At 68.4% G+C, this 55,863-nt stretch carries 52 protein-coding genes, 2 tRNA genes and 1 pseudogene (2 of these 55 cut by a window edge); 18 read left to right on the top strand and 37 right to left on the bottom strand.

Features of this window, described 5'->3' with window-relative positions; translation table 11 throughout:
• Window positions 1-21, bottom strand: the start of a protein-coding gene (locus ACS5RC_RS02680) for a response regulator (protein WP_478342269.1). 699 nt of this gene lie to the left of the window's left edge; only the first 21 of its 720 coding nucleotides appear in the window; its start codon is at window positions 19-21; the stop codon falls past the left edge of the window.
• Window positions 22-206: 185 nt separating this feature from the next.
• On the opposite strand from ACS5RC_RS02680, the gene ACS5RC_RS02675 reads away from it, so the two are divergent.
• The 3 genes from ACS5RC_RS02675 (at window position 207) to ACS5RC_RS02665 (ending at window position 1,366) form a co-directional block, all read left to right on the top strand.
• Window positions 207-527, top strand: a complete 321-nt coding sequence (locus tag ACS5RC_RS02675) for a GCG_CRPN prefix-to-repeats domain-containing protein (RefSeq protein ID WP_478342268.1) — start codon at window positions 207-209, stop codon at window positions 525-527.
• A 79-nt stretch (window positions 528-606) separates the two neighbouring features.
• Entirely contained in the window at window positions 607-1,017 is a 411-nt protein-coding gene (locus ACS5RC_RS02670) for an EF-hand domain-containing protein (protein WP_478342267.1), read from the top strand.
• Between the two features lie 79 nt (window positions 1,018-1,096).
• Window positions 1,097-1,366: a GCG_CRPN prefix-to-repeats domain-containing protein gene (locus ACS5RC_RS02665; RefSeq protein ID WP_478342266.1), complete on the top strand. Its 270-nt coding sequence runs from the start codon at window positions 1,097-1,099 to the stop codon at window positions 1,364-1,366.
• A gap of 132 nt (window positions 1,367-1,498) precedes the next feature.
• Here ACS5RC_RS02665 and ACS5RC_RS02660 read toward each other — a convergent pair whose 3' ends face one another.
• Window positions 1,499-1,789: a hypothetical protein gene (locus ACS5RC_RS02660; RefSeq protein WP_478342649.1), complete on the bottom strand. Its 291-nt coding sequence runs from the start codon at window positions 1,787-1,789 to the stop codon at window positions 1,499-1,501.
• Between the two features lie 631 nt (window positions 1,790-2,420).
• Between ACS5RC_RS02660 and ACS5RC_RS02655 the strand changes: the two genes are divergently transcribed.
• The 4 genes from ACS5RC_RS02655 (at window position 2,421) to ACS5RC_RS02640 (ending at window position 7,659) form a co-directional block, all read left to right on the top strand.
• Window positions 2,421-3,404, top strand: a complete 984-nt coding sequence (locus ACS5RC_RS02655) for an exopolyphosphatase (protein ID WP_478342265.1) — start codon at window positions 2,421-2,423, stop codon at window positions 3,402-3,404.
• Window positions 3,405-3,918: 514 nt separating this feature from the next.
• On the top strand, window positions 3,919-4,875 hold the full coding sequence (locus ACS5RC_RS02650) for a GlxA family transcriptional regulator (RefSeq protein ID WP_478342264.1): 957 nt from the start codon (window positions 3,919-3,921) through the stop codon (window positions 4,873-4,875).
• Between the two features lie 104 nt (window positions 4,876-4,979).
• Entirely contained in the window at window positions 4,980-5,426 is a 447-nt protein-coding gene (locus tag ACS5RC_RS02645; protein WP_478342263.1) for a (2Fe-2S)-binding protein, read from the top strand.
• 10 nt (window positions 5,427-5,436) lie between these two features.
• Window positions 5,437-7,659: a xanthine dehydrogenase family protein molybdopterin-binding subunit gene (locus ACS5RC_RS02640; RefSeq protein ID WP_478342262.1), complete on the top strand. Its 2,223-nt coding sequence runs from the start codon at window positions 5,437-5,439 to the stop codon at window positions 7,657-7,659.
• 221 nt (window positions 7,660-7,880) lie between these two features.
• Here ACS5RC_RS02640 and ACS5RC_RS02635 read toward each other — a convergent pair whose 3' ends face one another.
• From ACS5RC_RS02635 to ACS5RC_RS02535, 21 genes are all read right to left on the bottom strand, one after another.
• A complete protein-coding gene (locus ACS5RC_RS02635; protein ID WP_478342261.1) occupies window positions 7,881-8,303 on the bottom strand; it encodes a hypothetical protein in 423 nt (140 codons plus the stop codon).
• Between the two features lie 259 nt (window positions 8,304-8,562).
• Window positions 8,563-9,984: an allophanate hydrolase gene (locus tag ACS5RC_RS02630; protein WP_478342260.1), complete on the bottom strand. Its 1,422-nt coding sequence runs from the start codon at window positions 9,982-9,984 to the stop codon at window positions 8,563-8,565.
• A 37-nt stretch (window positions 9,985-10,021) separates the two neighbouring features.
• Window positions 10,022-10,810 carry an ABC transporter permease gene (locus ACS5RC_RS02625; RefSeq protein WP_478342259.1) on the bottom strand — a complete coding sequence of 263 codons (789 nt, stop codon included), beginning with the start codon at window positions 10,808-10,810 and terminating at the stop codon, window positions 10,022-10,024.
• Window positions 10,811-10,830: 20 nt separating this feature from the next.
• Window positions 10,831-11,664 carry an ABC transporter ATP-binding protein gene (locus tag ACS5RC_RS02620; RefSeq protein ID WP_478342258.1) on the bottom strand — a complete coding sequence of 278 codons (834 nt, stop codon included), beginning with the start codon at window positions 11,662-11,664 and terminating at the stop codon, window positions 10,831-10,833.
• Complete coding sequence (locus ACS5RC_RS02615; RefSeq protein ID WP_478342257.1) at window positions 11,661-12,677, bottom strand: taurine ABC transporter substrate-binding protein; 1,017 nt, start codon at window positions 12,675-12,677, stop codon at window positions 11,661-11,663. Before ACS5RC_RS02615 ends, ACS5RC_RS02620 begins: the two co-directional genes overlap by 4 nt.
• A gap of 42 nt (window positions 12,678-12,719) precedes the next feature.
• The gene (locus ACS5RC_RS02610; protein ID WP_478342256.1) at window positions 12,720-14,033 is read right to left on the bottom strand and encodes a M20 family metallopeptidase; all 1,314 of its coding nucleotides are present in this window, start codon (window positions 14,031-14,033) and stop codon (window positions 12,720-12,722) included.
• A 215-nt stretch (window positions 14,034-14,248) separates the two neighbouring features.
• Complete coding sequence (locus ACS5RC_RS02605) at window positions 14,249-15,001, bottom strand: Crp/Fnr family transcriptional regulator (RefSeq protein ID WP_478342255.1); 753 nt, start codon at window positions 14,999-15,001, stop codon at window positions 14,249-14,251.
• Between the two features lie 7 nt (window positions 15,002-15,008).
• Window positions 15,009-15,782, bottom strand: a complete 774-nt coding sequence (locus tag ACS5RC_RS02600; protein WP_478342254.1) for a ferredoxin--NADP reductase — start codon at window positions 15,780-15,782, stop codon at window positions 15,009-15,011.
• A 29-nt stretch (window positions 15,783-15,811) separates the two neighbouring features.
• Window positions 15,812-16,150, bottom strand: a complete 339-nt coding sequence (gene fdxA / locus ACS5RC_RS02595; RefSeq protein ID WP_478342253.1) for a ferredoxin FdxA — start codon at window positions 16,148-16,150, stop codon at window positions 15,812-15,814.
• Between the two features lie 88 nt (window positions 16,151-16,238).
• Window positions 16,239-17,099 (bottom strand): ABC transporter ATP-binding protein, encoded by an 861-nt coding sequence (locus tag ACS5RC_RS02590; RefSeq protein WP_478342252.1) that lies wholly within the window; start codon window positions 17,097-17,099, stop codon window positions 16,239-16,241.
• A gap of 40 nt (window positions 17,100-17,139) precedes the next feature.
• Window positions 17,140-18,033 (bottom strand): ABC transporter permease, encoded by an 894-nt coding sequence (locus ACS5RC_RS02585; protein ID WP_478342251.1) that lies wholly within the window; start codon window positions 18,031-18,033, stop codon window positions 17,140-17,142.
• 4 nt (window positions 18,034-18,037) lie between these two features.
• On the bottom strand, window positions 18,038-19,456 hold the full coding sequence (locus ACS5RC_RS02580) for an ABC transporter substrate-binding protein (protein ID WP_478342250.1): 1,419 nt from the start codon (window positions 19,454-19,456) through the stop codon (window positions 18,038-18,040).
• Window positions 19,457-19,618: 162 nt separating this feature from the next.
• Window positions 19,619-20,395 carry a Crp/Fnr family transcriptional regulator gene (locus ACS5RC_RS02575; protein WP_478342249.1) on the bottom strand — a complete coding sequence of 259 codons (777 nt, stop codon included), beginning with the start codon at window positions 20,393-20,395 and terminating at the stop codon, window positions 19,619-19,621.
• 223 nt (window positions 20,396-20,618) lie between these two features.
• Window positions 20,619-21,578 (bottom strand): HEAT repeat domain-containing protein, encoded by a 960-nt coding sequence (locus ACS5RC_RS02570; RefSeq protein ID WP_478342248.1) that lies wholly within the window; start codon window positions 21,576-21,578, stop codon window positions 20,619-20,621.
• Window positions 21,579-21,583: 5 nt separating this feature from the next.
• Complete coding sequence (locus ACS5RC_RS02565) at window positions 21,584-21,817, bottom strand: 4Fe-4S dicluster domain-containing protein (protein WP_142582591.1); 234 nt, start codon at window positions 21,815-21,817, stop codon at window positions 21,584-21,586.
• A gap of 27 nt (window positions 21,818-21,844) precedes the next feature.
• Window positions 21,845-23,590 carry a fumarate reductase/succinate dehydrogenase flavoprotein subunit gene (locus ACS5RC_RS02560; RefSeq protein ID WP_478342247.1) on the bottom strand — a complete coding sequence of 582 codons (1,746 nt, stop codon included), beginning with the start codon at window positions 23,588-23,590 and terminating at the stop codon, window positions 21,845-21,847.
• Window positions 23,591-23,650: 60 nt separating this feature from the next.
• Entirely contained in the window at window positions 23,651-24,001 is a 351-nt protein-coding gene (locus ACS5RC_RS02555) for a DUF971 domain-containing protein (protein WP_478342246.1), read from the bottom strand.
• Between the two features lie 184 nt (window positions 24,002-24,185).
• Window positions 24,186-25,403 carry a serine hydrolase domain-containing protein gene (locus ACS5RC_RS02550; protein ID WP_478342245.1) on the bottom strand — a complete coding sequence of 406 codons (1,218 nt, stop codon included), beginning with the start codon at window positions 25,401-25,403 and terminating at the stop codon, window positions 24,186-24,188.
• A gap of 185 nt (window positions 25,404-25,588) precedes the next feature.
• On the bottom strand, window positions 25,589-26,977 hold the full coding sequence (locus ACS5RC_RS02545; protein WP_478342244.1) for an MFS transporter: 1,389 nt from the start codon (window positions 26,975-26,977) through the stop codon (window positions 25,589-25,591).
• A gap of 83 nt (window positions 26,978-27,060) precedes the next feature.
• On the bottom strand, window positions 27,061-28,581 hold the full coding sequence (locus ACS5RC_RS02540) for an aldehyde dehydrogenase (RefSeq protein ID WP_478342648.1): 1,521 nt from the start codon (window positions 28,579-28,581) through the stop codon (window positions 27,061-27,063).
• A 19-nt stretch (window positions 28,582-28,600) separates the two neighbouring features.
• On the bottom strand, window positions 28,601-29,233 hold the full coding sequence (locus tag ACS5RC_RS02535) for a GntR family transcriptional regulator (protein WP_478342243.1): 633 nt from the start codon (window positions 29,231-29,233) through the stop codon (window positions 28,601-28,603).
• Between the two features lie 117 nt (window positions 29,234-29,350).
• On the opposite strand from ACS5RC_RS02535, the gene ACS5RC_RS02530 reads away from it, so the two are divergent.
• Window positions 29,351-30,157: an alpha/beta fold hydrolase gene (locus tag ACS5RC_RS02530; RefSeq protein ID WP_478342242.1), complete on the top strand. Its 807-nt coding sequence runs from the start codon at window positions 29,351-29,353 to the stop codon at window positions 30,155-30,157.
• Between the two features lie 519 nt (window positions 30,158-30,676).
• Here ACS5RC_RS02530 and ACS5RC_RS02525 read toward each other — a convergent pair.
• The gene (locus tag ACS5RC_RS02525) at window positions 30,677-31,027 is read right to left on the bottom strand and encodes a hypothetical protein (protein WP_478342241.1); all 351 of its coding nucleotides are present in this window, start codon (window positions 31,025-31,027) and stop codon (window positions 30,677-30,679) included.
• Between the two features lie 26 nt (window positions 31,028-31,053).
• Window positions 31,054-31,584: a T6SS effector amidase Tae4 family protein gene (locus ACS5RC_RS02520; RefSeq protein ID WP_478342240.1), complete on the bottom strand. Its 531-nt coding sequence runs from the start codon at window positions 31,582-31,584 to the stop codon at window positions 31,054-31,056.
• A gap of 334 nt (window positions 31,585-31,918) precedes the next feature.
• On the opposite strand from ACS5RC_RS02520, the gene ACS5RC_RS02515 reads away from it, so the two are divergent.
• Together ACS5RC_RS02515 and ACS5RC_RS02510 are read left to right on the top strand one after the other, a co-directional pair.
• Window positions 31,919-32,443 (top strand): hypothetical protein, encoded by a 525-nt coding sequence (locus tag ACS5RC_RS02515; protein ID WP_478342239.1) that lies wholly within the window; start codon window positions 31,919-31,921, stop codon window positions 32,441-32,443.
• Between the two features lie 266 nt (window positions 32,444-32,709).
• Window positions 32,710-32,979 (top strand): hypothetical protein, encoded by a 270-nt coding sequence (locus tag ACS5RC_RS02510; RefSeq protein ID WP_478342238.1) that lies wholly within the window; start codon window positions 32,710-32,712, stop codon window positions 32,977-32,979.
• 161 nt (window positions 32,980-33,140) lie between these two features.
• On the opposite strand, the gene ACS5RC_RS02505 is transcribed toward ACS5RC_RS02510, so the two are convergent.
• Window positions 33,141-33,347 (bottom strand): hypothetical protein, encoded by a 207-nt coding sequence (locus ACS5RC_RS02505; protein WP_478342237.1) that lies wholly within the window; start codon window positions 33,345-33,347, stop codon window positions 33,141-33,143.
• Window positions 33,348-33,615: 268 nt separating this feature from the next.
• Here ACS5RC_RS02505 and ACS5RC_RS02500 point away from each other — a divergent pair, with 268 nt between their 5' ends.
• Window positions 33,616-34,071 carry a CBS domain-containing protein gene (locus ACS5RC_RS02500; RefSeq protein WP_478342236.1) on the top strand — a complete coding sequence of 152 codons (456 nt, stop codon included), beginning with the start codon at window positions 33,616-33,618 and terminating at the stop codon, window positions 34,069-34,071.
• Here the strand turns inward: ACS5RC_RS02500 and ACS5RC_RS02495 are convergent, their stop codons facing one another.
• The gene (locus ACS5RC_RS02495) at window positions 34,072-34,665 is read right to left on the bottom strand and encodes a hypothetical protein (RefSeq protein ID WP_478342235.1); all 594 of its coding nucleotides are present in this window, start codon (window positions 34,663-34,665) and stop codon (window positions 34,072-34,074) included.
• Between ACS5RC_RS02495 and ACS5RC_RS02490 the strand changes: the two genes are divergently transcribed.
• Window positions 34,651-36,414 carry an SLC13 family permease gene (locus ACS5RC_RS02490; protein ID WP_478342234.1) on the top strand — a complete coding sequence of 588 codons (1,764 nt, stop codon included), beginning with the start codon at window positions 34,651-34,653 and terminating at the stop codon, window positions 36,412-36,414. The genes ACS5RC_RS02495 and ACS5RC_RS02490 overlap by 15 nt on opposite strands.
• Before the next feature lie 189 nt (window positions 36,415-36,603).
• On the opposite strand, the gene ACS5RC_RS02485 is transcribed toward ACS5RC_RS02490, so the two are convergent.
• The gene (locus ACS5RC_RS02485) at window positions 36,604-37,029 is read right to left on the bottom strand and encodes an RNA polymerase sigma factor region1.1 domain-containing protein (protein ID WP_478342233.1); all 426 of its coding nucleotides are present in this window, start codon (window positions 37,027-37,029) and stop codon (window positions 36,604-36,606) included.
• A gap of 392 nt (window positions 37,030-37,421) precedes the next feature.
• Between ACS5RC_RS02485 and ACS5RC_RS02480 the strand changes: the two genes are divergently transcribed.
• Together ACS5RC_RS02480 and ACS5RC_RS02475 are read left to right on the top strand one after the other, a co-directional pair.
• Window positions 37,422-37,498 (top strand) — tRNA-Arg (locus ACS5RC_RS02480).
• A gap of 1,627 nt (window positions 37,499-39,125) precedes the next feature.
• Window positions 39,126-39,347 (top strand): annotated as a pseudogene (locus tag ACS5RC_RS02475) (IS701 family transposase); the annotation flags it as partial.
• 407 nt (window positions 39,348-39,754) lie between these two features.
• On the opposite strand, the gene ACS5RC_RS02470 reads toward ACS5RC_RS02475, so the two are convergent.
• The 5 genes from ACS5RC_RS02470 to ACS5RC_RS02450 form a co-directional block, all read right to left on the bottom strand.
• Entirely contained in the window at window positions 39,755-40,576 is an 822-nt protein-coding gene (locus ACS5RC_RS02470; protein WP_478342232.1) for a WcbI family polysaccharide biosynthesis putative acetyltransferase, read from the bottom strand.
• 11 nt (window positions 40,577-40,587) lie between these two features.
• Window positions 40,588-40,839, bottom strand: coding sequence for an acyl carrier protein (locus tag ACS5RC_RS02465; protein ID WP_478342231.1), 252 nt, complete (start codon window positions 40,837-40,839; stop codon window positions 40,588-40,590).
• Window positions 40,839-42,437: an AMP-binding protein gene (locus ACS5RC_RS02460; RefSeq protein ID WP_478342230.1), complete on the bottom strand. Its 1,599-nt coding sequence runs from the start codon at window positions 42,435-42,437 to the stop codon at window positions 40,839-40,841. The genes ACS5RC_RS02465 and ACS5RC_RS02460 overlap by 1 nt, the downstream gene beginning before the upstream one ends.
• A gap of 133 nt (window positions 42,438-42,570) precedes the next feature.
• Window positions 42,571-42,801: a hypothetical protein gene (locus ACS5RC_RS02455; protein ID WP_478342229.1), complete on the bottom strand. Its 231-nt coding sequence runs from the start codon at window positions 42,799-42,801 to the stop codon at window positions 42,571-42,573.
• Between the two features lie 199 nt (window positions 42,802-43,000).
• Window positions 43,001-43,076, bottom strand: a tRNA-Glu gene (locus ACS5RC_RS02450).
• Window positions 43,077-43,152: 76 nt separating this feature from the next.
• Between ACS5RC_RS02450 and ACS5RC_RS02445 the strand changes: the two genes are divergently transcribed.
• Window positions 43,153-44,172, top strand: coding sequence for an RluA family pseudouridine synthase (locus ACS5RC_RS02445; protein WP_478342228.1), 1,020 nt, complete (start codon window positions 43,153-43,155; stop codon window positions 44,170-44,172).
• 255 nt (window positions 44,173-44,427) lie between these two features.
• Entirely contained in the window at window positions 44,428-45,330 is a 903-nt protein-coding gene (gene rpoH / locus ACS5RC_RS02440; RefSeq protein ID WP_478342227.1) for an RNA polymerase sigma factor RpoH, read from the top strand.
• 115 nt (window positions 45,331-45,445) lie between these two features.
• Here rpoH and ACS5RC_RS02435 read toward each other — a convergent pair whose 3' ends face one another.
• Window positions 45,446-46,921, bottom strand: a complete 1,476-nt coding sequence (locus ACS5RC_RS02435) for a histidine kinase (RefSeq protein ID WP_478342226.1) — start codon at window positions 46,919-46,921, stop codon at window positions 45,446-45,448.
• A 73-nt stretch (window positions 46,922-46,994) separates the two neighbouring features.
• Complete coding sequence (locus ACS5RC_RS02430) at window positions 46,995-48,287, bottom strand: adenylosuccinate synthase (RefSeq protein ID WP_478342225.1); 1,293 nt, start codon at window positions 48,285-48,287, stop codon at window positions 46,995-46,997.
• Window positions 48,288-48,568: 281 nt separating this feature from the next.
• On the opposite strand from ACS5RC_RS02430, the gene pepN reads away from it, so the two are divergent.
• Window positions 48,569-51,178 carry an aminopeptidase N gene (gene pepN, locus ACS5RC_RS02425; RefSeq protein ID WP_478342224.1) on the top strand — a complete coding sequence of 870 codons (2,610 nt, stop codon included), beginning with the start codon at window positions 48,569-48,571 and terminating at the stop codon, window positions 51,176-51,178.
• A 169-nt stretch (window positions 51,179-51,347) separates the two neighbouring features.
• Window positions 51,348-53,696 carry a PAS domain-containing sensor histidine kinase gene (locus tag ACS5RC_RS02420; RefSeq protein ID WP_478342223.1) on the top strand — a complete coding sequence of 783 codons (2,349 nt, stop codon included), beginning with the start codon at window positions 51,348-51,350 and terminating at the stop codon, window positions 53,694-53,696.
• A gap of 59 nt (window positions 53,697-53,755) precedes the next feature.
• On the opposite strand, the gene ACS5RC_RS02415 is transcribed toward ACS5RC_RS02420, so the two are convergent.
• Together ACS5RC_RS02415 and cydB are read right to left on the bottom strand one after the other, a co-directional pair.
• Window positions 53,756-54,925 carry a hypothetical protein gene (locus ACS5RC_RS02415; protein WP_478342222.1) on the bottom strand — a complete coding sequence of 390 codons (1,170 nt, stop codon included), beginning with the start codon at window positions 54,923-54,925 and terminating at the stop codon, window positions 53,756-53,758.
• Window positions 54,926-55,074: 149 nt separating this feature from the next.
• Window positions 55,075-55,863, bottom strand: partial view of a cytochrome d ubiquinol oxidase subunit II gene (gene cydB, locus ACS5RC_RS02410; protein WP_478342221.1) — the 3' portion only. It continues 258 nt past the right edge of the window; the window shows 789 of its 1,047 coding nt (coding positions 259-1,047); the start codon falls outside the window, past its right edge; its stop codon occupies window positions 55,075-55,077.

The following is a 55,863-nucleotide window of genomic DNA, read 5'->3' as shown; positions in this document are numbered from 1 at the left end:
CAGAACGTGGGCGTGGTCCATGGCTGCGTGTCCCATGTGCCGGTTCTAACGCGGTGCGCGATCCGGCTCTCGACGAAGTTGTCGCAAGGTGTGTCAGGCTCCCCGGTCCCGCGACCGTCCGCGACACAATCGGGGTTTCCCGGCAAACCCCTGCGACAGCACCCGGGCAATCTTCCCCCATCGCAATCAACAAGGGAGAACCTGCCATGACGGGTCTGACGAACATCGCCGCCTCCGGAGTGAAGCGCCTGCTTCCGGCTGCGCTCCTCGCCGCGGGTCTCGCGGCACCGCTGGCCACGGCCGGCACGGCCGAGGCCCGTGACGGCTGCGGCCTGGGCTTCCATCGCGGGCTCTACGGCTTCTGCCGTCCGAACCTCGGGCCGCGCGTCTACGTGGTCCGGCCGGCCTTCTACGGTCCCCGCGTCTACGGCCCCCGGTTCTACGGGCCCCGTCGCATCGGCTGGGGCGGCCCGCGCTGGCACCGCTGGGGCGGCTACCGCCACGGCGGCTGGCATCACCGCTGGTAACGGGTCCGCTCCGGCCCCCGACCACGGGATCGCACGGAAGGGTGCGATCCCGCCCTGCCCATCCAGCAAGGATCCAGACATGGCCTGCAGACCCCTGTGCCTGACCCTCGCGGCGTTGTTGTCGGCCTCAGCCGCCATCGCCCAGGCCCCACCGCCGGAGGCACCCTCGCCGGCTACGCCCGCTGCCGAGCAGAAGCCCGAGGGCGTCGACTTGGCGACTTTCCAGGCCCGCCACCGGACCCGCCTGATGCGGGCGGACAGCGACCACGACAACCGCATCAGCGAGGCGGAATGGACGTCCTGGTGGGCCGCCCATCCCGGCAAGGGCCCGGCCGATCCGGCCAAACGCTTCCGGCGCCTGGACGCGAACGGGGACGGCTTCGTCACCGCCGAGGAGATCGACGCGGTCACAGCCAAGCGGTTCGCGCATCTCGACGCCAACCATGACGGTCGCGTCACCCGCGCGGAGCGACCCGGCCGGACCAAGTGATCCGGTGAAACGCGACCTCCCGCCGCTCTGTCCAGGACGGCCTCCTTGGGTCCGGCCATCACGTCACGCAGGAATCGCCATGAAACTCGTCATCGCCGCCGCGGCATCCGTGGCACTGTTCGCCATCGGCCAAGCTCAAGCATTGCCGCTCGCACCGAACCCGGCCGGCCTCGACGCGCCCATCGTGCTCGCCCGCGGCGGCTGCGGCTTCGGCGCCCATCGAGGCCCGTACGGCGGATGTCGCCTGAACCAGGGCCCGCGTGGCGCGATCCGGCGCGCCATGACGGGCGCACCCCGTGGGTGTCCGCCCGGTCTCTATCGCGGGCCTGCCGGACGCTGCCATCGCTGACCGCCGGCTCGGCAGGGCAGACCCGGACGGCGGCCGAGACGGCCGTCGCACCCCATCCGCGGATTTCGCCGGCAGCCCCGTGACCCGCGCTCACCGGACGGCGCCGCGCAAGGGCACGGCGCCGTCTCCGCGTCAGTAACCGACGTAGCCGCCGGCGCCCTGGCTGGGGCGGGCGGCGGCCCCGGTCCTCACCGGCGGAGCTGCCCGCTGGGCCGAGGGAGCGACCTGCTGACGCTCAGCCTGACGTTTGGCCAGGGCTCGACCGGCCGCGCAGCCGCCGACGGCGCCCAGGACGCCATGCCCGGCGTAGTGTCCGGCGATGCCACCGACGATGGCGCCCTTGATGCAGCCCTTCGCCTCGGCGGCTTGGCCGGCGGCCAGAAGGGCACTCGCCGCCACGGCGGCCACAGCGACACGCTTCATCATGGTATTCTGTCCTCGGCGGCCTGAACGCCGCAACGGCGATGTAAGTGCTCGCTGGCCTTACGGTAGGGATAGCCGCGCAAATTTTAGTGAGCGAATACGCAGGGTCCCCGCATTCCATTGGCGTCCTGGGGCCGGCTCGCCATCGATCCAAAGACCAGGCCCAGATGAATGCTGCTTGAACGGCGTCTTAATGGGGGCGTCACACTACGCATCAGCCTGGACATCCGCGTCGCGTGATCACCGAGCCGGGCCCGTATCCGGGGTTGTGACGGGGCCCGTGCTGTCTCTGCCGGTGTCGGCGAGGACCGCGCCGCGAAGGACGGCGGATCCACTCCAGTGACGTGGCCCGGCCCGAGCTATGGCTTTCGAGCCAGGACGCGCGCGGACGGACGGGAACGAAGCCGCGATGCGGCTCCAGCGCGAGACGCGGAGTTCCTGAACGCCGGAACTGCCCCATCCCGGCCGATCCGAGCCGTGCGACGTCCAGCACCTGAGACGCGGAGGCGACCATCGGAAACTTCCGATCGGCCGCGAACGCGCGTTCTGTTGCAATCGACCGGCTCTATCAAGCTTCTCTCAACCAAACCTGGTCCCGACCGATCGGACGTAACGATACCTTCAGCGCGCGGTGGAACACTCCTGCATCGGTTCGGAGGAACGATTCACCATGCCGCAGAAATTTCGCCTCGTGACGCGTAGTGATTTCGACGGGCTCGTCTGTGGCATGCTGCTGCGTGAGCTCGACCTGATCGATGAGATCAAGTTCGTCCATCCCAAGGACATGCAGGACGGCATCGTCCCGATCACGGACCGCGATATCATCACCAACCTGCCCTATGTCGACGGCTGCCACCTCGCCTTCGATCATCACTTGAGCGAGATGACGCGCAACGCCGGACGGCATCTTCCGAACCACGTCATCGACCCGACGGCGGCCTCCGCGGCCCGCGTCGTTCACCGACATTTCGGCGCCGCGTCCTTCCCGCGCGTCAGCGACGAGTTGATGGCGGCCGTGGACAAGGCTGACGCGGCGCAGTTCACCCGCGAAGAGATTCTCGATCCGCAGGGCTGGGTGCTGCTCAACTTCCTGATGGATTCTCGCACGGGCCTCGGACGGTTCCGCGATTTTCGCATCTCGAACTACGAGCTCATGATGCAGCTCATCGAGCATTGCCGCGACCACAGCATCACTGAGGTCTTGGCCCTTCCAGACGTCAAAGAGCGCGTCGACCTCTACAACGCGCACCGCGAGCCTTTCGCGGAACAGCTCCGCCGCTGCACGTCGGTGCACGGCAAGCTCGCGCTGATCGATCTGCGCGACGAGGAGATCATCTACGCGGGCAACCGCTTCACCGTGTACGCGCTCTTCCCCGATTGCGACGTCTCGGCTCACGTCATGTGGGGGTTGAAGAAGCAGAACACCGTGTTTGCCCTCGGCAAATCGATCCTGGACCGCGGCTCGCAAGTCGATATCGGCGCGCTGTGCCTCGGCTACGGCGGCGGCGGGCATCGGGCTGCCGGAACCTGCCAGATCCCCAACGCGCGCGCGGATATCGTCAAGGCTGAGCTGATCGGAGCTCTCTCGGGCGAGAGCTGCAAGGCTGCGGCCTGAGGCGACCGGGGCGCCCGGTACCTGAGTACCGGGCGCCCCGCGGACTGGGGGTTTGGACCGGCCCTCGTCCCAATGGACATGCCCGCCGCCCCACCTCGCCACCGAGGCTGCCGGCACCGCGCCTTCATCACCCCCGGCCCAGCGCTTCATGGCCGCCCGCTTCCTGCAGGCGCTCGGGCGGGGGATTGCGGCTCCACGATCGGCGTCTGCGGCGCGGCGATGCCTCTGGGCAGCGCGACCGTCTCGCGTCCCAACGCGAGCGTGACCGGGCGTCGCCTTCCGGTGTCCCACCCCCCTCCCCTGCCCCCGGACCCGACCAAGCCCCAAGGCGCGTATCAGACGTCTCCGGGAAACCGGGCCGCGTCGCACCGCCGCTCGGCTGCTTGGCGACTCGCATCGGCCGGCGCGGGTACCGGACGAAGAGGCCTCGTTTTCGGCCGTCCCGCTTGTCCCCGTTTGCCTGCGGTCTGATGTAGAGCTTGGGCACGAGCCGGCGGGATGGGAGAGGTCTTCGATGGCGGGCGTCCGGCGCATCGGGCTCGTGCTTTGCGAGGACTTCGACTTCATGGGCTTGGCCGCGACCTCGCCCTTTGCCGTAGCCAATAGATACGTCACCGATACGACCTACGACATCCGTGTGCTGTCGGAGGCTGGGGGCCTCCTTCCCTCCGGGTACGGCCCCGTCGTCGGAACCGAACGCTTAAGCGAGCCGTCCGCCTTCGATACGATCCTCGTCGCCGCGGGCATCAGCCTTCCCGAGCCGAGCCCGAAGCTTCTCGCCTACCTCCGGGAGGCGGCCGGGTCCGTCCGCCGCCTGGCGGGCCTGTGCCTCGGCGCTTTCGTCCTGGCCGATGCCGGCTTGCTGAACGGACGGCGCGCGACGACCCACTGGCGGTATGCGTCCCAGTTCCGCACCCGCTATCCCGCGTGCAGCCTCGACATCAACAAGATCTACGTCGCGGACGGCAACATCTGGACCTCCGCCGGCATGTCGGCGGGCATCGACCTCGCCGTCGGCATGATCGAGCGCGACCATGGCCGGGACTTGGCCCAGACCGTGGCGCGGGGCCTCGTGATGGAGCGCCGCCGCGCCGGGGGCCAAGCTCAGCACTCGGCCCTGCTCGACTTCGACGCGCCGAGCGACCGGATCCAGAGCGTGCTCGCCTATGCGCGGCAGAACCTGGGGCGAGCGCTGACCACCGACGATCTCGCCGCGGTCGCCTGCCTGAGCCCGCGCCAGTTCACGAGGACGTTCCGGGCCGAGACTGGGGCTTCGCCGGCGAAGGCGGTCGAGGCGATGCGCGTCGAGGCCGCCAAGCACATGCTGGAGCAGAGCCGCCTGCCCATCGAGGAGATCGCCCACGCCGCCGGCTTCGCCAATCGCGAGCGGATGCGCCGGGCGTTCCTTCGCGTCCAAGGGGAAGCCCCGCGGGCGATCCGCCGGGCGGCCGGGCCGCTCGCCGTCGTCTGACCCATCGGCTTGGCCGAAAAGGTGGCAATTATGACGTGGTTCGTTCCGAAGGCTCTGCGTAAGCATGGCCTCAGGGAGCTGCTTACTGTCGGAGAGTCGCGGCCATGATGAGCCTGACGATCAACGGTCGCCAATACGCAGTCGATGCCGAACCCGATACGCCGCTGCTCTTCGTCCTGCGCGACACGCTCGGTCTGACCGGGACGAAATACGGCTGCGGCATCGCGCAGTGCGGGGCCTGTACCGTCCACGTGGACGGGCAGGCGACGCGGTCCTGCCAGGTGCCTCTGGAGAGCGTCGGCACCCAGGCCGTCACCACGATCGAGGCGATCGAGCAGGACGAGATCGGCCGGAAGGTCGTGGAGGCCTGGGTGGCCTTGCAGGTGCCGCAATGCGGCTATTGCCAGTCCGGCCAGGTCATGGCCGCCACCGCCCTGCTGAAGCAGACGCCGCGCCCGACGGACGGCGACATCGCCGACGCGATGACGAACCTGTGCCGGTGCGGAACCTACAACGCCATCGCCGCCGCCGTGCGGCAGGCCGCCGCCTGAGGGGCCCGCCATGAATCCAGACCGCTCCCGAACGGCTCCGTCCCGCCGCCGCTTCCTCGCGGCGACCGGGGGCGTTCTCGTCCTCAGTGCCGTCCTGCCGGCGCGCATCGCGCGCGCCGAGGCGCAGGGCCCCGCGGAGGGCGCGGGCGCCCTCGCGCCGAAGCCCGGGACCCGGGTCGCGGCCTTCCTGGAGATCCATCCGGACGGCACCATCAAGCTCCTGAGTCCCTTCGTGGAGGGGGGCCAGGGCATCGCGACCGGCATGGCGCAGATCGTCGGCGAGGAACTCGACGTGCCGCCGTCTCGGTTTGTCGTGGAATGCGCGCCGCCCGGGCCGGACTACGCCGTCGTGAACGGCATCCGCATGACCGGTGGAAGCTTCTCCACCCGGTCGAGCTACGAGACCATGCGCCGCCTCGGCGCCACCGCCCGCGACCTGATGATCCGCGCGGCGGCGGCCCGGCTCAAGGTGCAGGACGGAGAGCTCACCACCCGGGACGGGGTCGTGCTGCACGCCGCCACGAGCCGCGCCCTCGCCTATGGCGAGCTCGCGGCGGACGCTCTGAAGCTGAAGCCGAACGAATCCGTCCCGCTGCGCGATCCGGCGACCTTCCGCTACATCCGCCGGCCCGTTCCCCGACTCGACGTGCGGGACAAGTCTATGGGCCGGGCGATCTACGCGATCGACCAGAAAGTCGAGGGCATGCTCTACGCGGCCGTGCAGCACGCGCCGCGCCTCGGCACGGATCCGAAGGGCCTCGGCAACGAGGCTGAGATCAAGGCCATGCCGGGCGTGCACTCGGTCCACCGCCTGCCCGGCGCGGTGGCCGTCGCCGCCGACAGCTGGTGGCGGGCGAGGAAGGCCGTCGAGGCCCTGACGGTCGAGTGGTCGGCGCCCAAGCCCAGCAGCATCGAGACGGTCGCGGCCGATTTCTCGTCCGAGGGCATGCTCGCGGCACTCAGGGCCTCGACCGACCCGGGCCACGTGGCCGAGGAGGAGGGCGACGTGGCCGGCGCCTTCGCCAAGGCGGCCAAGGTCGTGGAGGCCGATTACGACGCCCCCTACCTCGCCCATGCCCAGCTGGAGCCGCCCTCGGCCATCGCGCGGTTCGACGGCGACGGCAGCCTCGACGTCTGGCTTCCGAACCAAATGCCTGAGGTGTTCCAGGCGGTGTCGGCAAAGGTCGCCGGGCTTCAGCCGGCCCAGGTCCGCATCCATTCGCCGATGCTCGGCGGCTTCTTCGGGCGCCACTTCACCTACGAGGCCGGCAACCCGTTCCCGCAGGCGATCCTGCTCGCCAAGGCCACCGGCCGCCCCGTGAAGGTGCTGTGGTCGCGCGAGGAGGAGTTCGCCCGCGACGCGGTGCGGCCCTTGAGCTTCAGCCGCTTCCGCGCCGCCCTCGACGCGGCGGGGCGGCCGACGGCGCTGGACGTGCGGACCGTCGGCGAAGGCCCGATCGGCCGCTACTTCAGCATGATGATGCAGACGCCCGTCGACCCGTCCGCGGTCGAGGGCCTCGTCGAGAAGCCCTACGCGGTGCCGAACCGGCGCATGACCTTCACGAAGGTCCCCCACCCCGTGAACATCGCGTTCTGGCGCTCCGTCGGACATTCGATGAACGACGCGTTCTACGAGAGCTTCCTGGACGAGATCGCCGAGGCTGGCGGTCAGGATCCCTTCGCGCTCCGCATGGCGCTCCTTCAGGGCAGCGCCCGGCACCGCACCCTCCTCTCGGCGGTGGCGGACATGTCCGGGGGCTGGCAGCGCGGCCCTTACCGGGCCGAGGGCGGGATGCGCGCCCGCGGCATCGCCATGGCCTCGCCCTTCGGGTCGGAGACCGCGACGATCGCGGAGGTCTCGGTGGAGGGCGGCGAGGCGCGCGTCCACACCCTCTGGATCGCGTTCGATCCCGGCAGCATCGTGAACCCGGCCATCGTGAAGGCGCAGGTGGAATCGGCGGCGGCGCTCGGCCTGTCCTCGGTCCTGTTCGAGCAGATCGTCTACCGCGACGGAGTGCGGCAATCGCAGAACTACGACACCTATCCGGTCCTGCGCCGCGAGCACATGCCGACGGTGCACGTGCGGATCGTCGAGAGCGGCGCACCGATGGGCGGGGTCGGCGAGCCGGGCCTGCCGGGCGTGCCGCCCGCAATCCTCAACGCCATCGCGGCGCTCACCGGCCAGAGGATCCGCGCGCTGCCGGTCGCCAACACCAAGCTCTCCTCCGCCTGACGAAGGATCCGCGGCGACACGGCTGACACGGAGCGCGGGCATCGCGCGTGTCGGGCCTGTGTCCCGCGATCGCCGACGCCCAGGCGGATCGACCGGCCGCCGCGGCGGGCGGGGTTTCGAGCCCGTCCGCCGCCGCGATCCTCATCGCTTCCCGCCCCCGGGGACGGTCCCGGCCGATCCGATCGACCGGCCAGGCCCAGGGCCGCCGGCACGCTCGAGGCTCAAAGAGCACCGAGCTTGACGGTGCCGGCAGCGTCCGCGGCCGGGACATCGGGCAGCCAGCGAACGGCGCCCGCGGTCGCGAACCCACCCTGCCTGAGGACCTCGGGGCCGTCCGTCGCGATGCGGGGATGCCGGTAGGCGACGGTGAACGCGACGGGCGTCTTGAAGGGTTCGGCCGCTGCCGTCGCCTCGGGCGCCCGCCGCCAGCGCGACAAGCCCGGCACGACGCCTTCGCCCTGCGCACGAACGTCGGCGGCGCTCAGCGCGATGCCCGGCACGTGGTAGCCCGCTCCCAGAACGGTGGGGACGGAGACGGCGTTGCCTGCGGGACCGGTGGAGATCACCTCGGAGGCGGAGACCGCGGAAAGGATACCGGCCGTGAGTGCAAGGGCGGCGGCGAGGGCGTTGGTTGGGTGTCTCATCGTTCGAGCCTCTCGGTGTGGCAGCGTGTGCCGCCGTGCGATGAGGCGAAGATGCGAACGAGGGGCACATCGATCAAACAGATACGATCGATAATTGATATTGATGAAGTCGATAGAGGGCCGCTGTTCAAGGCTCTATCGGAGCCCTCCGTGAGCGTGCAGCCGTTCAGTCCGAGAGAGGAACCGGACGCAGGACGTCCGCTCGTGTCGGTCCCCATCCTCCGCGAGGGCCGTCTGGACTCGTCAGAGATCCAGACCCCTAGGCGACCAGTTCCCCGCCGACATCGGCTGACCCCGTGCCGGCCGATGCGGGCAACCCGGTGGGGCCCGCCTCTTCGAATCTGCGCGCGAGCGCACCGATCCCATCATCGTCGCCGGCACGGCCGATGAAGCAGAGTGCGGACGGCAAGCCATCGCTGCGTGCACGGCCGGGCACGGTCACGGCACAGAGGTCGAGCGGGTTCACGAAGTAGGTGTAGGTCCCCATGATCGTGTTGCGCGCCATCGGCTCGGCCAGCATGTCCGCGATGGTGAAGATCGTCGGCACCGTCGGAACGACGAGGGCGTCCGTGCCCTCGAGGATCGCCGCCGTCTCCCGCTTTAGATCCTGGAGCCGGTAGAGAGCCGCCAGGGCATCGCGGGCGGAGTAGGCGGAGCCGGCCTCGATGGCCCGGCGCACCGCAGGATGTATCGCGTCCGGCCGCGCCGCCAGGATCGGGCCGTAGGCGATCAGCCGCTCGGCCACGAGTGCCGATTCGAAGACGATGCGTCCGGCCTCGGCGAACGGGGCGAATGGCACGTGCCGGAAGCGATGCCCCTCCGCGGCGAGGGACGCCAGATTCGTCTCGTAGGCGCGCCGGGCCTGCGCGTCGCCGAAGAACGGCATCTCGTCGTCCCGGAAGACGGCCAGCGTCGCCGGCCCGTCGGGCAGGCGCCCGCGTCCGATCGGATCGGGCTGCGCCCGGCTGCACGGATCGAGCGCGTCGTATCCCCTGATGAATGCGAGGATCTCGTAGGCGTCGCCGCAGGTCCGGGCGAAAACCGGAATGCAATCGAACAACCGGCTGTTGAGAACCATCCCGCGGTTGCTGACGAGGCCGAGCGTCGGCTTCAGGCCGACGATGCCGTTGCAGGCCGCCGGGACGCGGCCCGACCCACCGGTGTCGCTGCCGAGCGAGAAGGCCACGAGGCCGCGCGCGACCGCGACCGCCGAGCCCGAGCTCGATCCGCCCGGGATGAAGGCTGGATCGACGGCGTTGCGGCACAGGGGCTCGGGACTGCGCGTCCCGTTCAGGCCGGTGGCGAACTGGTCCATCGTATTCTTGCCCACGAGGAGGGCGCCGGCCCGCTCCAGCGCGCCGATCGCCGGGGCGCTCTCCTCGGGCCAGATCGAGAAGGCCGGGCAGTTGCAGGTCGTCTCCATGCCCGCGACGTGGAGGTTGTCCTTGACGCTGAAGGTGAGGCCGAGGAGCGGCAGGTCCTCGCCCGCGTCGGCGCGCGCCTGCAGGGCCTCGGCCCTGGCCAGAACCGTCTCAACGGGCACGAGGGCGGTGAAGATGCCGTCTCCGGCACAGGCCTGCGCCCGGCGGCAGCTCTCCGCGACGAGATCGACGGCACGGACGCCGGTGCGCAGGGCGGCGCGGACGGCGGCGAAGTCGAGGGACATCGAGTGGAGGGTCATGAGCCGTTCCGGGATCGCCGCCTGGAGGGGAGTACCGTCATCGCTTGCCTTCCCAATGGACGATCCAGCGCGCGAGACCCGCGATGGCGCGGTCGCTCGCGAGCCCGAACAGCCCGATGAGGATGATCCCGGCGAAGACGTAGGTCGTGCGGAAGAAGCTCGACGCGTCGAGCACCACGAAGCCGAGACCGCGGTCGCCTCCGAGCAGTTCGGCGGCGACCAGGATGGTGAGGGCCGTGCCCATCGCCACGCGGAGGCCCGTCATGATCTGCGGCAGCGCCGAGGGCAGCACGACGAAGCGGAAGATCTGAACGCGGCTGGCGCCCATCGACCGGGCCGCGCGCAGGGCGTCCAGGCCGCAGGAGCGGGCCCCCGCCTGGGCGTTGACCATCGCGATCAGGAACACGGAGAGGCAGATCAGCAGGATCTTCGAGGTCTCCCCGATCCCGAACCACAGGATGAAGAGCGGGATCAATCCGAGCGGCGGGATCGGTCGGACAAGCTCGGACGGCACGAGGAAGAGGGCGTCGATCTCGGGGACGCGCCCGCGCAGGAGGCCGATCAGGGTGCCGAGGAGAGCGCCGCCCAGGAAGGCGATGCCGACGCGCCGCAGGCTCGCCAGCACATGGACCGCCAGATCCACGCCGGAATAGCCGTGCGTGATCATGTCCTGCAGGCTCGCGAGGACGGCGAGCGGGGACGGGAGGATGATCGGCGTCACCAGCCCCTGCGCGGTGACGGTCGCCCAGAGGGCGAGGAGCGTCAGCGGCGAGAGCGCCGCCAGGATGCGGTAGCGGGTCCTCGCCCGGGTCTCGTTGGTGCGCATGGGCCCTCCGCTCGGCGCTGTCAGGTCTGATGGCGCATGCACCGGTAGATCGTCTCGCGCAGGCGCAGGAAGGCGGGCGCGAGGCGGTTCTCCGGCATGGCCCGGGGCGCCGGCAGGCTCACGTCGAAGCTCTCGAACCGGCCGGTGCGAATGTCGTCGAGGAGCAGGACCCGGTCGCCGAGGAAGACCGCCTCGTCGATGCTGTGCGTGACGAAGAGGATCGTGCAGCCGGTGCGGTCGCGGATGCGCAGCACCTCCTCCTGAAGCGCCTCGCGGGTCTGCACGTCGAGCGCGGAGAAGGGCTCGTCCATCAGCATCACCCGCGGCCGTGCGGCGAGGACCCGGGCGAGGCCCACGCGCTGGCGCATGCCGCCCGACAGTTCGTACGGGTAGGCGTCCTCCCGGCCGGAGAGTCCCACCAGGGCGGCCATCTCCTCCGCCACCCGTCGCCGCTCACGCCTGGGCCGGCCGGCGCAGCGGAGGCTGAAGGCGATGTTCTCGGCCACGCTCATCCAGTCGAACAGCGCCGCGGCCTGGAACACCACCCCGCGATCCGGCCCGGGGCCGGCAATCGCCCGCCCGTCGAGCAGGGCCACGCCCTCGGTCGGCTCGAGGAAGCCCGCAACCATGTTCAGGATCGTCGTCTTGCCGCACCCGGAGGGGCCGAGCAGCGCGACGATCTCGCCGGGACCGACGCGGAACGAGACGTCGCGCATCACCGTGCGGCCGTCATAGGCGAAGCCGACCCGGTCGAAGGCGAGGACCGGATGGGAGGCCGTCCGCGGCGCCGGGATCGCGGCCGCCTCGGCGTCCGGATCCGAGGCCATGGCGACGCGCAGGGCCGGCCGGCTCATTGCGAGGCGCCCGCGAGGTGGCTCTGGATCGGCTTCGTATCGAACAGGCCCGGCCAGTCCGCGGGAGCGGACTGGATCCGCTTCTCGGAGACGAGGAAGGCGGCGATGCCGTGGAGGTGCTTCATCAGCCGGGACTCCATCTCCTGGCCGGGTGCCCCGAGGTAATCCGCAGTCAGGGTCTCGCGGAATGTCGGATGCGCGACGCTCTGGCCGGCGACCAGGGAATCGAAGTCGGGACCGCTCATGCCGATCCGCTTCGCCTCCGCCGCCCGCACGCGGACAGGGTCGGCCGCATAATCCCGCTGCGCCCTGTCCCAGGCCTTCAGGAAGCGCTGCACGGTCTCGGGCGAGCCGCTCACGAAGGCCTTCCGTGACACCCAGACGCCGCCGGTGATCATGCCAAGGCTCCGGGTCGACGCGATGGGCTTGGCGCCCTGGCGCTCCATCGCGCCGACATTCGGCTCCCAGACGAAGGCGGCGTCGATCTGGCCGGCGGCGTAGGCCGGCGGCATGTTGGCCGGGGTGAGATTCACCAGGCGCACGTCGTCCGCCTTGAGCCCGGCCTGGGCGAGCGCGCGCAGCAGGTGGTAATGGCTCGTCGAGCCGATCGCGACCCCGATCCGCTTGCCCCTGAGATCCGGAAGGCCGGCGATCCCGGCGGCCGGGTTGGCGACCAGCCGGACGTTGGTCGCATCGATCCGCTCCATGAACAGGATCTCGATCGGCAATCCGTTGGCGTAGCCGGTCACAGCCGGGAACTCGCCCATCCAGGCGAGATCGACCTCGCCGGCCGCGAGGGCCGGCAGCATGGCCGGGCCGGCCGGAAACTGGGAGAGGGTGACGGCGAGTCCCTCCTTCTCGAACAGGCCGGACTGGACGGCGTAGGAGAGCAGGACGTTCACCTCGCCGGTCTGGAAGCCGATGCGGATGGGCAGGGCGCCAGCCGCCCGTGCCGGCGCGCTGCCGGTCAGGAGGGATCCGATCAGCGCGAGCCAGAGAGCGATCTGTTTCATGGAGGCCTCGAGGGTTGTCGTCGGGTGGGAGGCGGCGGAGGCTCAGGCCGTGCCGAGAAGGTCGAGGACGGTGAGCGCCAGCACCCGAGTCGCCGCCACGGCCTTGTCGATGTCGACGTACTCGTTGACCGGCGGCCACCCGTCCTCGCCGGGCCCGAAGGTCACCGCGGCCTGGCCGCGCTCGGCGAAACGGATCGTGTCGTTGAAGGCGTTCTTGCGGTAGATGTGCGGGGGCTCGCCGAGCAGGCGTCCGTAGGCGCGGGCCAGCGCGGCCGTGGGGTTCGCGGTCTCGTCCTGCTCCAGGGTGCCGTCCACGAAGAGGGCGCCGGGGTAGAGCCGCGCATACGCCTGGATCTCGGGGTCGGCGGCGGCCGCCCTCTCGATCACGCCGCGGATGTCGGCCATCACGCTGGCCTCATCCATGCCGGGCAGGATGCCCACGACGGCGATCACGGCGTGGCAGATGTCGGGCGTGAACTGCATCTCCCGCTTCGGGCCACCCGAGACGCGCAGGATGGCGGTGCGCGGTGGGGTCCCGCCCGCGAGCCGCGCGGGCACGTGCGAGAACGTCATGGTCTCGAGAGCCTGGAGCAGACGCGCCATCTTGGCGACCGCGTTCACGCCCGTGTCCGGCCGCCACAGATGCGTCTTCACGCCCCTGGTCTCGATCTCGACGAGGACGTGGCCGCCATTGGCGACGGCGATGCCCATGCCCCAGCGCCCATCCGGCCCGGTCCAGCCGGTCGGCTCGCAGACGATCGTGTAGTCGGCGGCCAGCCCCTGCTCGTCGAGAAGGAAGATTGAGCCGTCGGGACCGTCCTTCTCCTCGTCGACGGTGTACACGCATCGGAGCGTGCCCCTCAGACGGATCCCCGCCTCCCGGATCGCGCGAACGGCCAGCAGGGTGCAGGCGAGATTGCCGCGCGTGTCCGACGTCCCGCGGGCGTAGAGGCGGTTCCCGTGCCGGGTCGGCCGGAAGGGATCGCCGCCGGTCATCGTCCAGGCCGACCAGTCGCCGGCCGGATAGGTGTCGAGGTGGTCGTTGAGGATCAGCGAGGGACCCGACGGATCGGCTCCGGGCAGCAGGCCGAGGACGTTTGGACGCCCGGGCCGCTTCGCGACGAGATCGACGGTGAGATCCATGCCGCGGAGGAGGTCGGCGACGAACAGGGCCGCGGCCTCCTCGCGCGCGGCGGGCTCGTCGGGATCGAGCGGGTTCTCGGCCTCGGGCTGGCCGGCCGGGATCAGGGCGCAGGCTAGGTCGAGCCATGCGGCCTCGTCGATGCGCGCGAGGACGCGGCTCTCGACCTCGGTCAGACCAGCCTCGTGGCTCATATTCGGCTTCACGATCAGCATAACTCCTGCTCTGGTTAAAACAACGAGCAATGTCCGTGCCAGATATCCACCTTGGCGACTGCAATGTGGATTGACCTGAACTAGGGAGCTATCGGCCTCTGATCTGAAAAGGCTGCAGCGATGTCAGAAAATTTCCTTCGCAATACAGGATGCCCGTCACGCGTGCAGAGCCTGCGGCGGATGCGATCAGTCTGCGCGGCCCGCGCTCAGCGCGGTCAGGCCTCCGCGGCGGCGACCGTCAGAAGATCAGGCCGCCGGATGACCAGCAGGCCCTTGCGCTGCGTGAGCACGCCAGCCGTCTGGAGCCGGTTGAGGCTGATCGTGACCCATTGGCGCGTTCCGCCGATGAGGTTGGCGATCTCCGCATGGGTGAAGGCCGCGGCGACCGTGACGCTTCCGTCCGCCTCGGGCAGGCCATAGGTCGTGGCGAGGTGCCTGAGGAGCTGGGCGAGCCGTTCGCCGAGGCTGCGCGTGCCGAGCATCTGCGCGAGCGAGGCGTAGCATTTCGCCTTGAACACCAGGGCATCGATCAGGGCGAGCGCGAGGTCCGGCACCTCGCGGGCGAGGTCTCTCAGCCCCTGGCCCGGCAGCACGGTCACGGTGCTGCGCTTGGCTGCCACCGCCGACCAGATATGCGCGCCGCCGCCGAAGATCTCCGGCCCCCCGATGAAGTTGCCCGGTGTCCAGTAGGCGAGCGTGATCTCGCGCCCGCCCGGCGCCGTGTAGAAGCTCCGGACGAGTCCGCTCTCGATGATCAGGATGCCCGCGTGCACTTCGCCCTGCGCCAACAGGGTCGCGCCCCGCTCGACGGTGCGCGTCGCCCCGTGCGCCTGAACGCGCGCGCGATCCGCGGGGGAGAGGAGATCGAGGAAACCGGGCGCCGCCTCCGCGCCGGGAGAGGCCTCCACCAGGAGACGGACGCCCCCGAACCCGGCATCGGAGCGATCGAGCGGCCCGTCGGTGATCATGGAATCCCTACTTTTCGACGAAGGCCTTTTCGATGACGTAGTGTCCGGCCTCGCCGTGGTTGCCCTCCTCGTAGCCGCGGCCGGTGAGGAGGTCGCGCGTGTCGCGGATCATCTCGGGCGAGCCGCAGAGCATGAAGCGGTCGGCCGCGATCGACATCGCGGGCAGGCCGATGTCGGAGAACAGCTTGCCCGAGACCATCAGGTCGGTGATGCGGCCGCTGTTGCGGAACGGCTCGCGCGTCACGGTCGGGTAGTAGATCAGCTGGTTGGCGATCATCTCGCCCAGGAACTCGTGCTGGGGCAGGTCCTGCGTGATGGTCTCGCCGTAGGCCAGCTCTTGCACCTGCCGGCAGCCATGGACCAGCACCACCTTCTCGAAGCGCTCGTAGGTGTCGGGATCCTTGATGATCGACAGGAACGGCGCGAGCCCGGTGCCGGTGCCCAGCAGGTAGAGGTGGCGGCCCGGCAGCAGGTTGTCGAGCACGAGCGTGCCGGTGGGCTTCTTGCCGACGATGATGGGATCGCCGACCTTGAGGTGCTGCAGCTTGCTCGTGAGCGGACCGTCCGGGACCTTGATGGAGAAGAACTCCAGCTCGTCCTCGTAATTGGCCGAGACCACCGAGTAGGCGCGCAGCAGCGGCCGGCCCTCGACCTCCAGACCGATCATGGTGAACTCGCCGTTGCGGAACCGGAACGCCGGATCGCGGGTGGTGCGGAACGAGAAGAGCGTATCCGTCCAGTGGTGCACCGACAGAACCTCTTCCTCGAAGTACTTGCTCATCGCTCACCTTCTCCTGCGGGCATCGGCGGTCACGCCGCAGCCGGATCCGCGGTCCCGAAGGCCTCCGCCAGCTTGTCCGCCTGGCCGTCCCAGGCGGCGGCGTCCTCCGGCGGCTCGGCGCGCGCCGTGATATTGGGCCAGAGGGCCGCGTATCTGGCATTGAGCGCCTTCCAGCCCTCCAGGCCCGGCTCGGTGTCGGGCTTGATCGCCTGAGCCGGGCATTCGGGCTCGCAGACCCCGCAATCGATGCATTCGTCCGGGTTGATCACCAGCATGCTCTCGCCGACGTAGAAGCAGTCGACGGGGCAGACCGCGACGCAATCGGTGTACTTGCAGCGAATACAATTCTCGGTAACGACGTAGGTCATGGGCTCCGGCCTTCGGGCATGGCATGCCGCGTCGGGCGGGACAGGCTCCGCGCCGCGGGAGTGGATCGCGGGCGGCAGGCCCACCGGGTCACAGCACCGCGGCGAGATCCTGGCCTTCGAGGTTGATCGCGAGACCCATCATCGCCTCGGCACTCACCTCGCCGCCCATGGCGCGGATGCTCTCCTCGCGGATCAGCGACATCAGCCCGCGGCGCAAGCCCAGGAATTCGGAGGACAGCGTCATCGCGGGCAGGCGCGGGCGGGGCAGCGGCACGGCGACCTCGGCCTTGATGCTGCCGGGACGCGCGGTCATCACGTAGACGCGGTCCGAGAGGAAGATCGCCTCGTCGATGTCGTGCGTGACGAACAGCACTGAGATCTTCAGCCGCTGCCACATGTTGGTGAGGATCTGCTGCATGATCAGCCGGGTCTGCGCGTCGAGGGCGCCGAAGGGCTCGTCGAGGAGCAGGATGCGCGGTCCCGTGGCGAGGGCGCGCACGATGCCGACCCGCTGCTTCATGCCGCCCGAGAGCCGGTCGGGATAGTGGTTCTCGAAGGCGGAGAGCCCGGCGAGGCCCAGCAGGGTCCGCGCCTGCCGCTCGCGCTCCGAGCGGGGCAGGCCCTTCATCTTCAGCCCGAACTCGACGTTCTCGCGCACAGTCTTCCAGGGAAACAGCGAGTATTGCTGGAAGATCATGCCCCGGTCGGCGCTCGGGCCCGAGACCGCCTCGCCGTCGACCGTGACGGAGCCGGAGGAGGGCTCGAGGAAGCCGGCGAGCGCGTTGAGCAGGGTGGACTTGCCGCACCCCGACGGGCCGATGATCGAGACGAATTCGCCGGGCTCGACCGTGAGATCGACGTCCGAGACCGCCTCGACCGATCCTTCCAGGGTCTCGTAGCGCAGGCAGAAATCGCGGACCTCGATCCGGCCCCGGCTCAGCTCACCCATCTGCGGCTCCTTCGGTCGCGTGTTCAGTGGCAGGGACGGATCAGCGTGCGATCCAGGGCATGGCGAGCCGCCCGATCAGCCGGATCAGCCAGGAGGAGGCGAGGCCCAGCACTCCGATCGCGATCATGCCGAGCGCGATGTCCGAGTACTGGACCAGGGAATAGGCTTCCCAGGTGAAGTAGCCGATGCCGAATTGCCCGGAGATCATCTCGGCGGCGATGAGCGAGACCCAGGCGACGCCCATGCCGACCGTGAGACCGGTGAAGATCTGCGGCAGGCAGGCCGGCAGGTAGACATCCCGGAACAGGGCGCCCTCACTCGCCCCGAGGCAGCGGGCAGCCCGCACCAGGACCGTGTCCACGCCGGCCATGCCCTGGAGCGTGTTGATCAGGATCGGGAAGAACGAGCCCAGGCAGGTGATGAAGACGATCGAAGCCTCGTTCGTCGGCCAGAGCATGATGGCCATCGGCACCCAGGCGATGGCCGGGATCGGCCGCAGCACCTCGCAGATCGGGAAAGCGACCTCGCGCAAGGGCCGGAAGCGGCCCATCAGCAGCCCGAGCGGCACGGCGATGCCCGCGGCGAGCAGGAAGCCGAGCCCGATGCGGCGGCAGGAGAGGAGGACGTGATCGGCGAAGATCGGATTGCGCAGGGCCGCGAGGCCGCGGCCGAACACGTCGCCCGGCGTCGGGATATTGGTGAAGCGCACGTAGAAGACGACGCGGTTCGTGGTCAGCAGGTGCCAAGCGAGCACGAACAGGACGAGGGCGAGGAAGCCGACGAGGGCGGACCGGATCTGATCCCGGTGGAGGCGCAGCCAGCGCGCGATCCGTGCGCGGCGCTGGTCCGGGGTCGGAGCCGGCTGGGCTCGCCTCGGCGCCGGCGCGGGGACCGGGAGCGCGGCGGGAGCGGGTCGGAAGGCAACGGCTTTCATGGGCTCAACCTCCCGCCACGGCGGCCTTCACGGCCGCCTCGAAGGGCATCACCGTGCCGCCCCCCTTGGCTGCGGCCTCCGCGTCCTGCTTCAGCAGGTAGGGACTGATGCCGCCCTTCCCGTCCACCACATAGAACGCCTCGCTCGCGAAGAGTTTGATGCCGCGCACCGTGTCGAAGACGTAGGCGACGTTGATCGCCTGCCCCTTCGCCTTCAGGTCGGAGAAGGCCGCGAGCGTGCAGGCGGCGCTGGAATAGGGCTGGATCTCCCCGTCCTTGATCCAGATCTCCCCGGCCTTGCGCGGCTCGGTGACGGGCTTCTTGCAATAGCTGTCCTCGCCGCTCACCTCGTAATTGGCCGTCGAGACAACCTGCCGGTCGTAGTCGAGACCGCGTTCAGCGAAGACCTTGCGGATGTAGCTGTCGTTGACCCAGGGGCCGACGTCGAAATCCTTGATGCGGTCGAGCTTCTGCAGGACCTTCACGTCCTCGCGGGCCGCCTCGATCAGCGGCGCCTTGATCGTCGGGTCGATGGTCATGATCCCGCCGGGCCCGAGGAAGATGTAGACCACCTCCTTGTCGGTGCCCGTCCAGGCGGCGATCTGCTCGGCGGCGCGCTTCGGGTCGGCGCGGACCCAGGCCTGCGCGTCGATCACGGCCTTCAGGTAGGCCTCGACGATCTCCGGGTACTGCTTGGCGAAGTCGGTGCGCACCACCATGCCGTGCCAGGTCGGCAGCTTGGTCTCGACACCGTCGAAGATCTTGCGGGCGAAGCCCCGGAAGGGCAGCAACTCTGCGAAGGGTACGAAATCGGCATGGGCGTCGATCTTCTTCTCCTGGAGGTTGGTCGAACCGACCTCCGGGCTCTGGCTGACGAGGCGGAACCAGGTCTGCGGATAGCCTTTATCCTGCAGCGCCTTCAGGACCATGCCGTGGGCGGCCGAGCCGAAGGGCACGCTGACGAGCTTGCCCTTCAGGTCCTCGAAGGAGAAGAACTCGGACTCCTTGTGCACTACGATGCCGTTGCCGGAGCCGTAGAAATTGTAGGCCGCGACAGCGATCAGCTCCGAGCGGCTCTCCGGGTTGTTCTGAAACGTGTAGCCGTTGACGACGAGAGGATAATCGCCCATTGCGCCGAACTGGAGCTTGCCCGCCATCATCCCGTTCGTGACGGGCGGGCCCGAGGTGAAGTTCTGCCAGTCGAGCTTGATCTGCAGGTCGGCGTATTTGCCGGTCTTGGGCAGATACTTCTCGATCATCTTGAGCTGCCGGACCACGACGCCGACCGTCGCGGTGTTGGTCGTCGTGTCCTGCGTGCCGATGCCGACAGTCAGCGTCTCGGCGCGCGCCGGAAGGACGAGGCCCAGCAGCGCCAGGAGCGCGAGGGTCGAGACGGAGGCACGATCCGAACGCTTCGCTCTCATGAACCGCTCCTGCGCTGAAGATGTCGACTCGACATCGCAGGAACATGATCGGGCGGTCCCACGGCCCCGATCAAACGACGATGGGATTCGCCGGTCGATTAGTTGCACAAAAACCGATGTCGCGGTCATACATGCCGCTTGTTTGTGCGACCCGCATGCGAATCATGCGGCTTCCTCGCTGCCCCGCATCTGCGCGAGCACGTCGGCGCGGCGGATCACGATCTGCGAGCGCCGCGTCGCCAGCACGCCCTGCTCGGTGAGGCGCTTGAGGCTGATCGTCACCCATTGCCGCGTCGCCCCGACCATGTGGGCGAGGTCGGCGTGGGTGAAGGTCGCGGCGACGAGGACGCCGTCCTGCTCCGGCACGCCGTAGAGGTCGGCGAGGTGCAGGAGGAGATGGGCGAGCCGCTCGGTGATCGAGCGGGTGCCCAGCATCTGCGCCAGCGTCGAGTAGCAGCGCCCCTTGAAGGAGAGCCCTTCGATCACGCCGAGGGCGAGGGTGGGGATCTGAGTGACGAGTTGGCGGAGCGCTTTCCCGGGCAGGTGCAGCACGGTCGAATTTGCGGCCGCCATGCCCGACCAGCTGTGCACCCCGTCCCCGAACACCTCCGGGCCGCCGACGAAATTGCCCGGGTTCCAGTAGGCCAGGGTGATCTCTCGGCCGGAGGGCGCGGAGTAGAACACGCGCATGCGGCCTGTCTCGATCAGCCAGATGCCGTCGTGGGGCGTCCCCTGGGTAAACAGCGTCGCCCCGCGGTAGAGCACGCGGCGTCGACCGCGCGCCATGACCAGGGCGAGTTCCCGCTCGGTCAGGTCCTGGAGCAGGGGCCGCGGGCCACCGGCCTGTGGCGCTGCCTCGGTCAAACGCAGCGCGCTCGCCTGCGCGGGAAGCGGCCAGGCCGCGGCCGGCGCCCAGGTGGTTCCGGTGGTCGTCTCCATGGTCGGCTCCTGCCTTCCTGTGCGGAGAAGGCAGCAAAGCTTGTACCAATTCTGATCTGGCCGCGAGAGACGGGCGCGTGCGTTCTGTGCCGCGCGTGGGGAACGGCCTCCTCCCGGGAGCGTGGTCCTCGGATGAGATTCGGCGCCGGGCTCCTTCGTGAGGCCGGCGCCGCTGGCGCTGTCGGGACGGTGTCTGGTGGGAACTCGGAACCGGGCGGGCCGATCAGGTCCCGCGACAGCGCCCGATCGCCCAGCGCACGAGCTTGCGCACATCCGGATCGGGGTCGTCGTAATCCGCTTCGAGGGCAGGCAGCCCGCGCGGGTCGGCGATCTCACCGAGCGCGGCGGCCGCCTCCTTGCGCAGGTTGCTGATATCCGATTCCAGGGCTCGGCCGAGCACGTCGACGGCCGCGGGCGCCCCGATGCGCCCCAGCGCGTTCGCGGCCTTGGTCCGCACCTGCCAGACCGGATCCTCCATGCGGGCGATCAGGGGCTCGACCGCCTCAGGCAGGCGGATCTTGGCGCAGGAGATCGCGGCCTCCTCGCGCACCTGCCAGTTCCCGTCGTCGAGCCCGGCGATGAGGGTCGCGATTCCGGGCCCGCCCGGACGCAGGAAGACCAGGGCTGACATGGTCGCCCGGCGCACGCTCGGATCGGCATCCGCCGCGGTGGCGATGAGGGCGGGCAGCGCCTCCTCGGCCTTGAGATAGCCGATGACGCCAAGCCCCTCGCGGCGAACCTCGGGCGCGGGGCTGCGCAGGGCTTTCAGCGCGGCGGCGAGCGCGTCGGGCAAGACGAGCTCGCGCAGCGCCCGCAGGGCCGCGGCCTGGACGAAGGGATCGGCATGGGCCGCCCGCGCGATGAGGAGCGGGCCGCAGGCGGGCTCCTTCTTCTCGGCAAGCGTGTCCGCCGCGACCCGCCGCACCTCGGCATCGGCGTCCTCGAGCGAGTGGATGAGGCCCTCGACCACGTCCGGGCCGTCATGCTCGTCGAGGGCCTTGGCGGCGGCGGCCCGGACCGTGGCGTCGTCGTCGCCCAGCCCCTTGAGCAGGAGGACCTTGGCCGCGGGCCCGACCGCCTCGGCAAGTTCCATCATCGCCACGCGGCGGATACCGGGGTCCGGATCGGCGCAGCGCGCGCCGAGATCGTCGAGATCGTCGTCGAAGGTATCGAACACGGGCATGGCGCTCACCGCAGCAGGTAAGGAATGTTGACCTTGACGGCGTTCGTCGGACAATCGACCTCGCAAGGCATGCAGTACCAGCATTCGTCGTATTTCATGTACGCCTTCTGGCGGTCCTCATCGATCGCGAGGATGTCGAGCGGGCAGACGTCGACGCAGACGCGGCAGCCCTTCTCGGCGATGCACTTCTCGTCGTCGATGACGACGGCGGCACTCTTGGCCTGGGTGATGATCGGCATGCGGAATTCTCCGGATGATCTGGCAACTTATTCGGCCGCGGCCGGCGTCTTGATGCGGAGCTGGTGGTAGGCACTCATCTCCTCATCGGCGACGGGCACGATGAAGGGGTCGACGGCGCGCTTGGCGTGGGCCATGCGGCCCTGTCCGTCCTTGAAGAGGACGGTGTGGCAGTTCCAGTTGCCGTTGTCGGTCTCGGGAAAATCCGTGCGCAGGTGATAGAAGCCCCAGCGGCTCTCGGTGCGGTAGAGCGAGGCGGCCGCCGCCATGTCGGCGCAATCGAGGATGGTCTGCATCTCCAGCGCCCGGTGCAACTCGTGCGGGTCGCGGGCGCAGAGATGGTCGAGGTCCTCGCGGATCTCGGCGAACCGACGCTGGCCGAGCTCCATCTTGGCCGTGACCTTTGGCGGCTCGAGATAGTCGTTCACGAGACGGCGCGTCTTGAATTCCATCTCGTGGGGGGTGAGCCCGTCCGCACGGCGGGTGGGGGCAAGCACGCGCTCCTGCTCGGCGACGAGGTCACCGCCGTCGTATTCGGCGAGCGCGTGCGCCGCGCAATAGGCGGCGGCATCCGCGCCGGCGATGCCGCCGTTCACGAAGGCGCCGAGCATGTAATTGTGCGGCACGCTCGCCATGTCGCCGACCGCGTAGAGGCCCGGGATCGTGGTCCGGGCGTGCTCGTCGACCCAGACGCCCGAGGCCGAGTGGCCCGAGCAGAAGCCGATCTCCGAGATGTGCATCTCGACCGGCCGCTTGCGGTAGTTGGTGCCGCGCCGCTCGTGGAAGCGCCCGCGCGAGGGCCGCTCGTTCGAGTGCAGGATCGTCTCGATCTCCGAGATCGTCTCCTCGCGCAGATGGTCCATCTTGAGGAAGACGGGCCCGTTGCCGCCCTGCAGCTCGCGCCAGAACTCGAGCATCATCTGACCCGACCAGTAATCGCATTCGATGAAGCGCTCGCCCTTGTTGTTGGCCGTGTATCCACCGAACGGCCCGGTGACGTAGGCGCAAGAGGGGCCGTTGTAGTCCTTGATCAGGGGATTGATCTGGTAGCATTCGAGGTTCGCGAGCTGCGCACCCGCGTGATAGGCCATCGCGTAGCCGTCGCCGCAATTGGCCGCGTTCTCGTAGGTGCCGAACAGGTAGCCGGAGGCCGGCAGCCCCAGCCGTCCGGCCGCGCCGCAGGCCAGCACCACGGCCTTGGCCTTCACCACCAGAAACTCGGCGGTGCGCGTGTTGACCCCGATCGCGCCCGCGATGCGCCCGTCCGGCCCCTTCAGCAGGCGGGTCGCCATGTAGCGGTTGGTCACGCCGACCTGCAGGCGGCGCAACTGCCGGTAGAGCACCTTCTTGACGTTGTGCCCCTCGGGCATCGGCAGCACGTAGGTCCCCATGTGATGGACCTTACGCATGTTGTATTCGCCCGAGCCGTCCTTCTCGAATTTCACCCCGAGCTTGTCGAGGTACTGGATCATCGGAAACGATCCTTGGGCATAGGCCATCACGGCCTTCTGGTTCACGATGCCGTCGTTGGCGACCGTGATCTCCTTCACGTATTGCTCGGGGGTGGCGTAGCCCGGCACGACGGCGTTGTTCAGCCCGTCCATCCCCATGCTGATCGCGCCGGACCGCTTGACGTTGGCCTTCTCCATCAGGACGACGCGCAGGCGCGGATCGGCCTCCTTGGCCTTGATCGCGGCCATCGGGCCGCCGGTGCCGCCTCCGATCACCAGAAGGTCGGTCTCGATGATCTCGGTCTTGAGCTCGATGGCGCTCATGCTGGCCCTCTTGCGGGTGGGCGCGGTCGACCGCGCGGGTCCTTGGGAAGTTGGCGGCCTTCAGGCCGCATTGGGGGCGCTGTCCGCCGCAGGAGCGCGAGCCAGGTCGCGCAGGTAGACGAAGGGATAGATCCCGCGGGCATGGCCGTCGGAGAAGCCGAGATGGAGGGCATAGCCGCCCATCGGCTCGACCGTCGTCACCGCCACGGCCTCGAACGCTGCGGGGAACCGGTTCTCGACCCGATCGCGCGTGCACCACGCGCAGCGGCACCCCTGACGAAGCCCCTCGGCGCTCAGGCTCGCCGCAGCGCCGTCCTCCCAGGCGAGACGCAGCGCACGACCGCCACGGGCGAGCGTGATGCCGATCGGAACGGCGTCCGGGTCGAACGGCGGCTCGGCGGGAGATCTCATCGCAACATCCGTCTTCGGCCCTCTCATGCGGATGCATTAGGGCCCGGCCGACAGATGCGAGATAGCAATTAGTTGCCCGATCCCCGAAGACGGCGCGGTGCGAACTCATTCACTGCCGATCGACGAAACTCGACGAGCGTATGTTTCGAGCCGATCTCCGGCGGAGAAGGCTTGAGCGAGACGATCACCGAAGCGCGCTGACCAATGCTGCGAAGAAGTCGGCATCCACGATCGGAGGCGCGCCGGTCGGCTTCGACCGGGCGCCCCACATGGCGATCACGACATGCTCCTTCGGGTTCACATAGACATATTGTCCGAAAATCCCGCGCGCCGTGAATGCGCTCTCATTCGGCGTTCCCGGCGCGGCGCCGAGCGGCCACCACATGTAGCCGTAATTGACGGTCTTCCCGTTCAGCTCCTTCGGGGACCCGGCCTGCTCGAACCAGCCCTCGGGGACGACGCTCTCACCGTCGATCACGCCCTTGTTCAACACGAACTGGCCGAAGCGTGCGTAGTCGCGAAGGGTGGCGCTGAACCCGCTGCCTCCGACCTCCAGGCCGTTGGGGGACTCGACCCACCAGGTCGCATCCTGCTCCATGCCGAGCTTCGACCAAATCTTCTCGGACAGGTAGACGGACACGGGTCGTCCGACCGCGGCACGCACCAGGGCACCCACGAGATGGGTCTCGCCGGTGCTGTAGTTCCATGCCGTTCCGGGCTCGTGGGCGCGAGGCAGCTTGGCCATCATGGCCACGATCGTGCCCGGCTTCCCGTCGAGCTGTAGCTCCAGCATGTGCCGCCGGTCGGAGCGCGGGTCGGTGTAGGTCTCGTCCCACTTGGCACCGGAGGCCATCTGCAGGAGGTTTCGGACACTGACGCCCTCGTAGGCGCCTCCAACCAACTCCGGAAGGTACTGGGTGATCGGATCATCGATGCTCTTGATGTAGCCGTCCTTGATCGCCGCACCGACAAGCGTGGAACTGATCGACTTCGCGACCGACATCGACATCCAGCGGGTCGCCTCGTCGTTGCCCAGCTCGTAATCCTCGTACGCAATCTTTCCGTCCTTCAGAACGAGAAGGCCGGCCACCCGATTGAGCGAGAGGTAATCGAAGAGGTCGACCGTCCTGCTGCTCGACTGGAACTTCACATCCGTCAGCGGCTTCGGCGCAGGCTCAAGCCGGATGGCAGGGCCGCCCCGATTCACCGTCCGCGTGGGAAACAGCCGGTCGATGTTTCTGAAGGTGTTCGCCTGGAGGTCGGGGGTGAGGCGCCCATCGTAGACCTGCTGCACGGTTCCGATCGCGCCCGAGCGGCCATCCGACCCGTAGGCGCAGACCGCCGCGAAAACGCTGAGGCTGCAGAGAGCCGTCACTCCGGCCTTGCGGATCGAACCCTGCATCGCTCGCCTCTCCAATCGCGTAACCGTCTGCGCGCGATCGAACGCGGGGGCGTCGGTCGCGCGGGGCCATAGCCGTCGCCGTCGATCCGCGCATCGGTGCGTGGTCCCGCGCCTCGCTTCGTGCGAGGCGCGCGCCCTTGCGTGAGTGGCACGCGCCTCGTGGATCGCGCCGACGTCGGCGGGTGCTATGCGAGACCCCGCTGCGCTGCGGCGGTCCCCTCGACGGGCCGATCCGACGGAAGGACCGACTCGACCTCCTCCAGGCTCTGCTGACGCGGCTCGATGCCGAGCGTGACCACCGTGACGATCTGGAGGACGAGCAGGCCGATCATCAGGGCCATGACGCCGCCGATCCCGTAGGTCTGGAACAGGGAGATGACGATGAAGGGCGTGACGATGGTCGCCCCGCGCCCGAAGGTGTTGCAGATGCCGGAGGCCCGCAGGCGCACCTCGGTGGGGAACAGTTCGGGAATGTAGATGCCGAAGAGCAGCGCCACGAGGACGTAGATCGGCACGGTCAGGCCGAATCCGACGAGAGGGAGGAGCCACGGGTCGGTGGTGAGCGGATAGACGATCCCGAACAGGATCGCCGCCGCCGAGGCGCCGACGATGGTCGGCTTGCGGCCCCAGCGATCGGCGGTGAGGGCGCCGATGGCGCTGCCCACGGGCGCACCGAGGCCCATCAGCAGCGAGTAGCCGAAGGAGGTCGCGACGCTGAGGCCCTGTTTGATGAAGAAGACCGGCAGCCACGTCACGAAGCCGTAGAGCAGCGTGTTGATGACGATCAGGCAGAGGCAGCCGACGATCATCCGCGCGAGCAGCGGGGGGCGGAACAGGGTCGCGAACGCGATCTTCGGCGCCGGTGCCGAAACCGGCGCAGGCGGCGGCAGAACGCCGCCGCGGGCCGCCTGGGATTCGATCTGCCGAAGCAACGCCTCCGCCTCGTCGGTGCGCCCGACAGCCTCCAGCCAACGGGGCGATTCCGGCAGGTTCTTGCGCAGATACCAGACGCCGAGCGCCCCGAGGCCGCCGAGCACGAACATCGCCCGCCAGCCGAAGACCGGGATCACGAGATAGCCGATCAGCGAGGCGACCGGCAGGCCGGTGACCACGAATACCGCCATCAGCCCGAGCCAGCGCCCCCGCGAGCGGGCGGGCACGAACTCGGTCATCGTGGAATAGCCCACGACGTTCTCCGCGCCGAGGCCGAGGCCCATGATGAAACGCAGCGCGATGAGCGTCATCATGTTGGGCGCGAAGGCGGCCGCGATGGCCGCGAGGCCGAAGACCAGGAGGTTCGCCTGATAGGTGAACCGCCGCCCGTAGCGGTCCCCCAGGAAGCCCGTGAAGAACGAGCCGCCCATCATCCCGACGAAGGTCGCCGAGACGAACAGGGCGTTCTCCGGCAGGGTCGAGAAGCCGCTCTTCAGCGTGGCGCCGAGCACGGTCGCCGCGATGTAGATGTCGAACCCGTCGAAGAACATCCCGATACCGATCAGCCACATGATCCGGTAGTGGAACGGGCCGATCGGGAGCCGGTCGAGCCGGCCTCCCGCATTGACGGTCGGCGTCATGGCGTTTCCTCCGCGTTAGGGATAGGCGCGGAGGGCACCCGTCTGACGCGGGTCTGTCGCCCTCCGTCCGGGTTGCGTGGTCGTCAGTTCAAGCGGCGCTGGCCCGCCGTGTCGCGGTACCAGTCGAACGGGGTGTCGTGGGTCGCGACCATGACGCTCTTCACGTTGAAATGGTCGTCGAAGCTCTCGAGCCCGCATTCACGGCCGAGCCCGCTGTCATCGACGCCGCCCCAGGGGGAGGCAGGATCGAGCCGGTGATGGTCGTTCACCCATACGATCCCCGCCTTCACCGCCGCCGCGACCCGGTGGGCGCGCGCGACGTCCCGGGTGCGGATGGCGGCGGCGAGGCCGAAGGGCGAATCGTTGGCGAGACGCAGCGCCTCCTCCTCGTCCTTGAACGGCGTGACGCTGGTGAAGGGGCCGAACACCTCCTCCTGGAAGATGCGCATGTCGGAGCGCACGTCGGCGAAGACGGTGGGCTCCACGAAGAAGCCCTCCTCGCCGCCCGCGACCCGCGCCGCTTGCCCGCCGGCGACCGCCCGGGCGCCCTCGTCGCGGCCGTAGCCGGCATAGGCCAGCACCCGGTCGCGCTGCTTGCCCGAGATCACCGGCCCGAGTTGGGTGGCCGGATCGAAGGGATCGCCGATGCGGATGCTCTTCGCCTTGGCGGCGAGCTTCTCCACGAAGGCGTCGTAGATCGAGGCCTGGACGAGGTGGCGGCTCGCGCAGACGCAGGTCTGGCCGGCGCCGATGAAGGCGCCGAAGGCGGCGTAGTTCACCGCCTGCTCGAGGTCGAAATCGTCGAACACCATCACCGGCGTCTTGCCGCCGAGCTCCATCGTCTGATGCGCGAAGACTTTCGCGGCGGCGCTCCCGGCGATGCGACCCGCCTCGGTGCCGCCGGTCAGGACGAGCTTGTTGATGTCGGGATGCTCGGCGAGATGCTTGCCGGTCGTCGGTCCGAGGCCGAGGACGATGTTGAACACGCCCTTCGGCAGGCCCGCCTCCGTGAAGATCTGCGCGAGCTTCAGGGTGGTCAGCGGCGTGTATTCGGAGGGCTTCACCACGGTCGTGCAGCCGGTCGCCAGCACGACCGCGAGCGACTTGCACAGGATCATCAGCGGGTGGTTGAATGGCGTGCAATTAGCCACCACGCCGATGGGCGTGCGCCGCGTGTAGTTGAGATAGGACCCCTCAACCGGGATCACCGCGTCCCGCCGCGCCAGGGCGAGGCCGGCGGCGTAGCGGAAGAAATCCGGCAGGCGCGAAAGCTGGGCGCGGGTTTCGTTGATCGGACGGCCGTTGTTCAGCGTCTCGAGCTTGTAGAGGGTGTCGAGGTTGGCCTCGAACGCGTCCGCGAGGCGGTTCACCAGCCGGGCGCGCGCGCGGGTATCCAGGCCGCCCCATTCCTTCGACTCGAAGGCGGCGCGGGCGCTGCGCATGGCGCGATCCACGTCGGCTTGGGTCGAGTTGGGGATCCGGGCGATCACCGCTCCCGTGGCGGGGTTCCTCACGTCGATGAGCGGCCCGTCCCCAGCCTCGACCTCGCGTCCGTCGACGAAATTGCCCCGGGTCTCGACGGCAAGGTCCGGTCTCGTGATCATGTTCATGGGGTGATCTCCCTCAACGGATGACGGCGCTGCGTTCGAGCGCCGGGATGATGCGGCGCTGGGCCTGGGCGACGTGCTCGCGCACGAGACGCCGGGCCGTGCGTGCATCGCGCCGCTGGACGGCCTCGATGATCGCTCCGTGCTCCGCGATGAGTTGGTTGGGCTCGCGCCCCTTGATGCCCGCGAGGCTGACCCGCACGAGGCGGTCGGCCTGCTCGATCAGGTCCCGCGCCGTGGCCGCCATGCGGAGGTTGCCGGAGGCCTGGGCCAGGGCGGTGTGAAAGGCGCGGTTGTAGTCGATGAAGTCGGTGCCCTCGTCGAGCGCGCGGAAGGCGTCGAGGGATTCCAGCGCCTTCGCCGTTCCGGATTCGGCGGCATCGCCCGCGCAGGCCGGCTCGATCACGAGGCGGAAGGCCAGGAGATCGCGCGCATCCCCGATCGATATCGGGTTCACCTGATATCCCTGGCGCGCGTGAACGGTGACTAGACGCTCGCGCTCCAGCCGCAGCAGCGCCTCGCGCACGGGCTGGCGGCTCACCGCGTAGCGCTCGGCCAGTTCCTGCTCTCGCACCTCGGCGCCCGGCGGCATGCGGCACGCGAGGATCTCGGAGCGGATGGCGTGGTAGATGTTGTCGCGAAGAAGCACGGTTCTGACCCGATCAGGTTGCCTCAGGATTGCATCCGTGAAATATCACGTCAACGAAATTTTCGGGTGGCCGGCCGGTCGTTGCGGCTGTCCGACCCGGGAACGTGGAGGATGAGGATGCGGATCACGCTCGCTGGCGGACGGATCGCGGCGCAGGCATCGGGGGCCGGGGAGCCGCTCGTCCTGTTCCACTCACTCCTTGCCGACGCGGCGAGCTTCGCGCGGATCGCCGGGCCCCTCGCGGAGCGGTTCCGGGTGATCGTTCCGGACCTGCCGGGCTTCGGAGGGTCCGAGGCGGTCTCCGGCGGTCTCGAGGCCGTGGCCGACCGCATGGCCGAGGCCGTGCGGGATCTCGGCGGGCGCCCGACGGTGCTCGGCAACGGGTTCGGCGGGTTCGTGGCCCTTCAGATGGCGATCCGCCATCCCGGTCTCGCGCACCGCCTGATCCTGGCCGATTGCGGCGCCTGCTTCTCCGAGCCGGGCCGCCAAGCCTTCCGCACCATGGCCGCCGTCTCGCGCGAAAAAGGTCTGGGCGCTCTGAGCGAAACCGCGATGCGCCGCCTCTTCGCCCTCGATTTCCAGGCAGCGAACCCGGCGCTGATGCAGGAACGTCTGGCGGCCTTCCTGCGCACCGACCTGACGGTGTTCCGCGCCGCCTGCGATGCCCTGGCGGGGCTCGATCTCCGGCCGAATCTCGGTGCGGTCGACGCGCCGGTGCTGGTGCTCGTCGGCGAGCAGGACGAGGCGACGCCGCCGCCGATGTCGCGGGAGCTGGCGGCGGGGCTGCCGGACGCACGCCTCACGATCCTGCCGGGCTGCGCCCATGTCCCGCAATTGCAGGCGCCGGAGCTTTTCCTGGCGGCCCTGGGCCCGTTCCTCGACGAAGCGGTCCGCGCCGCCGAACTCGCGCCCACGGAGGCCTGAGGGCCGGCGCGCCCGGCCTCGGGCCGACACCGCCGGGCGATGCGTGTTCGGCGGCGAAGCCAGCGTCCATTCCGCGCTCGCGCGTCGGATGTCCGAACCGATAACCCTGCGGGTCGCGGCGGCCGCGATGCGCGAGCCGCAGCGCCTGCCGAGGTCTCTCGCCCACCTTCCGTGACGACCTCACGACCCAGGGCGCGATCTATGATTTGGCGCAGGCTCATTCGCACCTGCGGATCCTGCCCGAGACCCGCGATCGGACGGCGATGGCGCTTGTGGGATCGGACGTGGCGCAGGGAGCCGAGCCGGCGCTGCGGCATCGCTAGTCCGTGCCGCGCCCCCTTCGGATGGGCCTTGCGCACCGATCCGCCGCCCTGTCGGATTAAGGGCGAGTATCAGCCCTGTGAGCAGCACCGCCTCTGGTCTCGGAGATGCTCAGCCGCCGATTGCAGAACCTCGACAGCCGATTGGGGGTCCAACCCACGCATCTGCCACATGCGAGGCTCCAGGTCGGGGACGCGCTCAGCGTTTGGAGAGCGTTCGACGGATCAGCATGAGCACCTCAGGATCGTCGTAGAGCTTGAGGCAGCTGTCGAACCGCAAGGCAATTCCGCCTGTGGCCGTCAGAGGCGCTGGCGCCCTCGTGCGGCCGATCTCTGCCAGGTCCTTGTAGAGTGCGCCCGGTATCCGGCCGTTCTCGACAAGCCCGGCGGCCCAGGCATCCGCCTCACGCGCTATCGGGGTGTCGGGATATCGGCTCATGAGGCAGGACGCGAGCACGTAGGAGCGTGCAAGAGACAGGTCTTCGCTCGAGGCACTTCGCGGACGCGGCTTCGCAAAGGTCGATCCGGCGAGGGCCTGCAGCAGAAGCACGAGACCCAGCGTCGTGCGCGTCCCTCTCACAGCGGCCAAAGGACCATCTCCTCTACGGTGCCTTCGTTCTCTGCGGTGCTCGGATCGTCCTGTTGGGCGCGGTAATCGTCGTGATCGTTCTCTCGGAACGAGGATCCGTCCCAGAGGGCGATATGACCGGAGGCGCTCTGCCACCCGGCGACGCGAAAGGCGACGATGCCGCGCTCGCCCGCGAACGCGCCCTGAAAACCCTTCTTCACGATCTTGGGCGTCACCCCGATGGTATGGGTCAGGTAGGTTCGGAGTTCACGCACGCGGAACAGGTAGAGCTTCTTGTCGTCTCCGAGCAGAGCATTGAGATTCAACTGCTTGATCTGCTTGGCCGTGATCGGGTGGTTGCCATAGTTGAGCGCCCGCGACATCCGTGCCGCGCACGTGTTCCCGGCCGGGCCGAAGCCGGGCTCGTCGATGTTTCGCTTCAGGCCACCGCCCAGCCAACCGAACAGATCCTTCAAGGTCGGATACTTGCTGTGGTCGGGGAAATTCGCCCACATCAAATCGAAGCTCGGCTTGGCCACGATACACCTCGCGACGGTTCGACTGGTCGCCGAGATTGCCTGCGGCCTCGCGACCTGTCCAGTGCCCGTCAGGTTGATGGCCAGTCTTGATCGTCAGACTTACTCGATAGGAAGCTTGGCTATTGGCACGCAAACCTGATTTCAGCGCTCGCCAGCGCTGGAGTGCCGTGCGATATTACAGGTCGCCGCTCAAACCTGCACCGCCGCAGAATCCTCTCTGACCACGGTGGATCGAGCAGGACCGGGCAGCCTGTCCGGACGTGTGCGTCCCGTTCTCGAATTGATGCCGTCTCCGAACGAGGGCGTTCTACCCGTTGATGCGAGGAGGTCAGACATGCCGACCATGCTCATCCTGCGAGGCAACAGCGGCACCTTCCCCGACGAGAACGGCAATCCGAAGGATTACTCGAAGGGCGCTCTCCATGAGACCGCGGCAACCCAATATGCGCAGCGCGTCGGGTTCACCGGCGAGGTTCTCGACATCTCGGGCGATCGTGGGGGCAGCACCAGGTCGCGCAGTCCGCAGACAATATTTGCCCTGGAGACGTTCCAACGCCGGGACGATATCACTGCGTTCTACGGATTTTCCGGTGGGGGCTACAACGTCTACTGGATCCTACAGGCGTTGAGTGAGGCAGAACGGCAACGATTGACCTTGATTGCCGTCCTGGGTGCGCCCGAGACGGCGAAACAGAAATATGCCGCCTCGGCCTATCCGGGCGGATCGTGGCATTTGGTCTATCAATTGGATCCGCCCCTGTCAGCCGCACCCAAAGGAAAGGGTCTGAAAGACGCTCATATGTTCGGGCCGGATTGGTTGCTCTCGAAGACGCCCGCCGCGACCGCCGCTACGCCTTGATGTGTTCAAGGTGAAGGATTCAACCACCAAGGCCTTATTCTCAACTGCTCTGAGCGACCAGCGAGACGGCTGTCATCCTTCTCGATCGGCCGGTTCGGGCAGCGCAGACCGACTGAGGCCGCTGCATCAGCCCACACCCCGCTCATGGCCGCCAAGGCCTCCGCCGAGACCCCGGCGCCACTTTTTCGGATCCTGGACGTTGATCAGAACCGAAGCCGGTTCCCCGACCAGAACCAGGGCTTCCTTTCGAACCCAGAGAACCCCTGATGAAGCGCACTTTCCTGATCGTCGCTCTCTTCCTGTCCCCGGCCGTCTTGAGCATGCCGGCTCAGGCGCAAGGCACCGTCCGCGGCGCCGAACGCGGTATCGAAGACGGCAATCGTGCGGCCGGTCCTGTCGGCGGTGTCGTGGGCGGTGCCGTCGGGGCTGCCACCGGCACGGTCGGTGGGGTGCTCGGCGTCGATCCGGAGCCGCGTCGCGGCCGGGTCGAGGAGCGCGAGGAGCGGACCATCGTTCGCGAGCGCCGCGAGCGCTGAGACGGTCGGGCCGGCTGCAGAGCGCAGCCGGCCCGATGCCCGATGGGAATTCCAAGCCGCCACCGTGTCTCCCAGCACGAGCGGCATTGAATGGACGCCGGAATATTTTAAGATCCAGACGCGTGAACTCCTGAGGGAAGAGCACGCCGTTGCTGTCTCCCTCACCCGGCGTCGAGCAGGGTGATGCCGTCGAGCGCCAAGCTCTCGTCCGGACCGCGCGATAGCCAAGCCGTCAGGACGACCAGCCCAGCCGTCGTCACGAGCACGCGCGTGACAGGAGCGGAATGGGCGCGGGTGGCACGGATCAGCGCGCAGCCGCGTGCGAACGCGCAAGCCCGTGTGATCGGCAAAAGAGCGATCGCACTCATGCCCGCGTCCAGAGGCGCGCCGTGGCTGCCGAGATGGCGGCGATCGAGACGGCAACGCGCATCCGCCGAAGGCTGCCCGATGTGACCTGGTCGGCGAGACCGCGGCTCCACTGGCGGGACGGCGTCTCGCACCAACAATGCGTCCAAACAGCGAGGCCGAGATAGGCGCGCACGAGCGCATCGGCTGCGCCGTGCAGGGCGGCACCGTGACGCCGCGCTGGACCAGGGCGCGCGATTGGCTTAGCCAGCGCAATCCTCAGAGAACCCGATGTCGAGCCTCACCGCAGACCACCTTCGTGTCGCCGACGTGATGACGCGGGACGTCGAATTCATCGATCCACATGCGAGCGCGCAGGACGCGGCCGTCCTGATGGGCGAGATCGAGGTCGGTGCCGTGCCGGTCGGCTCGGCCGAGGATCTCGTCGGCATCGTTACGGATCGGGACCTGCTCTACCGGGTGGTGGCACGTGGACGCGACCCGACAGCCGTCACCATGCAGGAGGTGGCCTCCCGTCCTGTCCTGTCCTGCGGCCCGGACGACACGCTCCGCGCGGCAATGGACGTCATGGTTGCGAACTACATCCGGCGGTTGCCGGTGCTCGACGGACGCCGCACGGTCGTTGGGTGGCTGACCCTCGCCGACATCTCCCGGCACCTGCTCGTGAACGATGACGCCCTGCAGGTCTCCCTTCAGGCACTCACCGAAGGGTCCGATCCGCGCTGATCAGGCCCTGTAGCGGCGCTCCGCGGCGCGCACCGCCGCGGTCGGCAACGCGCGGTGCAGCGCGACGTAATGGGCGAAGGCCCATCCGGCGGGGCCCGCGCCGCGCGCGGCGACCAAGCACAGGATGAAGGCGATCAGCGCGGTATCGGGTTCCGCCAACAGGGCAAGGGCTGCGTCGAGGGGTGGGGGCGATTGAAGGGCGACGTCGAAAGCCGCGATCAGCGCGGCATCCGCCCCGGAGCTGGAGAGCCACGTCCGCACCCGGCCGGGGGCAGCATCCGCATCGCATGCACGGGCCGCCACCGCGGCAAAGCCCGCGAGAGCCGCGCGGTCCGCTTCGGCGAGCCGCGCCACGTTGACGCTCAGGGGCATCCGCGTCTGGTGCCGGTTCTGCAGGAAGCCGTAGAGCACCTTCTGGCCGACCGCTTCCGCGATCTGGCGACGGCTCGGCGGCATTTCGCGATGACGGCGATCGATTGCCTCTCGCGGGCTCTCGAGCGGCTGGCGCTCCGGTCGACCCTGGACTAGCTGCAACACCCGTTTCTCCCACCCCGCGCCGCAGCGTTCAGGTGTCCCCAGATGACCGTCGATCAAGTGCTCGCCTTCGGTCTGATCGGCGTAACCGTCGCGGCGTTCGTCTGGGATCGCCTGCCTTATGACGTCGTGGCGCTCACCGCGCTCGCCGCCGGCATAGCGATCGGCCTCGTGCCTGCCGACAAGGCCTTCTCTGGGTTCTCGGATGACATCGTGATCATCGTCGGGGCCGCGCTCGTCCTCTCGGCGGCGATCGCCCGCTCGGGCGCGGTCGAGACCCTGATGCGGCCGCTGATGCCCCATCTGACGAGCACAGGACGGCAGGTCCCAATCCTCGTGGGCGGGGTGCTGCTCCTCTCGATGGTGACGAAGAACGTGGGTGCGCTGGCCATCTTCATGCCGATCGCGCTGCAGCTCGCCCGCCGAAGCGGCACGCCGGCCTCCGCGATGCTGATGCCAATGGCCTTCGCCTCCCTGATCGGCGGCATCGTCACCCTCGTCGGCACCTCACCCAACGTGATCGTCTCGAAGGTCCGGGCCGATCTGACCGGCAAGCCGTTCGGCATGTTCGACTACGCGCCCGTGGGCCTCTGCGTGGCGGCAGCCGGCTTCGCCTTCCTGTGCCTCGGATGGCGCCTTCTGCCGCGGCGGGACGGAGGCACCCGCTCGATGGAGGCGGCCTTCACCCTCGAACGGTATACCACCGAGGCGCGCCTGCCGATCGGCCACCGGACGGTCGGCGGCACCGTGGCGGCGCTGGAGGCCGAGGGGGACGGCGACGTGCGGATCGCGACGGTCCTGCGCGAGCGCTTCCGGCGCTATCCCGCCAGCGCGGAGTTTCGCTTGCAGGACGACGACGTGCTCCTGCTGAACGGCGAGCCTGACGCGCTCGAGCGCTTCGTGGCGCGCACCGGCCTCACGCTCGCGGGCGCCGCGCCCGCAGCCGAGGCCGTCGTGATGGAGGGTGTCGTCACGGCGGAGTCCGACCTGGTGGGCCGAACGGCTGGTCAGCTCGATCTGGAACGCGCGTCGGGCCTCGGCATCCTCGCCGTGAGCCGGCGCGGCCGACGCATCGAGCAGCGCCTCTCCTCGGTCCGCTTCCGGCCGGGGGACGTGGTGGTGGTGCGCGGCCGAGCCGGCGCGCTGGCGCCCGCACTGGGCGCGTTCAAGGTGCTGCCCCTCGCAGCGCGCGAGATCGCCCTTGGCCGCAACGATCGGAGCTGGCTGCCGGCCGCGATCCTGCTCGCGGCGATGGCCTTGGTCGCCCTCCACGTCGTGCCGGTGGCGGTCGCCTTCTTCGGTGCCGTGGTCGCGATCCTGCTCCTGCGCAGCATGACGCCCCACGAGGCCTATCAGGCGGTGGAATGGCCGGTGCTGGTCCTGCTCGGCGCCCTGATCCCGATCTCCGAGACGGTCAGCAGCACCGGAGGGGCCGATCTCATCGCCGCGCACCTCACCACCCTGGTGCAAGGCTTGTCGCCTGTGATGGCGCTCGGCACGGTCCTCATCCTCGCAATGGCGGTGACGCCGTTCCTCAACAACGCGGCGACCGTCCTGGTGATGGGCCCGATCGCCGCCAAGCTTGCGACGCGGCTCGGCCTCAACATTGATCCGTTCCTGATGGCCGTGGCGCTCGGCGCAGCCTGCGACTTCCTCACGCCGATCGGACACCAGTGCAACACCCTCGTCATGGGACCGGGCGGCTACCGCTTCGGCGATTATGCGCGCCTGGGGTTTCCTCTCTCCCTCATCGTGCTGATCGTGGGCGTGCCGATGATTGCCTTCATATGGCCGCTCAGCCTTCGGTGACGTGCCCATCGCACCCCCTTCAGGCGCACCGACGAGAACGCCAGGTCGCGGTGTCCTCCACGGCACCGCTCTTGCCGAGCGGCTGGGCTCGGCATCCACCCCGAGAACGCGAGCGGTCGGGTCGCGCGACGGAAACGCGGCAATCTTCTCCGAGGCAGCAAGCGCTTCTGCGCCGAGACCCGCGCAGGATCAGACCAGAATGAGGACGATTGCCAGGATCAGGAACGCCGCGAGGCCGGACAGGAGCACGATCCGGTCGACGCTGGTGCCCTCTCCGGACGACCCGGCTGCGGCAGGTGCCAGCACGGTCTCCCCCGAGGGTCCGGCCGACGGCCCTCCGCCCGCAGCAGCCCTGGGGGCTTTTGGCGGGACATCCACCGATGCAACGGGCAGTTCGGGCACGAGAGGCACGGGCCGGTCCGCGCGCAGTCCGAACCCGTCCGGTTCGACGCTGACGCCGGCAGCCTCCAACTCCAGCATCACCAGGACGAGGGTGTCCACGTCGAGGCTGTCGACCGGAAAGGCTGCCTGAAACTCGTCGACCGTCAGGGCCCCGCGCCCACGGCCGCGCGCGATCAGCCGGTCGAGTGTTCCGCGGTCGATCGTGCCATCCATCGCGCTTCCCTATCGTCTTTGAGGGGCCAAGGCCCCATGCACCGCGAGGCGCCGTCGCATCGCACGCGAAAGGGCCCTGGGATCTACATCGTGTCGCAAAGGAGCGACCTGACCCTCGGTCTCGCCAGCATGTGCCTTCCGGCCAGTGCGATGAAGCGCCCGCCTGCGGGAGCCGCAGCCCGACCGAATGCCACAGCGCCGAGCCGCCCACCTTCTGTCGATGGACCGGGCACAAGGCCGGTGCCTCTCCGACATCCCATCCCCACCCCGCGACACGATTAGACCGCGTGACCGTTGCCTGAGGACGGTCACGCCAGGATCTCTTCGAGCGCGACAGCCCCCGTATCCCCGTTGCGCGCGACGCCAGCTTCGGCTAATCACGGCGTCGGTCAGCACCCGTAGCTCAGCTGGATAGAGCGTTGCCCTCCGAAGGCAAAGGTCACACGTTCGAATCGTGTCGGGTGCGCCAAGCTTCTCAATGACTTAGAATGTTGCGGAGCGCGGTTCATATGGCGCCGCGAAAGCAAGCGGCGTGAACTGCCTATCCGCTGCGGTCGGGGCGTCGCCGACATGTACGGGCCATCACACCGTCTACCGCGCCTGATCCCACTACGCCGACCTTCCGGATCTTTAAGATTGTCGACCCGGACGCGATCGGCGATGCCTTCGACTGGCTCGCCGCGGTATCTGCGTCCGCGGCTCCGCATCCCGGCTTCGCGGGCGCCGAAGCCGTCGAGCGACCCGTGTCCAAGAACATCCCATAACGACCGGGATCGGACACGCCGTAAGCGGCGCCCACCCTCTGATCCCGATTGCTGAGGCGAATCCCTATCTAACCTGCGCGCGCGGTGTCGCCCGCCCCTTCAGCTGCTACCGCGCGGGGACGGCCGGGCTGAGTGTCACACCATCCGTGCCGGGCCCTCCGGTGCTCGGGGTACCGCCGACCCCGCTGGTGGGCGGAGACACCCGCGTGACGGTGCCCGTCGTCGCTTCCGATTCTCTCAAAGTGGGTGCCGCACCTTGCCTCGGCTCAGCACCGACCTCCAGCGGAGCGGGACGCGATGCACCCTCGGGGATCGCCGTGGCTCCCTGCGCCAATGCGGATCCACCGAGCGCGAAGGTCAGGAAAGCTGCCATTCCGAACGTCGTCTGCCTCATCGGAGTGTCCTCTCTGATATCGATGAGCGGCAACGGGCGATGGCGGATGAAGTTCAGCGCGGCCGATCACAGCAGCCGGGAACGATGACCGGCCAAGCCCGAAGCCGCTCCGATCTTTCATCTGCCGCGGGCTGCCAGGTACGAAAGAAGTGGCCGTGTCGGAGCGCTGGACCGGATTTGAGCTGGTCAAGCTGTGCTTTCGCCAGACGATCCACTGCTCCTGACAGGGGGCGAAGATGGTCACGAGGCCGACGTTGCGGAGGCGAACCGACCCAGCGAATCTTGTGACCGGAGCCGATGGGACCACGTTTGGCGAAACATGTGCGATGCAATGGCTTGTCGGTCGGCCACACTCTCTCGATAACGATTAATACTCCTTTCGCTATAGTAAAATTCTGCGAGAGCGCAATATATCAAATTACAATGATGGAAATGGTCGCTCTGACTCAAATTTACGGGGTATATTACAAATCCAATCTGTAATCTCGACAATGCGCGGGCTGAGCGACCGCCTTCCGTTGGCCGATTCATACTCATCTGCGGCGCGAAGCTGGTCACGTCAAACGGCACACAGGCATCAGGATCCGTCCGCTCACCGCTGCGGCCGGCAACCACCGAAATCGATCTGCCGCATGAACGACGGGACACGCTGAGTGGTCAGTGCAGACGCTACGCATCGGTCCGAATACGTCGTCGATCCCCAGGGCGGCTGGATTGATTTCCAAAGAAATGATCGCCGGTTCAGCAAACGACAACACATCACGGCCAGGATCTGGAGCTGTTTTCCTCCGCAATATAGATCGGGAACGGCGCCAAGACCCAGAACTGCTGATCGCGCGCCACCAGCATGACGTCAAGGCCGGAAGCGAAGCCGGGCATCCGATCAACGGACGGATTTTTCTGACTGGGCTACAGATGGAGAAATCGCCGGGCATCCAGCCGGAACGATCAAGGCGCGCTGGGTCTGCGAGCAGGGCCGCCGGCAGCTCAAAGAGGAACTCGGCCTCGACCACTTCGAGGGCCGCTCTTGCACCGGGTTGCACCGGCACGCGCTCATAACGTGCATCGCCTGTGCTTACCTGCAGCACCTGCGTTTGGCTGGGCCCGACCGGAGGGATTGGGGGAAAAAAAGGCGGCCGGCCTCCCGCGTCCACCACCGTCTCCAAGACTGCTCGCCGTGCGTCACGCCATCATCGGCCGACTGTTCGTCGCTGTCATCCCGCCCATGCGATGCCCGCACTGTCAGCGCCGCTTCCGGCTGCCATCTGACCTCAAAGTGCCCAGGTAGTGCTAAATCGAATGAGGCGGCGTGCCGGGCGGACGTGCCTTGTCGCGCAGCAAACCTTCGACGCCGGCCCGTTGGGCGACGTCCTGGACACTCGGGCGCTCGGCTGAGAGTAGAACGATGCGGCCGCGCCGGGTGTGCTGGAGCGGCCGAGAGCGTTCGCTCACGATCGCAGCCAGCCGTTCCGCGTCGGTCGCACCGAGAAGCACGCATACCGTCTTAGCCATCGCACAGACTCGCACATCTCATCGTACGCGTGAGTCATCCACCCACGTCACTGCACTAGCCATAGATAAATATATATGCACGGTAATACGCGTCGAATGTAAGCTGTCGGTCTTTGAAATTATACCTCGTTAAATTATTCGCCCACTTGATTCCTAAATCTGAAATCAAAATTGGGTGCAATGGAACCTGATAGCCTTGTGCGTGATCAGGAATTTCTTTTGCCGAGAACGTTGCCGGCAACCCAACCAACTTGCATGCGGCGACCGCAATTTTTTCGATTAGGTCAGTAGTCGGATGAGTTACAGTATGAAACAACCTCTTTATACGAAGATTATCAATAATATAGTCCGTTAAATTCGTTCCGAACCGTTGGTCTGTAGCTTGCAGCCTGACAGTCTCTAGTTGCAGAAGCCTTTGGAAGTTCGTCTTACGCCCATGGCTTAAATCTCGGTACGCATTGAAACGATCGTCTTGACCAGGTATTTCGCTTCGCAATTTCGCAAGCAGGCTGTCTTGATAAGAAAAACGCAAAGTATCCGGTAAGTTTTGGTTTAGGGCTATCGCAACTTCATCTCTTTGCCCATGGGCGGCGTCGAATGGCCATAGAGAGCCGAAGTTCACAAATGGGAATTTGCCAAATATTTTCCTTTCTGCTTGTTCCCTAAATGGATAACCCTGCCAATCTTGCACATCCTGTGCGAGAAAAATGTCAGCTTGATCGACTTGACGTTGTTTAACATCCTTTTCATGATCTAAAACTTCAACAAAGTGATAAAAGATATCATATTGATTTGCGATTGCCGAAGCGCTCCGCAAAAAATCATAAAGGACCGCCCCCTGACAGTTACCATAGACCACAATACTTTTTCTTTTCATAGTCCGAAGCCTTATTTTATTGCTTCTTGGATAAGATCGACTAGATCTCCGACATTATCCATCTCAAGGGTCCTATCCAGCGGAAGTTCGATATCAAAATCGCTTTCGATATTAAGGATCAGCAGTGCGTGGCTCAAGGAGTCCCACCCTTCGACATCGTTGGCTGTCATAGACCGGGTGGCAGCGGGTATGGACGAGGCGCCCTTCAATGTTTCGCGCATGGTTTGCGTAATGCGGTCTAGGACTTCCTGTTCGGTCATCATTACATAGCCCCCTCAGAATATTTTTTGATCGTCGCTGCGCGGGAAATTTTTCCGCTGCTCGACTTGATTAGAAATCCAGGATCTAGGAAAGCTATTTGTGATGGATAAACACCGCTCGCGGAGTAAACAGCGCTTCTCACCGCCGCTTCGATCGGGGCGCGATCTCCGGGGTCCGTCTGAGATTCTGCCAGAATGACCAGTTGCGAGGTTCCGAGGGCATCGTCGAAACGACCATGCACTAGCACGCGTCCAGGCGTCAGGCCGGCAATGGTGTTAAGTTGATCCTCGATCTCATGGGCCATCAGGTTCTTGCCGTTGACGATCAGGAGATCATCAAGCCGGCCGATAACGAAGAGCTGTCCGTCCTCGAGGGTTCCGAGGTCGCCGGTTCGATACCATCCCTCGTGCAGCTTTTGTGCAGTCAGGTCGGGCTGTCGGAAATAGCCCTCGAACAGACATGAACTCCGAATCCAGATTTCTCCGACCTCGCCGGCCAGCAAGCGACTTCCGTCATTCGACCGAATCGCGATCTCGGTCTCGGAGAGTGGGACCCCGCAAGCTGCGAACCCTTGAGTTCTCGACCCAACGCCGGGTCGTGCGACCGCCCCTGGCGGTGTATGGGTGGCTGCAAAAACGTTCTCGGCCAAGGCATAGCTGACCTGCAGCGATTCCGGGTTCAGTCCGGAGTCCCCGTATTTGCCTAGGAATGCTTCGAAGGTGGCTGATCGACAGGGTTCCGAGCAGCTTATAATCGCCTTCAGCGAACTAAGATCCCATTTTCGTTTGCCAGGGTCGAGCCGCACGATGTGTTGAAAGGCAAAATTGGGGAGCCAAACATAGCGCCCCTGATGCTGCTCAATGCGCTGAAGGAGGCTTGTGGGTCGCATCACCCACTCCAGCGCGTCGAGACTGACGATCGGCGCACCGACGACCGCCGGAAGCAGAAAGCAGGCGATGAGCCCCATGTCGTGATACAAGGGCAGCCAACTGACGATCGTGTCTCCGGCCTGAATGCCGATAGACTCGGCGTACAGGCGGCACTGCGTCAGCACCGCGTCATGCGATAGCATAACCCCTTTTTTCAGGCCGGTCGTCCCGGAGCTGTGTTGAAGAAAAGCCGTGTCCCCGCCACGCAAGGCGCAGGCGCGAGCGGCTTGAGCCTGAACCGCTTCGTCATCAGCCGGCGGCAGCCGATCAACGGTGATGATGGCCGCGTCGATGCACGGGATCGAACTGGCTGACCTCTCCGAGGTGATGATGGCGGCCGGTTCGATCCGATCGATCAGCGCGGCAAACGAGCTGTGATAGACGGCGGGATCCTGCTTACGAGTTAGCGGCGCCATGAAGCTCGGAACACAGCCCGCAAGCAATGTTCCCATAAACGACGAATACAGAAACTCGGAATGCTCTAGGACGATCAGAACCACGGAGCCTGGCTCAATGCCCTTCCCGGTGATCTCGCGTCCGATGGCAGCCGATGACCTAATCACGTCGCCGACCGTAACGGTGGTTTCACGGGCGCCTTGGACAAGGATGCAGAAGGGCTGATCGGCCTCCGCATGGGCACGATCAAGCAGCGCCTGAAAAAGGTGTGCCAACGTCAATCCTCGCCGGTTGCGATGCTCTGAGGCAAGGGCAATTCCATAAGGGCTATCCTCAGATCGAGCAAACCGTGCCGGGCCGCAATAGCTGGTCCTGCCCCGGCCCTTGCGCCAGTCGCCGGCAGGAGGGTCATGCCTTCTCGGGCCTCCCCAGCAGGATCGCGGTCCGCACCATGGTGCGCCTGACTTCTCGGTCCGGATCGGCAAGCGCCAGCACCGTCGGCTTGTGCCCCTGGACCGCTTCGGCGAGGTCGAGCAGGTAGCCGCCGCCGATCAGGTCTGGCCGATGTCGAGCTTGGCGACCATCCGGACGTAAGCCCGCCGCGCACTCAAGTCCGACTTGAGCTGCGGCGAAGCTCAAAACGTCCTGGCTGGACAGCTATGCGGGTAGCGAGGGCATTCGCGCACGGCGTGAGGCCGACGCTTGCGGCCCGGGCGTCTTCGGCTTGAGCAGAGTGTGCTGCCAAATAGGCATAATGCACCGCTCCTTCAGCCAGAGCGTTGTGTGAGACGCGAATATGAGACGACCCGAAGTTCTGGTGCTAGATACTTGACGCGGCTGGCGCTCCCAAGGGGAATCGAACCCCTGTTTTCGCCGTGAGAGGGCGACGTCCTAGACCGCTAGACGATGGGAGCTTTCCGGCGGCGTGGCGTTCCTATACCCACGGCTCGGCGCAGGGGCAAGGGCCGTCCGCCGGCTTTGTCGGAAAACGTGGAGTTTCGGGTGGCGGTCGATGCGGGTGGGGCGGAGCGGCACGGGATCGTCGCGGCGGAGGCGTCCGCCGGGCGGCTCGACCGGGCCCTCGCGACCCTGTTTCCCGACCTGTCCCGCTCGCGTCTCCAGGATCTCGTTCGGACGGGCCATGTCAGCCGCGACGGGACGGTGGTGCGCGACCCCGCGCTCAAGGTCGCGCCGGGCGCCGAGCTCGCCGTCGTCGTGCCGGCCGCGACAGCGCCGGAGCCGGCTGCCGAGCGCCGCGACCTCGCGATCTGCTACGAGGACGCCGACCTCGTGGTGGTCGACAAGCCGGCCGGGCTCGTGGTGCATCCGGCGCCGGGCCACGAGACCGGCACCCTCGTCAACGCCCTCATCAGCCATTGCGGCGACAGCCTGTCGGGGATCGGCGGCGTGCGCCGACCCGGCATCGTCCATCGCCTCGATAAGGACACCAGCGGCCTGATGGTGGTGGCCAAGAACGACGCGGCGCATCAGGGCCTCGCGGCGCAATTCGCCGACCACGGCCGCAGCGGGCCGCTGGAGCGCGCCTATCTGGCGATCGCCTGGGGGACGCCCGAGCCGCCCAAGGGCACCGTCACGGCCGATCTCGCCCGCAGCCGTCACAACCGGGAGAAGATCGCGGTGGTCCGCCCCGGCGAAGGCCGGCACGCGGTCACCCACTACGCGGTCGCGGCGCGCTACGGCGCCGAGGCGGCCCTGGTGCGCTGCCGCCTCGAGACCGGGCGCACGCACCAGATCCGCGTCCATCTCGCCCATATCGGGCATCCGCTGCTCGGCGACGCGGTCTACGGGGCAGCCTTCCGAACCAAGGCCGCCCGCCTCCCGGAGGCGGCGCGCGCCGCACTCGCGGCACTGGGGCGGCAGGCGCTGCATGCCGAGTTGCTCGGCTTCGCCCATCCGAGAACGGGTGAGACGCTCCGGTTTCAGAGCCCGGCGCCGGCCGACCTCGCCCGGCTGATCGCCGCCCTCGATGGGCAGAACGCCGATCGGTGACGGACGCGCCGTGACGGGCGCGACACGGTCAAGAAAAAGTTCGGATTTGTGCGATAGGACACGCCGGGCCGCGACCATTCGTGCCAGTCTCAACCGACTGGGCCCCTCGTGCGTTGAGGGTGATGTTCGGGTCGCGGACCCGCTACCGGCCCCGAGGCTTACCCTTTACAGATGGTGAGTCGAACGGCCGGCTCAAGGAGCGGCGGTCCGCATCATGCGTCCGCCCGCTCGGGGGACCACCCAAGGAGAGATGCCATGGCAGGCGCATTGCCCGTGCTCGCCAACGAAGGTGGCCTGTCGCGCTACCTCGACGAGATCCGCAAGTTTCCGATGCTCGAGCCGTCGGAGGAATTCACCCTGGCCAAGAGCTGGCGGGACGGGGGCGATCGCGAGGCCGCGCACCGGCTCGTGACCTCGCACCTGCGCCTCGTGGCCAAGATCGCCATGGGCTATCGCGGCTACGGCCTGCCGATCGGCGAGGTCGTGAGCGAGGGCAATGTCGGCCTGATGCAGGCGGTCAAGCGCTTCGACCCCGACAAGGGCTTCCGGCTCGCGACCTACGCCATGTGGTGGATCAAGGCGGCGATCCAGGAATACATCCTGCGCTCGTGGTCGCTCGTGAAGATGGGCACCACGGCCAACCAGAAGAAGCTCTTCTTCAACCTGCGCAAGGCGAAGGGCAAGATCTCCGCGCTCGACGAGGGCGACCTCAAGCCCGATCAGGTCGCCCAGATCGCCACCCGGCTCGGCGTGCCCGAGCAGGACGTGATCGACATGAACCGGCGCCTGTCGGGCGACACGTCGCTCAACGCGCCCCTGCGCGAGGAGGGCGAGGGCGAGTGGCAGGACTGGCTCGTGGACAACAGCCCGAGCCAGGAGACCGTGCTCGTGCGCGAGCAGGAGGGGCAGAACCGCCTCACCGCCCTGCGCGACGCGCTCGGCGTGCTCAACCCGCGCGAGCGCCGGATCTTCGAGGCGCGCCGCTTGGCCGACGACCCCATCACCCTGGAGGACCTCTCCGGAGAGTTCGGCGTCTCGCGCGAGCGGGTGCGTCAGATCGAGGTGCGGGCCTTCGAGAAGGTCCAGGAGGCGGTCAAGCGCAACCTCGCGGTGCGCGAGGCCTCGGCAGGCCGGGAAGCCGCCCAGCCCGGCGCCTGAGCGGCGCCGGTCGCCGGCTCACGGAAACTCCCTGAGAGCGCGGGCCCCTACCGGACCGCGCCCGGCGCTGGCGTGCGCCCTGAGCGTCGGTGTCGAACGGGACGGCGCGGCGCCCTCAGCGCCACTGGTCGAAGGCGCGCTGCATCGCCTGAGCGCCCGCGCTGCCCTTCTCGAAGGTCAGCACGGCGCGGCGACCGTCCGTGTAGCGGATCCCGAGATCGAACCAGTTGCGGTGGAGCAGCAGGTCCGTGTTGCGGTCGACGTCGCTGCGCAGCGACGACAGGCCGATGAGGAACCGGTTCTTGTCGACCGGTACCGGCAGGCCCGAGACCGGGGTCCCGCGCGCGTTCTCGTCGTCCTTGGCCTGGAGCAGGCCAATATCCTGAACGACGCGCTTGGCTGCATCCGCTCCGGTCTGGCTGAAGACCAGATTGATCGTGTGCGAGGCCGGGAGCGTCGCGTCGAGGTTGCGCTGGATCGTCATCACGAGTGTCAGGCCGGCATCCGGGATGGTGACGGTGGCAACGAGCGCCGTCTCCAGCGGCTGGCCCTGCTCGCCGCTCACGGATTCGAGCCGCCAGATCGCCCGCCCGCTGATCGTGGACGGCTGGTCCGAGGGCGCGGTCGCCTCCTCGACGAGAACCGCGCGCTGCGCGACCGCGAGATCGCTCGCCGGGGAGGTGGGCGCGGTTCCCTCCGCCGCTTTCGGAGCGATGGGCGCCTGTCCCGGCCGCTCGGCCGGAGCGGGCTCGCCGCCGACCCGGTCGGCGAATTTCGCGTCCGGCGCCTCCGCTTGCTGAGCGCCCGGGCTGCCCGCATCGCCCGCCTGCAATTCGGACGGCTTGTCACGCAGGAAATAGGCCGCCACCGCGATCATGCCGATCACCAGCACGAGGACGATCGCCACGAAGGCGTTGCGCAACAGGCGCGACCGGCTCCGGGGGGCCACCACGTCGATCCGCGGTCGCTGCTGGCGCCCGCCCCCGGCATCACGCCCCGACGCTTCGGCCGGACCGGGGGCCGGCGGCGCGGAAGGCCCGCTGCCCGCCGGATCGAGACCCGCCGGCTCCTGCGCCTGCGCTTCGGTGGCCGGTTCGGTCGCGGCCGAGCGCGGCGGGGCGATCGGCACCGGCGGCTCGCGCGGCACCTCCGGCACCGGGGCCGTCGGAAAGATCGGTTCCGGCGCGGGCGGCAGGAAGGGCTTGGGCGGCAGGAAGGGCTTGGGTTCGCTCTCGGCTTCGAAGCGCGGCTCCGGGGCGGGTTCGCTCTCGCTCCGAGGCGCCAGCGGATCGATGGTCTGAGCGGGCGGGACGACCGGCGCGGGTTCCGGAGCGGACGGGGGCTCGACCGCGGGCGCGGCCGGATCGTTGGCCGGCGGCGGCACGTCGTAGGTCGCCTCCAGCCGCCCGATCGCGGCGTCGAGCGCCTGCCGCTCCAGATCGATATCGCCCTCGGAGAGCGGCGGATCGATCGAGCGGAGCTGCGTCACCAGCGCGTTGCGCGCCCGCTCGTAGACGGCCCGGCGCATCGCCGGCGTCCGATCGGGCAGCGCATCGAGGGCGCGCGCCAGCAGCGGGAAGTAGTCGGCCATGCTGTCCCGGTCCGGTCCCCTCGGCCCGAGCCCTGCCCCGCGCCGGAGCGCGCGAAGCCCGGGCCCGGCGCGCTCAATCCTCGAAGGGGTTGTGCATCAGGATGGTGTCGTCGCGCTCCGGCGAGGTCGAGAGCAGGGCGACCGGCGCTCCGATCAGCTCCTCCAGGCGGCGCACGTACTTGATCGCCGAGGCGGGCAGTTCCGCGAAGGAACGGGCGCCGGCCGTGGTCTCGGACCAGCCCGGCATGGTCTCGTAGATCGGCTCGACCCGCGCTTGCGCGGCCTGATTCGCCGGCAGGTGGTCGATCACGCGCCCGTCGAGGCGGTAGCCGGTGCAGATCCGGATCTCCTCGAAGCCGTCGAGGATGTCGAGCTTCGTCAGCGCGATACCGTCGATGCCGGAGGTGCGCACGGTCTGGCGCACCAGCACCGCGTCGAACCAGCCGCAGCGGCGCTTGCGGCCGGTGTTGACGCCGAATTCGCGGCCTTTGCGCCCGATCGTCTCGCCGATCTCGTCGAACAGCTCGGTGGGGAACGGGCCCTCGCCGACGCGGGTGGTGTAGGCCTTGGCGATGCCGAGCACGTAGCCGATCGCCCCCGGGCCGAGGCCCGAGCCCGTCGCCGCCTGGGCCGCGACGATGTTGGACGAGGTGACGAACGGATAGGTGCCGTGGTCCACGTCGAGGAGCGCGCCTTGGGCGCCCTCGAACAGGATGCGCTTGCCGTGGCGGCGCTCCTCGTCGAGCAGAGCCCAGACCGGCGCCGCGTAGGGGAGCAGCGTCGGCGCGATCTCGGTCAGCTCCTTCAGGAGCGCCGCGGCGTCGACCTCGTCGATGCCGAGACCGCGCCGGAGGGCGTTGTGGTGGGCGAGCAGCCGCTCGATCTTGGCCGGCAGCGTGTCGGTATCGGCCAGATCGACGACGCGGATGGCGCGGCGCCCGACCTTGTCCTCGTAGGCGGGGCCGATGCCGCGCTTGGTCGTGCCGATCTTCAGACCGACATTGGCGGTCTCGCGGAAATGGTCGAGCTCGCGGTGCAGCGGCAGGATCAGCGTCGCGTTGTCGGCGATCCGCAGGGATTCCGGCGAGATCGACACACCCTGGCCCTGGAGCCGGGCGATCTCGTCGACGAGGTGCCAGGGATCGACGACGACGCCGTTGCCGATCACCGAGAGCTTGCCGCCGCGCACGACGCCCGAGGGCAGCAGCGCGAGCTTGTAGGTGACGCCGTCGATGACGAGGGTGTGCCCCGCATTGTGGCCGCCCTGGAAGCGGACCACGATGTCGGCCTGCTCGGAGAGCCAGTCGACGATCTTGCCCTTGCCCTCATCGCCCCATTGGGCGCCTACGACGACGACGTTCGCCATGCGTGCCTTCGATCTCGTGCCGGTGCCGCGCGGACGGAACCGCCCATACGGGGACGGTTAACCCGTTGCCGTGAGCCCCTTTCCGCGATCCCGCCCGGGAAATCAAGCAACGGGCCCGGTCGCGCCGGACTTGGGCGTGTACGGCGCGGGCGCCGACCAAGCCGGCCGCGAGCGAGCCTCCCGGCCGGACGGTGCTGGCGACAGCGCGCCTGGCCGGCCCTAAACATCACTCGAGCGCGCCCGAAAGCCCCCTCCCCCCGCCTGCCGAGGATCCCCAGCCGATGCGAACCGAGACGCCCCTGCTGATCCAGCTCTCCGAGTACCGGCCGAGCGACTACCTCATCGACCGGGTCGATCTCGACGTCAGCCTCGATCCACGGCGCACCCGCGTCACCGCCGCGCTGAGCCTGCGCCCGAACCCGGAGGGTGAGGCGCGGGCCCCGCTGCAGCTCGACGGGGACGCCCTCGTCCTCGTGGCGCTCGCGCTCGACGGGAATCCGCTGCCGCCTGACGCCTACGCGGCGAGCCCGTCGGGTCTCGTGCTGGCCCGCCCGCCGCAGCGGCCCTTCGTCCTGACGATCGTCACCGAGATCGATCCGACCGCCAACACCGAGCTGATGGGCCTCTACCGCTCCGGCGGGGTCTATTGCACCCAGTGCGAGGCGGACGGGTTCCGGCGCATCACCTACTTCCTCGACCGCCCGGACGTGCTCTCGGTCTACACAACACGCATCGAGGCCGAGCGCGCGGAGGCGCCTGTGCTCCTCGGCAACGGCAACCCGGTCGAATCCGGCGCCGCCGGAGCCGACCGGCACTACGCCGTCTGGCACGATCCCCACCCGAAGCCCGCCTACCTGTTCGCCCTCGTCGGCGGCCGTCTCGGCGCGGTCTCGACGCGCTTCCGCACGATGGAGGGCCGGGAGGTCGCGGTCGCGGTCCATGTCGAGCCGGGGAAGGAAGACCGGGCCGGCTACGCCCTCGATGCCGTGATCCGCTCGATGGCGTGGGACGAGCGCGCCTTCGGCCGCGCCTACGATCTCGACGTGTTCAACGTCGTGGCGGTCTCCGACTTCAACATGGGGGCGATGGAGAACAAGGGCCTGAACATCTTCAACGACAAGTACGTCCTGGCCTCCCCCGAGACCGCGACCGACGCCGATTACGCGGCGATCGAGGCGATCATCGCGCACGAATATTTCCATAACTGGTCGGGCAACCGCGTGACCTGCCGCGACTGGTTCCAGCTCTGCCTCAAGGAAGGTCTGACCGTCTACCGCGACCAGGAATTCTCCTCCGACATGCGCTCGCGCGCCGTGCACCGCATCGCCGAGGTGCGCCAGCTGCGCGCCCGCCAGTTCCCGGAGGATGCCGGGCCGCTGCGCCATCCGGTGCGTCCGAGCGCCTATGCGGAGATCAACAACTTCTACACGGCCACCGTCTACGAGAAGGGCGCCGAGATCGTCCGCATGCTCGCCACCCTGCTCGGGCCCGCGCTGTTCCGGGCCGGCATGGACCGCTACTTCGCGGAGAATGACGGGCGCGCCGCCACGGTCGAGGATTTCCTGGCGGCGTTCGCGGCGGTAAGCGGGCGGGACCTCGCCGCCTTCGCCCAGTGGTACGTCCGGCCCGGCACGCCGGTCCTCGCCGCCGAGGCGACCTACGATCCCGCGGAGCGGAGCCTCTCCCTCACGCTGTCGCAAAGCCTCGATGGCGGGCCGCCACTGGTGATCCCGGTGGCTCTCGGCCTCGTGGGCTCGGGCGGATCGCTCGCGGCGGCGCGCTGCCCCGATCTGCGAGACGGGCTCTTCGTCCTCGACGCGACGCGGTCCGTCGTCCGGTTCGAGGGCGTGGCGGAGCGACCGGTGCCCTCGCTGCTGCGCGGCTTCTCCGCGCCGGTGCGGCTGGAGATCGATCTCTCCGAAGCCGACCGCCTCACGCTGCTCGCCCACGATCCCGACCCGTTCAACCGGTGGCAGGCGGCCCAGGACCTGGCGCTCGGCCTGATGCGCGCGGGCGGCTCGGCCGAGGCCTTCGGGCAGGCGCTCGGCCTCGTGCTCGACGCCGAGGCGGAACGCGACCCGGCCTTCGCCGCCCTGGTGCTCGCGCTGCCCGGCGAGGGCGAGGTCGCCAACACCCTCGACGCCGACGTCGACCCGGACGTGATCCATGCGGCCCGGACGGCGCTGCGGCGCGATCTCGGGCGGATCCTGCGCCCGCGCCTCGACGCCCTCGACGCCGCGCTCGCCGTGCCGCCCGGCACGGCCTACAGCCCCGATGCGGCCTCGGCCGGCCGACGGGCCCTGCGCAACGCCGCCCTCGACCTCGTCGCGGCGGCGGACCCGGCAGCGGGCGAGGCCCGCGCGACGGACCGGTTCGAGGCGGCGAGCAACATGACCGACCGCCTCGCGGCGCTCGGCACCCTGGCGCTGATCCCCGGCGAGGCCCGCGAGGACGCCCTGTCGCGCTTCGCGCTGCGCTTCGCGGACGAGCCCCTCGCCCTCGACAAGTGGTTCGCCATCCAGGCCATGATCCCGGAGGCCGGCACCCTCGCGCGCATCGCGCGGCTGAGGGAGCATCCGGCCTTCGCGATGACCAACCCGAATCGGGTTCGGGCCCTGATCGGCAGCTTCGCCTTCGGCAATCCCACCCAGTTCGCCCGCGCGGACGGGGCCGGCTTCGACCTGGTCGGAGAGACCGTCGCGGCGCTCGACGGGACTAACCGTCAAGTTGCATCGAAGCTCCTGACGGCCTTCGGATCCTGGCGGAAACTGACATTCGTGCGGGCTCGCAAAGCCGAGGAAATGCTCAAGCAAATCAAGGCGATCCCCACGCTATCCCGCGACGTGGCCGATATCGCGACGCGGACTCTTGCGCCGGTTAACCATTTGTAAACGCTGCCGAATTGAGAATCGGGGCAGAGTCGCAACAGGGGCGGCCTGTCAAGCGCGCGGCGGAAAAAGCCGTGGACAAGCCGCCGTCCGGATGATCATATTGCATACAGATTCGGGACGGCGCCGGGCGCCTCCCCAGATGCAATCACCCCGCGTGCGAGGTTCGACCATGCCGGAGGCGGCTTCCGCTTCCTTCTCCGCGCGTGCGGACACGATTCTCGGGGTCGAGTGGCCAGCGCGGGCGCGGCCCACCCGGCTCAGCCGGATCGAGTCCGGCCTCCGCTTCGCGATCCCGGCCCTGCTCTCGACCTTCCTGGCCTGCCTCGTCGGCGTGGTGGCGCTGCATGTCCGCAGCCAGCGCGAGGAGATCGTCGCGACGGCCGCGGCCGAGGTCGACGCCTATCTGCGCCTCGCGGCGGCCTCGCTGCCGGACCGAGCGAGCCAGCTGCACAGCCCCGCTCACGGCGATATCGCCCGGGTCGGGCGACGCCTGCTGCTGATCGATACCGACGAGCGCATCGTCGCGGCCCACCCGCCGCTGCCGCCCGGGACCCGGACGCTCACCGAGGTCTTCGGCGAGGCGGAGGCGCTGACGACGTTGGGCGAACTCGCCGGGGTCGTGACCCTGACGCCGACGGACGGCGAGACCATGCTGGCCGCCATGCACCGCCTGCCGGACGGGCGTCGGATCGCGGTGACGCAGCCCCTGGAGCCGCTGCTGCAAGGCTGGAGCGCGCGCACGCGCGACCAGATCGTCCTGATCGGCGCGGCCGCCCTGGTGATCGTCGGCGTCGGCCTCGCCTACGGTCTGCAGACCCGGCGAGCGCAGAGCGCCGGCCGCGTCTGCGAGCAGATCCGCCAACGGCTCGACATCGCCCTCGGGCGCGGCGGCTGCGGGCTCTGGGACTGGGACATCCCGCGCGGGCGGATCTACTGGTCGAACTCGATGTACGCCCTGCTCGGCTATCGCCGCGAGCAGGAATACCTCTCCTTCGGGGCGGTGAACGCCCTCGTCCACCCCGACGACGGCGATCTCTACAGCCTCGCCCGGGGGCTGGCCGCCAACCAGACCGCCGTGGACCACGCCTTCCGGATGCGCAGCGCGGACGGTTCGTATGTCTGGCTGCGCACCCGCGCCGAGGTGGTGCCGGATCCGGACGGCGGCGGGCGTCACCTCGTGGGCATCGCCATCGACGTCAGCGAGCAGCAGCATCTCGCGGAAACCAGCGCCACCGCCGACATGCGCCTGCGCGACGCGATCGAGGCGATCTCCGAGGCCTTCGTGCTCTGGGACACCAACAACAAGCTGGTGCTCTGCAATTCGAAATTCCGCCACCTCCATGCCCTCAACTCGGAGGATGCGCAGGCCGGCCGCCGCTACGCCGATGTGATGGGCCGCGGCGTGCTCCCGCAGATCCGCCGCGAGATGCCCGAGACCGGCGCCGCCACCGCCCGGACCTTCGAGGCCGAGCTGACGGACGGGCGCTGGCTGCAGATCAGCGAGCGGCGCACCAAGGACGGCGGCTACGTCTCCGTCGGCACCGACATCACCAACCTGAAGCGGCACCAGGAGCAGCTCGTGGCCTCCGAGCGCGAGCTGATCGAGACGGTCAAGGACCTCAAGCGCTCGCGCCGCACCCTCGAGGTGCAGACCCAGCAGCTCGCCGACCTCGCCGAGCGCTACCTCGACCAGAAGGCCACCGCCGAGAGCGCGAGCCAAGCGAAGTCCGACTTCCTGGCCAATATGAGCCACGAGCTGCGCACGCCCCTCAACGCGATCATCGGCTTCGCCGACGTGATGGCGAGCGAGGTCCTCGGCCCCCTCGGATCGCCGCGCTACACGGAATATTGCCGCGATATCGGCGAGAGCGGGCACTACCTCCTCTCGGTCATCGACGACATCCTCAACATGTCCCGCATCGAGGCCCACCGCGTCCGCCTCGCGCAGCGCGAGCTCCCGGTCGCCCGGGCGATCGGGAATGCGACGAAGCTCGTGGCCGAGGCCGCCCGCGCCAAGTCGGTCGACCTGCAGGTCGACGTCGCGCCGGATCTGACGCTCCTCGCGGATGAGCGGGCGCTCCATCAGATCCTGCTCAACCTGCTGCAGAACGCGGTGAAGTTCACCAACGCGACGGGCCGGGTGATCGTCCGGGTCCGCAAGGCCGGCGACCACGTGAACCTCTTCGTCGAGGACAGCGGCATCGGCATCCCGAAATCGGTGCTGCCGAAGCTCGGCCAACCCTTCGTCCAGGTCGAGACCAACATGACCCGCACCCATTCGGGCTCGGGCCTCGGCCTCGCCATCGCGCGCTCCCTGGCGGAGCTGCACGGGGGCGCCCTGCGGATCCGCTCGGAGGTCGGCCAGGGCACGATCGTGCTGGTGCGGTTGCCCGCCGCCACGGCCGAGCGCCTGGCCGCCCTCGATCCGGGATCCAGCGCCGCGGATGCGGTCGCGGCCCTGCGAGAGGCATCAGGGGCGGGCCGGAGAACCAGTCAGCCGGTCGACGCCTCGGCCTGAGGATGCCCCGAGGCGTCCGCTAACGGGAAAGGCCGGGATTGACCTGACCCGGTCCCCGCTCAGCGCAGGTAGATCACGCTATAGAGCGTGCGCCGGATCTCATCCTCCCAGAGCCAGATCCGGCCGTCCTCGCAGCGCTCGCGGATCCCCGGACGCATCCGCGCGCAGTACTCGCCCGTATTGTCCTGCACCCGGTACTGGCAGCGCCCTCCGACCCGGCGGCGCGCGATCACAGTGCTCGAATGATCGGCGGCGAGGTCGGGATCCTTCGGATCGCGATCCTCCAGGATGTACCAGCTGTAGCCGATCGTCGGCGCGCGCGCGTGGTCCAGGGCGTAGTCCACCATCGCGAGCATCCGGTCGACCTGGGGCTTCGTCGGCGGCTCGGTCTCCAGCATCTCCATGAACTCGAGCTGGTTGGCGGCGACCCGGAAGGAGATCGGCAGCAGCGGGACCGGGCTCGGACGGCGTCGGCAGCGGGCGGCGACCTCGCGTAGCCACGCATCGTTGACCGCATCGGCCCGTCGGCTGCGCAGCTTGGCCACGGTGGCGCCGGTGCTGCGGAAGCACTGGTTCGGCGCCCGCGCCACCGCGCCGAAGCGCTGGGCCAGGAAGAAGCGGCGGAAATGGGCGTAGCCCTCGTGCGAGGGCAGGTCGCGCTCGTCGCAAAGGCCGTCGAGATTGTAGAGCAGCGCCGCCGCATCCTCCTCGCCGCCCTCCAGCGTGTCGAAATAGGGCTCGGTCCCGGGATTGTGCTCCCGGGCGATGTCGACCGCGTTGCGGGCGAACGCGATGTCGGCGAGCGTGTCCGGATGATCGCGCAGATGCGCGGCGATGCGCCGATCCGGCAGGGTGGCGAGGCGCGCGGGATCGGCGAAGTAGAACTTGGTGGCGACGTCGAGCGGCGAGACCGCGCGCCCGACCCGCTGCGAGATCATGTCGGCCGTGGCGTAGGCGTAGCAGATGGCGCTGTCGCCCTGCCCCACCGGGATGTCGGCGGGGCGCGGCGAGATCAGGACATGGCCCGGCAGCGCGTGGGTCGAGGGCGGCATCGCGATCCGCACCGAGGTACAGGCGCGCGCACGCGGGTAGCTCGGATGCGCGGGCAGCAGCCCCGTCTCGGCCGCGGCGCAGGGGCCGCCGACCAGCAGGAGGAGCGCGGCGCGGAAGGCCGTCCCGACGCGGCCCTTCGCCGGCCGTCCGCGCGAACCGCCCCTCGTGTCCCCCAACGCCCCCGCCCCCTCACAGAACCGGGCCGGGTGATGGACACCGTCCGGCCCCTAACCGCGCACGATCGCGCGCAGCAGATACACCAGGCCGGCGAAGACCAGGAGGCTGACTCCGTAGAAGACGACGAACCACAGGAGCCGGCGCCCCTTCAATGGCCGTAGCCGCCCGCGCCGATATCCTCGGCGACCTTGCCGCGGAAGACCCAATAGGCATAGGCCGTGTAGGCGAGCGTCAGCGGCATCACCACCGCGTAGCCGACGAGGGCGAACCGCAGGGCGCTCACCGCGTTCGCGGCCTGCCAGATCGTGTAGCGCGGTGGCACGATGTAGGGGAACAGGCTGATCGCCAGTCCGAGGAAGCCGAGCAGGAACAGGCTGATCGTCAGGAGGAAGGGCGCCACGTGCCGGCCGTGGTCGAGGGCGCGCAGGAGCCAGAACGCGACGAGCCCCGTCACCACAGGCACCGGCGCCACGTAGAACACGTTGGGCACGGAGAGCCAGCGCCACTGGATGTCGAGGCCGAGGAACGGCACCCAGGCGCTGACGATCGCCATCGACAGGATGGTGCCCGCCAGGAATTGCCGGCTCTTGATCCGCGCCCAGACTTCCAGCTCACCCGAGGTCTTCATCACGCACCACGTGGCGCCGAGCAGCCCGTAGCCGCAGACGAGACCGATGCCCGTCATCACGCTGAAGGGCGTGAGCCAGTCGAAGCTGCCGCCGGCAAAGCCGCGACCCTCGACGTGGAAGCCCTGGACGAAGGCCCCGAGCACCATCCCCTGCGCGAAGGTCGCCACCAGGGAGCCGTAGTGGAAGGCGTAGTCCCAGATCGCCTGCGAGCGCTCGGCCTTGAAGCGGAACTCGAAGGCGACGCCGCGGAACACCAGGGCGATCAACATCAGGATGAGGGGCAGGTAGAGCGCCGGCAGCAGGATCGC

It is taken from the genome of Methylobacterium sp. HJ2, from assembly GCF_056431005.1.
Note: the sequence above shows the minus strand (reverse complement) of the source record. Positions and strands in the feature narration are given on the sequence as shown.

Bases quoted from the DNA above. Each gene is read 5' to 3' on its own strand.
- ACS5RC_RS02675 (WP_478342268.1), top strand. From the start codon at position 207: ATGACGGGTCTGACGAACATCGCCGCCTCCGGAGTGAAGCGCCTGCTT.
- ACS5RC_RS02670 (WP_478342267.1), top strand. From the start codon at position 607: ATGGCCTGCAGACCCCTGTGCCTGACCCTCGCGGCGTTGTTGTCGGCC.
- ACS5RC_RS02665 (WP_478342266.1), top strand. From the start codon at position 1,097: ATGAAACTCGTCATCGCCGCCGCGGCATCCGTGGCACTGTTCGCCATC.
- ACS5RC_RS02660 (WP_478342649.1), bottom strand. From the start codon at position 1,789: ATGAAGCGTGTCGCTGTGGCCGCCGTGGCGGCGAGTGCCCTTCTGGCC.
- ACS5RC_RS02650 (WP_478342264.1), top strand. From the start codon at position 3,919: ATGGCGGGCGTCCGGCGCATCGGGCTCGTGCTTTGCGAGGACTTCGAC.
- ACS5RC_RS02645 (WP_478342263.1), top strand. From the start codon at position 4,980: ATGATGAGCCTGACGATCAACGGTCGCCAATACGCAGTCGATGCCGAA.
- ACS5RC_RS02640 (WP_478342262.1), top strand. From the start codon at position 5,437: ATGAATCCAGACCGCTCCCGAACGGCTCCGTCCCGCCGCCGCTTCCTC.
- ACS5RC_RS02635 (WP_478342261.1), bottom strand. From the start codon at position 8,303: ATGAGACACCCAACCAACGCCCTCGCCGCCGCCCTTGCACTCACGGCC.
- ACS5RC_RS02630 (WP_478342260.1), bottom strand. From the start codon at position 9,984: ATGACCCTCCACTCGATGTCCCTCGACTTCGCCGCCGTCCGCGCCGCC.
- ACS5RC_RS02625 (WP_478342259.1), bottom strand. From the start codon at position 10,810: ATGCGCACCAACGAGACCCGGGCGAGGACCCGCTACCGCATCCTGGCG.
- ACS5RC_RS02620 (WP_478342258.1), bottom strand. From the start codon at position 11,664: ATGAGCCGGCCGGCCCTGCGCGTCGCCATGGCCTCGGATCCGGACGCC.
- ACS5RC_RS02615 (WP_478342257.1), bottom strand. From the start codon at position 12,677: ATGAAACAGATCGCTCTCTGGCTCGCGCTGATCGGATCCCTCCTGACC.
- ACS5RC_RS02610 (WP_478342256.1), bottom strand. From the start codon at position 14,033: ATGCTGATCGTGAAGCCGAATATGAGCCACGAGGCTGGTCTGACCGAG.
- ACS5RC_RS02605 (WP_478342255.1), bottom strand. From the start codon at position 15,001: ATGATCACCGACGGGCCGCTCGATCGCTCCGATGCCGGGTTCGGGGGC.
- ACS5RC_RS02600 (WP_478342254.1), bottom strand. From the start codon at position 15,782: ATGAGCAAGTACTTCGAGGAAGAGGTTCTGTCGGTGCACCACTGGACG.
- fdxA (WP_478342253.1), bottom strand. From the start codon at position 16,150: ATGACCTACGTCGTTACCGAGAATTGTATTCGCTGCAAGTACACCGAT.
- ACS5RC_RS02590 (WP_478342252.1), bottom strand. From the start codon at position 17,099: ATGGGTGAGCTGAGCCGGGGCCGGATCGAGGTCCGCGATTTCTGCCTG.
- ACS5RC_RS02585 (WP_478342251.1), bottom strand. From the start codon at position 18,033: ATGAAAGCCGTTGCCTTCCGACCCGCTCCCGCCGCGCTCCCGGTCCCC.
- ACS5RC_RS02580 (WP_478342250.1), bottom strand. From the start codon at position 19,456: ATGAGAGCGAAGCGTTCGGATCGTGCCTCCGTCTCGACCCTCGCGCTC.
- ACS5RC_RS02575 (WP_478342249.1), bottom strand. From the start codon at position 20,395: ATGGAGACGACCACCGGAACCACCTGGGCGCCGGCCGCGGCCTGGCCG.
- ACS5RC_RS02570 (WP_478342248.1), bottom strand. From the start codon at position 21,578: ATGCCCGTGTTCGATACCTTCGACGACGATCTCGACGATCTCGGCGCG.
- ACS5RC_RS02565 (WP_142582591.1), bottom strand. From the start codon at position 21,817: ATGCCGATCATCACCCAGGCCAAGAGTGCCGCCGTCGTCATCGACGAC.
- ACS5RC_RS02560 (WP_478342247.1), bottom strand. From the start codon at position 23,590: ATGAGCGCCATCGAGCTCAAGACCGAGATCATCGAGACCGACCTTCTG.
- ACS5RC_RS02555 (WP_478342246.1), bottom strand. From the start codon at position 24,001: ATGAGATCTCCCGCCGAGCCGCCGTTCGACCCGGACGCCGTTCCGATC.
- ACS5RC_RS02550 (WP_478342245.1), bottom strand. From the start codon at position 25,403: ATGCAGGGTTCGATCCGCAAGGCCGGAGTGACGGCTCTCTGCAGCCTC.
- ACS5RC_RS02545 (WP_478342244.1), bottom strand. From the start codon at position 26,977: ATGACGCCGACCGTCAATGCGGGAGGCCGGCTCGACCGGCTCCCGATC.
- ACS5RC_RS02540 (WP_478342648.1), bottom strand. From the start codon at position 28,581: ATGATCACGAGACCGGACCTTGCCGTCGAGACCCGGGGCAATTTCGTC.
- ACS5RC_RS02530 (WP_478342242.1), top strand. From the start codon at position 29,351: ATGCGGATCACGCTCGCTGGCGGACGGATCGCGGCGCAGGCATCGGGG.
- ACS5RC_RS02515 (WP_478342239.1), top strand. From the start codon at position 31,919: ATGCCGACCATGCTCATCCTGCGAGGCAACAGCGGCACCTTCCCCGAC.
- ACS5RC_RS02510 (WP_478342238.1), top strand. From the start codon at position 32,710: ATGAAGCGCACTTTCCTGATCGTCGCTCTCTTCCTGTCCCCGGCCGTC.
- ACS5RC_RS02505 (WP_478342237.1), bottom strand. From the start codon at position 33,347: ATGAGTGCGATCGCTCTTTTGCCGATCACACGGGCTTGCGCGTTCGCA.
- ACS5RC_RS02500 (WP_478342236.1), top strand. From the start codon at position 33,616: ATGTCGAGCCTCACCGCAGACCACCTTCGTGTCGCCGACGTGATGACG.
- ACS5RC_RS02490 (WP_478342234.1), top strand. From the start codon at position 34,651: ATGACCGTCGATCAAGTGCTCGCCTTCGGTCTGATCGGCGTAACCGTC.
- ACS5RC_RS02485 (WP_478342233.1), bottom strand. From the start codon at position 37,029: ATGGATGGCACGATCGACCGCGGAACACTCGACCGGCTGATCGCGCGC.
- ACS5RC_RS02470 (WP_478342232.1), bottom strand. From the start codon at position 40,576: ATGAAAAGAAAAAGTATTGTGGTCTATGGTAACTGTCAGGGGGCGGTC.
- ACS5RC_RS02465 (WP_478342231.1), bottom strand. From the start codon at position 40,839: ATGATGACCGAACAGGAAGTCCTAGACCGCATTACGCAAACCATGCGC.
- rpoH (WP_478342227.1), top strand. From the start codon at position 44,428: ATGGCAGGCGCATTGCCCGTGCTCGCCAACGAAGGTGGCCTGTCGCGC.
- ACS5RC_RS02435 (WP_478342226.1), bottom strand. From the start codon at position 46,921: ATGGCCGACTACTTCCCGCTGCTGGCGCGCGCCCTCGATGCGCTGCCC.
- ACS5RC_RS02430 (WP_478342225.1), bottom strand. From the start codon at position 48,287: ATGGCGAACGTCGTCGTCGTAGGCGCCCAATGGGGCGATGAGGGCAAG.
- pepN (WP_478342224.1), top strand. From the start codon at position 48,569: ATGCGAACCGAGACGCCCCTGCTGATCCAGCTCTCCGAGTACCGGCCG.
- ACS5RC_RS02420 (WP_478342223.1), top strand. From the start codon at position 51,348: ATGCCGGAGGCGGCTTCCGCTTCCTTCTCCGCGCGTGCGGACACGATT.